45 protein-coding genes and 1 pseudogene are annotated in these 50,208 nt (G+C 68.3%); 17 read left to right on the top strand and 29 right to left on the bottom strand.

Translation table 11 applies throughout. The features are described from left to right. The 3 genes from NLI01S_RS09575 to mnmA form a co-directional block, all read right to left on the bottom strand. Positions 1-198 (bottom strand): HAD family hydrolase (locus NLI01S_RS09575; RefSeq protein WP_371850606.1); only part of this gene is annotated, 198 nt, incomplete at its 3' end. A 76-nt stretch (positions 199-274) separates the two neighbouring features. Beyond that, positions 275-805, bottom strand: a complete 531-nt coding sequence (locus tag NLI01S_RS09570; RefSeq protein WP_067602497.1) for a DedA family protein — start codon at positions 803-805, stop codon at positions 275-277. Positions 806-927: 122 nt separating this feature from the next. Then, on the bottom strand, positions 928-2,019 hold the full coding sequence (gene mnmA / locus NLI01S_RS09565; RefSeq protein WP_223809179.1) for a tRNA 2-thiouridine(34) synthase MnmA: 1,092 nt from the start codon (positions 2,017-2,019) through the stop codon (positions 928-930). 89 nt (positions 2,020-2,108) lie between these two features. Between mnmA and NLI01S_RS09560 the strand changes: the two genes are divergently transcribed. From NLI01S_RS09560 to NLI01S_RS26565, 3 genes are all read left to right on the top strand, one after another. Further along, a complete protein-coding gene (locus tag NLI01S_RS09560) occupies positions 2,109-3,302 on the top strand; it encodes a DUF695 domain-containing protein (protein WP_067602520.1) in 1,194 nt (397 codons plus the stop codon). Positions 3,303-3,409: 107 nt separating this feature from the next. Further along, positions 3,410-4,381, top strand: coding sequence for a hypothetical protein (locus tag NLI01S_RS09555; protein WP_084392439.1), 972 nt, complete (start codon positions 3,410-3,412; stop codon positions 4,379-4,381). Between the two features lie 370 nt (positions 4,382-4,751). Continuing rightward, the gene (locus tag NLI01S_RS26565) at positions 4,752-6,764 is read left to right on the top strand and encodes a tetratricopeptide repeat protein (protein ID WP_067602491.1); all 2,013 of its coding nucleotides are present in this window, start codon (positions 4,752-4,754) and stop codon (positions 6,762-6,764) included. Between the two features lie 122 nt (positions 6,765-6,886). On the opposite strand, the gene NLI01S_RS09545 is transcribed toward NLI01S_RS26565, so the two are convergent. From NLI01S_RS09545 to NLI01S_RS25170, 7 genes are all read right to left on the bottom strand, one after another. After that, the gene (locus NLI01S_RS09545) at positions 6,887-8,182 is read right to left on the bottom strand and encodes an MFS transporter (protein WP_067602488.1); all 1,296 of its coding nucleotides are present in this window, start codon (positions 8,180-8,182) and stop codon (positions 6,887-6,889) included. A gap of 119 nt (positions 8,183-8,301) precedes the next feature. Beyond that, positions 8,302-8,694, bottom strand: a complete 393-nt coding sequence (locus NLI01S_RS09540; RefSeq protein ID WP_067602485.1) for a VOC family protein — start codon at positions 8,692-8,694, stop codon at positions 8,302-8,304. A 105-nt stretch (positions 8,695-8,799) separates the two neighbouring features. Continuing rightward, positions 8,800-9,051, bottom strand: coding sequence for a hypothetical protein (locus tag NLI01S_RS09535; protein ID WP_067602481.1), 252 nt, complete (start codon positions 9,049-9,051; stop codon positions 8,800-8,802). Further along, positions 9,048-9,353 carry a hypothetical protein gene (locus tag NLI01S_RS09530; RefSeq protein ID WP_157090997.1) on the bottom strand — a complete coding sequence of 102 codons (306 nt, stop codon included), beginning with the start codon at positions 9,351-9,353 and terminating at the stop codon, positions 9,048-9,050. Before NLI01S_RS09530 ends, NLI01S_RS09535 begins: the two co-directional genes overlap by 4 nt. Positions 9,354-9,367: 14 nt before the next feature. Then, positions 9,368-9,832 (bottom strand): variant leucine-rich repeat-containing protein, encoded by a 465-nt coding sequence (locus NLI01S_RS26790; protein WP_449289442.1) that lies wholly within the window; start codon positions 9,830-9,832, stop codon positions 9,368-9,370. Positions 9,833-10,356: 524 nt separating this feature from the next. Beyond that, positions 10,357-10,872 carry a hypothetical protein gene (locus NLI01S_RS09525; protein WP_223809181.1) on the bottom strand — a complete coding sequence of 172 codons (516 nt, stop codon included), beginning with the start codon at positions 10,870-10,872 and terminating at the stop codon, positions 10,357-10,359. Next, positions 10,869-11,051 carry a hypothetical protein gene (locus NLI01S_RS25170; RefSeq protein ID WP_084392436.1) on the bottom strand — a complete coding sequence of 61 codons (183 nt, stop codon included), beginning with the start codon at positions 11,049-11,051 and terminating at the stop codon, positions 10,869-10,871. Before NLI01S_RS25170 ends, NLI01S_RS09525 begins: the two co-directional genes overlap by 4 nt. Positions 11,052-11,211: 160 nt before the next feature. On the opposite strand from NLI01S_RS25170, the gene NLI01S_RS09520 reads away from it, so the two are divergent. Next, positions 11,212-11,487, top strand: a complete 276-nt coding sequence (locus NLI01S_RS09520) for a GntR family transcriptional regulator (protein ID WP_067602475.1) — start codon at positions 11,212-11,214, stop codon at positions 11,485-11,487. Positions 11,488-11,792: 305 nt separating this feature from the next. Here NLI01S_RS09520 and NLI01S_RS09515 read toward each other — a convergent pair whose 3' ends face one another. After that, the gene (locus NLI01S_RS09515; RefSeq protein WP_223809180.1) at positions 11,793-12,680 is read right to left on the bottom strand and encodes an ion transporter; all 888 of its coding nucleotides are present in this window, start codon (positions 12,678-12,680) and stop codon (positions 11,793-11,795) included. A 520-nt stretch (positions 12,681-13,200) separates the two neighbouring features. Here NLI01S_RS09515 and NLI01S_RS09510 point away from each other — a divergent pair. Further along, complete coding sequence (locus NLI01S_RS09510; RefSeq protein ID WP_067602472.1) at positions 13,201-13,752, top strand: thymidine kinase; 552 nt, start codon at positions 13,201-13,203, stop codon at positions 13,750-13,752. Positions 13,753-13,771: 19 nt separating this feature from the next. On the opposite strand, the gene NLI01S_RS25675 is transcribed toward NLI01S_RS09510, so the two are convergent. From NLI01S_RS25675 to NLI01S_RS25670, 4 genes are all read right to left on the bottom strand, one after another. Further along, complete coding sequence (locus NLI01S_RS25675; protein WP_157090996.1) at positions 13,772-14,554, bottom strand: hypothetical protein; 783 nt, start codon at positions 14,552-14,554, stop codon at positions 13,772-13,774. A gap of 2 nt (positions 14,555-14,556) precedes the next feature. Continuing rightward, on the bottom strand, positions 14,557-15,615 hold the full coding sequence (locus tag NLI01S_RS09505) for a C40 family peptidase (protein WP_371850607.1): 1,059 nt from the start codon (positions 15,613-15,615) through the stop codon (positions 14,557-14,559). A gap of 112 nt (positions 15,616-15,727) precedes the next feature. Next, positions 15,728-16,399 carry a hypothetical protein gene (locus NLI01S_RS09500; RefSeq protein ID WP_190318413.1) on the bottom strand — a complete coding sequence of 224 codons (672 nt, stop codon included), beginning with the start codon at positions 16,397-16,399 and terminating at the stop codon, positions 15,728-15,730. 33 nt (positions 16,400-16,432) lie between these two features. Next, positions 16,433-18,760 carry a type IV secretion system protein gene (locus tag NLI01S_RS25670; RefSeq protein ID WP_157090995.1) on the bottom strand — a complete coding sequence of 776 codons (2,328 nt, stop codon included), beginning with the start codon at positions 18,758-18,760 and terminating at the stop codon, positions 16,433-16,435. A 706-nt stretch (positions 18,761-19,466) separates the two neighbouring features. On the opposite strand from NLI01S_RS25670, the gene NLI01S_RS09485 reads away from it, so the two are divergent. From NLI01S_RS09485 to NLI01S_RS26295, 3 genes are all read left to right on the top strand, one after another. Beyond that, positions 19,467-19,886: a hypothetical protein gene (locus tag NLI01S_RS09485; RefSeq protein WP_067602464.1), complete on the top strand. Its 420-nt coding sequence runs from the start codon at positions 19,467-19,469 to the stop codon at positions 19,884-19,886. Between the two features lie 67 nt (positions 19,887-19,953). Next, positions 19,954-21,135, top strand: coding sequence for a hypothetical protein (locus NLI01S_RS09480; RefSeq protein WP_067602461.1), 1,182 nt, complete (start codon positions 19,954-19,956; stop codon positions 21,133-21,135). Between the two features lie 648 nt (positions 21,136-21,783). After that, on the top strand, positions 21,784-23,589 hold the full coding sequence (locus NLI01S_RS26295) for a serine/threonine-protein kinase (RefSeq protein ID WP_067602455.1): 1,806 nt from the start codon (positions 21,784-21,786) through the stop codon (positions 23,587-23,589). Positions 23,590-23,666: 77 nt separating this feature from the next. Here the strand turns inward: NLI01S_RS26295 and NLI01S_RS09465 are convergent, their stop codons facing one another. The 4 genes from NLI01S_RS09465 to NLI01S_RS09450 form a co-directional block, all read right to left on the bottom strand. Further along, the gene (locus tag NLI01S_RS09465) at positions 23,667-24,962 is read right to left on the bottom strand and encodes a DUF6891 domain-containing protein (protein WP_067602452.1); all 1,296 of its coding nucleotides are present in this window, start codon (positions 24,960-24,962) and stop codon (positions 23,667-23,669) included. A 117-nt stretch (positions 24,963-25,079) separates the two neighbouring features. Continuing rightward, the gene (locus NLI01S_RS09460) at positions 25,080-26,123 is read right to left on the bottom strand and encodes a hypothetical protein (protein ID WP_067602448.1); all 1,044 of its coding nucleotides are present in this window, start codon (positions 26,121-26,123) and stop codon (positions 25,080-25,082) included. Positions 26,124-26,192: 69 nt separating this feature from the next. Beyond that, positions 26,193-28,643: an ATP-binding protein gene (locus NLI01S_RS09455; RefSeq protein WP_067602445.1), complete on the bottom strand. Its 2,451-nt coding sequence runs from the start codon at positions 28,641-28,643 to the stop codon at positions 26,193-26,195. Positions 28,644-28,874: 231 nt separating this feature from the next. Continuing rightward, a complete protein-coding gene (locus NLI01S_RS09450) occupies positions 28,875-29,534 on the bottom strand; it encodes a GmrSD restriction endonuclease domain-containing protein (RefSeq protein ID WP_067602442.1) in 660 nt (219 codons plus the stop codon). A gap of 470 nt (positions 29,535-30,004) precedes the next feature. On the opposite strand from NLI01S_RS09450, the gene thpD reads away from it, so the two are divergent. Further along, positions 30,005-30,910 (top strand): ectoine hydroxylase, encoded by a 906-nt coding sequence (gene thpD / locus NLI01S_RS09445; RefSeq protein WP_190318412.1) that lies wholly within the window; start codon positions 30,005-30,007, stop codon positions 30,908-30,910. A gap of 142 nt (positions 30,911-31,052) precedes the next feature. Here thpD and NLI01S_RS09440 read toward each other — a convergent pair whose 3' ends face one another. From NLI01S_RS09440 to NLI01S_RS09430, 3 genes are all read right to left on the bottom strand, one after another. Further along, positions 31,053-34,571, bottom strand: coding sequence for a TcpE family conjugal transfer membrane protein (locus NLI01S_RS09440; protein ID WP_067602440.1), 3,519 nt, complete (start codon positions 34,569-34,571; stop codon positions 31,053-31,055). A 19-nt stretch (positions 34,572-34,590) separates the two neighbouring features. Then, positions 34,591-34,911, bottom strand: a complete 321-nt coding sequence (locus NLI01S_RS09435; RefSeq protein WP_067602437.1) for a hypothetical protein — start codon at positions 34,909-34,911, stop codon at positions 34,591-34,593. 72 nt (positions 34,912-34,983) lie between these two features. Continuing rightward, the gene (locus NLI01S_RS09430) at positions 34,984-35,928 is read right to left on the bottom strand and encodes a conjugal transfer protein (RefSeq protein WP_067602434.1); all 945 of its coding nucleotides are present in this window, start codon (positions 35,926-35,928) and stop codon (positions 34,984-34,986) included. A 411-nt stretch (positions 35,929-36,339) separates the two neighbouring features. Between NLI01S_RS09430 and NLI01S_RS09425 the strand changes: the two genes are divergently transcribed. Together NLI01S_RS09425 and NLI01S_RS09420 are read left to right on the top strand one after the other, a co-directional pair. Further along, positions 36,340-37,029: a lysoplasmalogenase gene (locus NLI01S_RS09425; protein ID WP_067602432.1), complete on the top strand. Its 690-nt coding sequence runs from the start codon at positions 36,340-36,342 to the stop codon at positions 37,027-37,029. Between the two features lie 10 nt (positions 37,030-37,039). Further along, a complete protein-coding gene (locus NLI01S_RS09420; RefSeq protein WP_067602502.1) occupies positions 37,040-37,474 on the top strand; it encodes a VOC family protein in 435 nt (144 codons plus the stop codon). Between the two features lie 219 nt (positions 37,475-37,693). Here the strand turns inward: NLI01S_RS09420 and NLI01S_RS09415 are convergent, their stop codons facing one another. Then, a complete protein-coding gene (locus NLI01S_RS09415; protein WP_067602430.1) occupies positions 37,694-38,674 on the bottom strand; it encodes an LLM class flavin-dependent oxidoreductase in 981 nt (326 codons plus the stop codon). A 244-nt stretch (positions 38,675-38,918) separates the two neighbouring features. Between NLI01S_RS09415 and NLI01S_RS09410 the strand changes: the two genes are divergently transcribed. Then, on the top strand, positions 38,919-39,332 hold the full coding sequence (locus NLI01S_RS09410; RefSeq protein WP_067602427.1) for a DUF3224 domain-containing protein: 414 nt from the start codon (positions 38,919-38,921) through the stop codon (positions 39,330-39,332). Between the two features lie 229 nt (positions 39,333-39,561). Here NLI01S_RS09410 and ychF read toward each other — a convergent pair whose 3' ends face one another. Beyond that, positions 39,562-40,650 carry a redox-regulated ATPase YchF gene (ychF, locus tag NLI01S_RS09405; protein WP_067602424.1) on the bottom strand — a complete coding sequence of 363 codons (1,089 nt, stop codon included), beginning with the start codon at positions 40,648-40,650 and terminating at the stop codon, positions 39,562-39,564. A 212-nt stretch (positions 40,651-40,862) separates the two neighbouring features. Between ychF and NLI01S_RS09400 the strand changes: the two genes are divergently transcribed. The 3 genes from NLI01S_RS09400 (at position 40,863) to NLI01S_RS09390 (ending at position 44,273) form a co-directional block, all read left to right on the top strand. Further along, positions 40,863-41,828, top strand: coding sequence for an FkbM family methyltransferase (locus NLI01S_RS09400; RefSeq protein ID WP_067602421.1), 966 nt, complete (start codon positions 40,863-40,865; stop codon positions 41,826-41,828). Between the two features lie 241 nt (positions 41,829-42,069). Further along, the gene (locus NLI01S_RS09395) at positions 42,070-43,329 is read left to right on the top strand and encodes a DNA recombination protein RmuC (protein WP_067602418.1); all 1,260 of its coding nucleotides are present in this window, start codon (positions 42,070-42,072) and stop codon (positions 43,327-43,329) included. A gap of 335 nt (positions 43,330-43,664) precedes the next feature. Further along, positions 43,665-44,273 (top strand): DUF6542 domain-containing protein, encoded by a 609-nt coding sequence (locus NLI01S_RS09390; RefSeq protein ID WP_067602415.1) that lies wholly within the window; start codon positions 43,665-43,667, stop codon positions 44,271-44,273. A 24-nt stretch (positions 44,274-44,297) separates the two neighbouring features. Here the strand turns inward: NLI01S_RS09390 and NLI01S_RS09385 are convergent, their stop codons facing one another. The 5 genes from NLI01S_RS09385 to NLI01S_RS09365 all read right to left on the bottom strand — a co-directional run bounded on the left by NLI01S_RS09385 (position 44,298) and on the right by NLI01S_RS09365 (position 48,418). Beyond that, a complete protein-coding gene (locus NLI01S_RS09385; protein WP_067602412.1) occupies positions 44,298-44,540 on the bottom strand; it encodes an exodeoxyribonuclease VII small subunit in 243 nt (80 codons plus the stop codon). Between the two features lie 2 nt (positions 44,541-44,542). Next, entirely contained in the window at positions 44,543-45,982 is a 1,440-nt protein-coding gene (xseA, locus tag NLI01S_RS09380; RefSeq protein ID WP_067602409.1) for an exodeoxyribonuclease VII large subunit, read from the bottom strand. A 100-nt stretch (positions 45,983-46,082) separates the two neighbouring features. Beyond that, positions 46,083-46,937 carry an SDR family oxidoreductase gene (locus NLI01S_RS09375; RefSeq protein ID WP_067602407.1) on the bottom strand — a complete coding sequence of 285 codons (855 nt, stop codon included), beginning with the start codon at positions 46,935-46,937 and terminating at the stop codon, positions 46,083-46,085. 97 nt (positions 46,938-47,034) lie between these two features. Next, positions 47,035-47,583: a TetR/AcrR family transcriptional regulator gene (locus tag NLI01S_RS09370; protein ID WP_084392433.1), complete on the bottom strand. Its 549-nt coding sequence runs from the start codon at positions 47,581-47,583 to the stop codon at positions 47,035-47,037. Positions 47,584-47,692: 109 nt separating this feature from the next. Then, on the bottom strand, positions 47,693-48,418 hold the full coding sequence (locus NLI01S_RS09365) for a hypothetical protein (protein ID WP_067602401.1): 726 nt from the start codon (positions 48,416-48,418) through the stop codon (positions 47,693-47,695). A gap of 298 nt (positions 48,419-48,716) precedes the next feature. Here NLI01S_RS09365 and NLI01S_RS09360 point away from each other — a divergent pair, with 298 nt between their 5' ends. Next, complete coding sequence (locus NLI01S_RS09360) at positions 48,717-49,688, top strand: 4-hydroxy-3-methylbut-2-enyl diphosphate reductase (protein WP_190318411.1); 972 nt, start codon at positions 48,717-48,719, stop codon at positions 49,686-49,688. Positions 49,689-49,932: 244 nt separating this feature from the next. Then, positions 49,933-50,160: pseudogene (locus NLI01S_RS09355) on the top strand (VOC family protein); the annotation flags it as partial. Between the last annotated feature and the right edge of the window lie 48 nt (positions 50,161-50,208).

Genomic DNA, 50,208 nt, shown 5'->3' with positions numbered 1-50,208 from the left:
GGCCGCCTCGATCCGCTCGGCGGGCAGGAACATGGCGATGGTGTCCTCGGAGCGTCGCCCGTGGGAGACCCTCAGGACCGCTTCGGGGTCGACTCCGTGGGACTCGGCCCACACACGCCAGGTGTGCTCCACCACCGGGGTGGAGTCCACGAGCGTGCCGTCGATGTCGAACAGGATCGCGTCCATCGAGATGCGCATGGCACCACCGTACGGCTTCGGGCGCGCGAGGTGGAGAGGAAGCAGCGAAGGGAACCGGTGAACCGAGGTGTCGGGCTCAGGCCGCCTCGGCGGGCGCCTTCTCCTCGTCGTCGGTCTTCCCACCGGTCCGTTCGCCCTTGTTCCGCTTGCGGCGGCTGCGCAGCACCAGCGCCGTGACGGCCACGGTCGCCACGGCGACCACGCCCACGGCGGTCCAGGGCGAGTCGAGGAACAGCACCAGCCAGCCGCCGACCAGGCCGGAGATCACCGTGCCCCACAGTCCGGCCCAGATCAGTCCACCGATGAACGTCGCGACGATGTAGACGGGAAAGCGCATGCGCACGGCGCCCGAGGCGAAGTGGATGGCGGTCTGCATGCCCACGGTGAAGAAGCTGAGCGTGACCACGGGCGCGCCGTAGTGGTCGATGCGCGCTTTGGCGGCGTCCAGCTTGGGGCCCAGGCGTTCGCCGATCCGGCCGCGGTTGACCCCGGCGCCCACGCCCCGGCCCAGCAGGTGGGTGGCGGGGGCGCGCAGCATGATCACCACGAGCAGGGTGACGTACACCACCCAGAAGGGCTGCCCCTCAAGGAACGCGAACTGCGGCATGGAACGACCCCTTCTGACCTTGGCACCACCAACTTTGCATTGCCTTACCTAAGTTCGGCAAGTGGCCAAGGGCGAAAAAATGCGTTGTTCGTCCCACACCGCCCGATAAGTGAGCGCTCCGTTCAGGCGATGGAGTCCTCCAGGCGCGAGGTGGTGGCGATGGTCGCCGACCCCAGCACCGCGTCACCCTCGTAGACCACCACGGCCTGCCCCGAGGCCACTCCCTTGGCGGGTTCGGCCAGCCGAACCACCAGTTCGGGACCCTCGTCGGCGTCGCGCTGCCACACCGTCGCCGGGTACACCTCACCGTGCGCACGCAACTGCACGTGGCACTCGGTCGGCTCGGTCAGCGGTCCGCCGCCGCTCCAGACCGGCTTGCGGCCCACGATCCCGTCCACCCGCAGCGACTCACGCGGACCCACCGTCACCGTGTTGTTCACCGGCTCGATGGACAACACGTAGCGCGGGTCGGGCGCCCCGCCCAGCCCCAGGCCCTTGCGTTGACCGATGGTGAAGCCGTGCGAACCCTTGTGGGTGCCGACCACGTTGCCGTCCTCGTCCTGGATCGGCCCCGGCTTCTCCCCCAGGCGCTTGTTGAGGAACCCTGCGGTGTCACCGTCGGCGATGAAGCAGATGTCGTGGCTGTCGGGCTTGTCGGCCACCGACAGTCCGCGCCGCTCCGCCTCCGCGCGCACCTCGTCCTTGGTGCAATCGCCCAGCGGGAACATCGCGTGCTCCAGCTGCTCGGCGTTGAGCACGCCCAGCACGTACGACTGGTCCTTGGCCTCGTCCACGCTGCGCACCAGCCGACCGTCGAGCTTGCGCACGTGGTGGCCGGTCACCACCGCGTCGAAGCCGAGCGCGATCGCGCGGTCCAACACCGCCTCGAACTTGATCTTCTCGTTGCAGCGCAGGCACGGGTTGGGGGTGTTGCCCGACTCGTACTCGGCGACGAAGTCCTGCACCACCTCGCGGTCGAACTCCTCCGACATGTCCCATACGTAGAAGGGGATGCCGATGACGTCCGCGGCGCGGCGGGCGTCGTGGGAGTCCTCCACCGTGCAACAGCCTCGTGCGCCGGTGCGATAGGACTGTGGGTTCTTGGAAAGGGCCAGGTGGACGCCGGTGACGTCGTAGCCCGCCTCGGCCACTCGGGCCGCGGCGACGGCGGAGTCGACCCCGCCGGACATGGCCGCCAGTACACGCAAAGTCATAGTGCCCTCCAGGGTATGCGCCAGGAACGAGCGGAGGTACCCACCGTGTGCGGTCGGAGGTACTCACCGGGTTCTGCGAAAATCAACACATGGCTCTGTTCCGTCGTCGCCGATCCAACGACTCCACCGATTCCTCCGCCTCGGCCACCACCGCCGCGGTGGCCGCCTTCTGGGACGCCTGGCCGTCCCTGCGACCGGCGTTGGCCGAGTCCGTCGACTCCGGCACACCCGTCGCCCCAGAGACGTCCGAGAAGGTCTCCGAGCTGGTCCGGGCGATCCATCCGGACATGGACTGGGAGATCGGCGAGGCGCCGGAGCCACAGTCCGGCGGTCTCGACGACATGGACCTGTCGACCGACGTCGACCCCGCCAAGCTGCTGGAGCAGCTCGCCGCGCTCGACGACCCCTCCAGGCTCACCGACGCGCCCGCCTACGCGATGACGCTGCGTCCAGGAGCCACCGAGGACGCGCGGGTGGCCTCCGAGCGCTGGTCCCGTTCGGCGCCCGACGACGCCGAGTGGACGTTCCGCCCGGTCCGGCCCGCCGACCACGATCAGCTCACCGCCACGGTGGACTGGGACGACCACGAACTCGACCTGTCGCACGTGTCCGTGTCCATGCGCGTGGACCAGGCCAACGGCCGGATCGACGTGGGCGTGTACCACCCCGACAACATGTTCCTGTCGACCGAGACCCGTAGAAGGCTCGCCGACCACGTCACCCTGCTCGCCCTGGGCGAGGACCACGTGGTGCGCTGGGTGGGGCGGGTCGAGCCCTTGGACGAGCGGCCCCTGGACCCGCTTCCGCCCACCTCCATGCCGTCCGTCGCCAAGCAGATGGGAGACCTGCTCGGCGGTACCGACGGGTGGGTGACCCTGCACGGGCGGCTGCCCTTGCAGGGCGCGGTGGAGATCCTGCTCCGCCACCCCGTGACCCGTCGCGAATACCCGGCGCTGTCGCTGTTCGTACAGGTGCTGGTGCCCTACACCGACGCCGACTCCGACCGTCTGCCCAAGGACTCCTCCAGCACGGCCCTCGCCGACCTGGAGGCACGACTCAAGCGGATCCTCGGCGACGACGGCGCCCTGTTCATGCGGCAGTCCGGGGCCGGGCAACGCATGTACATCTACTACCTGGACCCGGAGTCCGGTGTGCTGCCCGAGTTCGAGACGACGTTGATGGACTGGCCCGAGGGGAAGATCCAACTGCGCACGCAGCTCGACCCGAAGTGGGCCCAGTTCGAACTGGCCCGGCGGCCCTACGTGCGCAAACTGGGTCGTTGAGGTTCTGAGCGGCGGGCTCGAAGGATCAAGGAAGGACCCCCGTTCCGCATCTGGCGATCAAGCACCGACAGGCGTAACGTTGCCCTCCCGTCGGGAGGACGGATTCGATGGATGGTGTGCTGCCGCGTGCGCTCACTGGTCGACCTCGGATGGCCGCGGTCGGTGCGATCCTCGCCTTGTGCCTGGTGGCCGCTCCGACGATGTCGCTGTTCCCGATCGGGCTCTGGAACATCTCCCACTCCCTGTTCCTGAGCGGTGTGGGGACCTGGACCTTCCTGCTCGCACCGGTCGCCGTCGGCGGCATCCTCCTCATGTGGCTGCCGGCCACGCGCTGGCTGATGGGTGCGGGGGTCGACCACACCACGTCGACGGCCGCCCTGGTCGTGGGCACCGCCATGGCCGTGCCCGTGATCCTGGGGCTGCTCGCGCCCTCGTTCTCGCCGCTGCCCGGTGACGTCGCGCTGAACTCCGCCGCGGTGACCGCGTTGGTGACCACGATGGCCATGGGCGTGTGCATGCTCGCCTCCCGGGCCCGGGGGCCCTGGCAACCGGGCGTGCTTCCGGGCGTGGCCGTGGTGCTGGTGTCGTTGCTGGTGCTGCCCCTGGCCTCCGACCTCATGCGCGACCGGCGCTCCGACCGGCGTTCCCTGTCCCAGGTCGAAGGCTTCACGGATCGGATCGCGGTGCTCGACCACCCGGAGTGGTCCCCGGTCCACGCGAACGAGGTGCGCGAGGGGCTGCGGGTCGCCTACGCGCGGACCGGCGAGGAGACCGGCGACGTGTACGTGGTCAGTTGGTCCGAGGAGCTCGTCGATCAGGGTGTGCTCGCCGGCTGCGACTTCAGCGGTGTGGAGTGCATGCCGGAAGAGGGCTTGGTCCTCGTGTACCGGGGAGGGCCGACGGTCCCGCGCGGGGGCGTTCCCAGCGAGGTCCGGATCCGACTGTCGCAGGACTTGATCGCCGCGGTCCGGCCGGCCGGTTCGACGAGGGAGTCGACCCTGCGCACCGTTGCGGGAGCGCTGCGCCCGGAGCACCCGAACGAACGAACCGACCTCGCCCAGAGCATCGTCGGCGATTGAAGACCGGCCGGTTCGGCCGCGCCGAGGTTCCCCGCGTTCCCCGCGGGCGGTCATCCGCCTTTCTCACCCGGGACCCGATCTCGCGCTTGCGGTACAACGGCGATACCGAGTGAGCCGAAACGGACGATTCGAGCCCCCGTTCCCCGAACGCCGAGATTCGGCCCGCAGGCGGTCGCTCACCGCCGCCGGAACCGGAGGCTCCCGAGCCGCCCATCCGCGGGACCCTCCCGTATCGGGGATCCCGGTTTCGGTCACGTTTGGAGCACACCGACTCGTCGACCTGGGATGACAAAAACGATGGGATTGACTCCCCTCTGTGATGGGAACTGGATCGACCGAAACCCCCTTAACCCTGGGAAGGGTGTGGCCGTTGGCTCCCGGACACAGCGACAAGGGCGGGCCCGTTCCCGTCCCCGAACCGGTCGCGCACTTCCACCGGCGGGAACTCCCCCCACCGCTCATCGAAGATCAGGTGCTCACGGGGCCCGCCGGTGTGGGCAAGACCCAGCTGGCCGCGCACCACGCCCGTGCGCTGCTGGCCGACCACCCCGACACCCTCGTGGTGTGGGCCGACGCCACCGACCGGGAGGGCGTGGTCTTCGCCTACTCCCACGCGGCCCGCCGGGTCCTCGACCACTGCCCCGACGACCCCGAGCTCGCCGCCGGCCGGTTCCTGTCGTGGCTGTACGACCCACCGCACGGCGTGGACCCCCGCTGGCTGGTGGTGTGGGACCACCTGACCGATCCCCGCGACTTCGACGACCTGTGGCCACCACTCGGTCACCGGTCCCGTACCGACGGCCAGGCCCGAGGACGGGAGAAGGGCCGGATGATCGTCACCACCCGACTGCCCACCGAACGCTTCGACCCTCCCGGCCGACGTCCGGTCCAGGTCACCTCCTTCACCCGGGCCGAGGCCCGCGCCTACCTGCGCTCCGCCCTCACCGAGGCCGGTGTCGCCCACTCCCCCGCCGAACTCGACACCCTCGCCACCGCCCTCGACCACCACCCGCTCTCTCTGGGACAGGCCGTCGCCTACATGGCGGACCGCCGCACCGCCTGTTCGGACTACCTGGAGCTGCTGGGCGATTCCCGCGACGCCCGCGAACCGGCGCTGGACCGCGCCGACCGCCATCGTCCGATCGGGGTGGCCCGCCCCCTCATGGGGCTGATCTCGCTGCTCGGCCCCCTGGCCACCCCCGAACAGGTGCTCGTGTCCCGACCGTTCCGCAACCACCTGGGGCGCCGCACCTACCCGCCGCGACGCCTCGCCGAGCACGAGGTCCGGTTGGCGTTGGCCTCCCTGGAACGCCTGCACCTGATCACCCGGGACACCCCACTGGTGATCGCCGCGCACGACCACCCGCGTTCCCGGCCGACCCTGGAGAGCGTGCGCACGGCCGCCGACGGGCTCATGAAGGTGTGGCCGGACACCTGCCGGGGCGCGTCCCTGGAGTGGCGGCTGCTGTCGAGCACCGACGCGCTGCGCTTCCACGCGCCCCCGGGTTCGTTGTGGGACGTGGACCCGCATCCCCTGCTGTTCCGCACCCGTGACCCCGCTTGGGCCGGTGCCGCGGAGGGCCCGCTCCCCTACCGGGAGATGTTCATGGCGGGTTCCTACCGGGAGCTGGAGGAGTCCTACGAGCGGCACCTGGTGCTGGAGGGGCCCGATGGGCCGAGCACCCTGCGCGTTCGGCACTCACTGGCCTATCTGCGGGCTTGGGCGGGCGACACCACCGGGGCCATGGTGCGCTTCCGGCACCTGCTGCACGACCTACGCCGGTGGCGGGGCGCGGACCGGGTGGAGGTGTTCGGCACCCGAGGGAACCTGGCCCTGTGCCGAGCCGACACCGGCGACCTGGCCGGTGCGGTCACCGAGTCCCGCCGGCTCCTGGAGGACCAGCGAGAGCACCTGGGACCCGACCACCCGAACACACTCACCACCCTGCACAACCTCGCCCATTGGCGGGGCCGGGTCGGAGACGCGCGCGGCGCGGCGGAGGAGCTACGCCGGCTGGCTCGGACCCGCGCGGAGGTCTTGGGCGCCGACCACCCCGCCACGCTGCGCTGTCGGCACGATCTGGCGTTCTGGCGGGCACGCGCGGGTGAGACAGAAGGAGCGGTGCGCGACCTGGAGGAGTTGCTGCGGGACCGAGGTCGGGTGCTGGGACCTCGACACCCGGACACCCTGACCACGAGGAGGCGGGTGGAGCGCCTACGCCGCGAGGCCCGGATCAAGGCGGAGGTGACGCCGAACGGGGGCGCGGGTTCGCAGGACAGCGGGGCTCGTGCCTCCCTGGCCGGGAGCAATGGCGGAAGTCACGAACTCGACCCCAACGACGAACCCACGGGCCCACAGGCCGCCAGGCACCTACGCGGCTGACCCCGAACCGACCGAACCCGGTCGGTCTTGCTCCCAGCGCCGGTTTCGACGCCTTGGGGTCGAGTGGTTGTTACAAGGAGCAAGAAGTCGTTGAGTGCTTCGGCCGGGAGGGGCGGGAGCGATCATGGTCGCGGGTGTTCGACCTGATCGGTGACCTGGGCCGCCTCGACCTGGTCCGCCTCGGTCACCACCCGGCGCAGGGCCGGTACCGCCAGGGCCAGCGAGACCAGCACCAGCACGCCCGAGGCGATCGGGACGTAGTACAGCTCCACCCGCCCGAGGAGACCCGCCGCGAGCGCCGCGACCGGACCGAAGGCGGTGCCGGACACCTGCACGAACGACATCACCCTCCCCAACTGGTGTCCGGGGACGATCAGCTGGATGGCGCCGAGCATCACGATGTTGGACGCGGTGATCACGAACCCGAGCACGACCCACGCCACCACGGCCGCGTAGGCGTTCGGGGCCAGTCCGAAGCCCAGAAAGCACAGTCCGGTGACGGTGAAGAAGACCAGCTCCAGGCGGAACCGGCCCAGCCGGGCCACCATCACTCCGACCGTGGCCGCGCCCAGGAGCGCGCCCAGCGCGGACGATCCGAGGAACGCCCCGTACAGGGCCGCCGGCACCCCGAAGTGGTTCTGCGCGATCAGCACCATGACGGCGCTCAGCGCGGTGAAGGCGGCGTTGAGCGCCAGGTTGAACAGCAGGATCGGGCCGAGGGAGCTTCCCCGAAAGACGAAGACGAATCCCTCGCGCAGGTCTGCCAGAGCCGAGGGCCGCCCCCTGCCTCCGGCACCGGCAGCACCGTCGACGTCGTTCCCGGGAGAGCGACGCACCGCCAAGGGCAACCCGAGCAGGACCAGCGCTCCGAGAACGTAGGCGCCGGCGTTGGCCGCGATGGGCACGAAGGCCATGATCGCGAACAGGAATCCGGCGATCGGCCCACCCGCGAAGTCCTGGGTGACGGTTCGCCCGCCCTCGATACGCCCGTTGGCCCTATCGATGGTCCCCGCCGGGGCGAGGTTCGGCATGAGCGCCTTGCCGGCCAGGTCGTAGAACACCTCGCAGGTCATGACGGTGAACATGACCGCGTACAGAACCCAGATGGTGGCGCTGCCGGTCGCGACGAGAACGGCCAAGGCCACGAGCGCGACCGAGCGGGCCACGTTGGCGCCGATCATCAGCCGCACCCGGTCGACCCGGTCGACGATCACCCCGGCGGCCAACCCGAACAACAGGAAGGGCAGGAAGCGGGCGGCGATCAGCCCGGACACCAGGAGCGGGTCGTTGGTGAACAACGCCGCGACCAGTGGCAGGGCGATGGCCATCATGCCGTCGCCGAGGTCACTGGCCAGGCTCCCGAGCCAGAAGCGGTTGAAGTCCCGACCGAGGCCGGGTTTGCGCGTGGCCTTGTGCAAGGGGCGGCCTTTCCGAGGGGGATGGGGGCCGTGTGGCCTGCTTCATCCTGCCCGGCCGACCCTTCGCCCTCAAGGCCCGTCCATGACTCGCCCCGTTGTCGCTTGAAAACCCCTCGGGGTCAGGGGAGGCGGGTGGACAGGACGCAGAACTCGTTGCCCTCCGGGTCGGTCATGATGACCCAACTGAACTCGCTCCGCCCACCGTCGGTTCGGCGGGCGCCCAGATCGACCAGACGGCGGACCTCGTCGGCCTGTTCCCGGTCGGTGGGGTTGACGTCGATGTGCAGTCGGTTCTTGGCGGACTTGCCCTCGGGCACGCGGGCGAAGGTCAGCGCCGGAGGCACCGGCCCCACACGGTTCTCGTCCTCGGCGGCCGTGGCCGGGCCGATGGCGACGAACGCGCCTTCGTCCTCCACAGCCAGCACCTCGTAGTCCAGGACCGCGCACCAGAAACGGGCGAGGGCCTCCGGCTCCGCACAGTCGATCGCGAGCTCGGTGAACTTACCGGCCATGTCGGAACCTCCGGGTCGAGTGGCGAGGGCTCTCGCTCACCCGACATCCGACCACACGACCCACCCTCGATCCCACTGATTTTCCGGCGCGTGGGCCGGCGGGTGTCAGGGCTGTTGGGGGAACTGCGGGGGCTGGTTCGGGGGCTGTGGGGGCTGGTGCGGCGGGTACTGCTGCTGTGGCGGGAAGGGCGGGCCGGGCGGCGGAGGCGGCGGGGTCGGGCGCTGCTGCGGCACGAAGGTGATGATCGCCGAAGCCAGCATTCCGATGCCGGTGATGCCCAGCAGGATCGCGCCCGCTCCGGCGGAACCGTACATGTGGCTGCTCGCAGCGGACGCGCTGCCGAAGCCGTTGATCATCCCGATGAGGCCGGCCAGGACACCGAGGACCCCGCCGTGATGGCCGCCCACTTCTTACCGGTCACCAACGACGTCACGGCGAAGCCGATGAGCGCCAGGAAGAGGACGAGCAGGATCGCCCCCTCACCGCCGGCCTCCTCCGAGAAGTAGTTGACGCTCACCGAGTAGCCCATGTGCGAAGCCGAGACCAGGGGCATGAACAGCGAGATGATCGCGATGAGCGCGATCACGGGAAGCGCGAACCGGAACCAGATCGTCCAGTGCACGGGAGCGCCCGGAGCCTGGCCGGACCGTTGGCTCACGGTCTGCGCGGCGTTCAGGGCGGCGGGGGCGACGGTGTTGGTGAAGTAGTCCTTGGCACCGTCGGCGAACTGTTTGGCACCCGAGGCCGGCTGCTGCGCGCCCTGGGGTGCCTGTGATGCCTCCTGGGGCCGGCCGGGGTACTGACCGCCGGGGTGCGGCTGCCCGGGGTAGGGCTGACCGGGGTGGGGCGGCCCGCCCTGCGGCGGCGGGCCCGGCTGTCCCGGAGGTCGCTGACCGCCGGTCGGCGCGCCGAACGGCGGCTGCGCACCGGTGGAAGTGGGGGCTGCGGGGCGGACGGAGGCGTGTTCCGCCGAATGTGTCCGGCCAGCTCCTGGTCACAATTGGGGTGGCTCTGGATCTGCGGCCAAAGATCCGGACGAGCGGCGGCGATCTGCCGCAACGTCGTCGGGTCGATGCTCGGATCAGCCAGTTCCTGAGCTGAATAACTGGCGGGATCACGCTGCCCTGGCGGGTTCATCTTGGCTCCTAGGGGATGTCTCAGGGAGGCTCGGCGCACCTGCTCGAGAAAGTACCACCGTGGAGTAAACCGATTTCACCGTGAGTCACCGATTCCGCTACGTTCCTCATGAATTCGCGTCCTTTCGGAGCACCGTTGGGAGAATGGTGGTAAAAGGGGCCGCCGCCACTTCGACGATATTCGGCATCGATGCTGTTCACAGCCTCGGGGGCGAATTCGTGGCGGCCCATGTTCCTCGGTGTCACTCGCCGCACGTCGAACGAGGTGCGGCGGCCGCCCCGGACCGACCAGGACGGAGTTCCGGCACGTCCTGGACCGGGGAGCGCGCGGCCCGCCCCGAGCCGTGTGCGGGCGCCGCTCCGGTGGCCGGTACCGGCCACCGGTCCATGGCCCGGATCACGGTCGCGGTCGAAACCGAGTGGAACGGAGAAGGGGCGCCCGGCCTTCCCGGAGGCGCGGACGGTGAACGGGCGGGGCGGTGGCCCCGGCACGGGGTACGGACGCCGGGGCCACCGGACCGGGACCTACTCCTGGAGCGGCTCGCGCAACCAGGGCTCGGGCAGCGGGGAGCGTTCGACGAGCGCGTCGTTCAACCGTCGCCAGTACCGGCCGGCCTCGGCCAACGCCCGCCAGGCGACCACCACTCCCCCGACCTCGCGCAGCGCCTCGCTCACCGAGTCGTAGCAATGGGTGGCGTAGTCGTAGGCGATCCCCCGCTCATCCGGCGGAGCGGACGGCCGCACCATGGAAGCGAGCCAGGTGGAGGGCAGGGGCTCACCGGAACGGATCCGTCGGTCGAGTTCGGAGAAGAGGCGGTCGGCCCGAGCCAGCGTCCAGGCGGCGTGCGCAGGTCGGCCGGGGTGGTCGAGGAGCCGGCAGATCCCCGCGACCAACTCATCGGACCGAGTGGTCTTGGAGGTCGAGGCGACCGGGCGAGCGAGTGCGGGCGGAGAGGATTCGAAGGGCTCGGTGGACCGGGTGGACTCGGGGGCCTCGGTGGACTCTGCGGTCTCGGAGAGTCCGGGAACGTCGGTGTTCATGCGCAGCACGCCCTCACGGTCGCCTCGGGCAGATTCCTCGCGTAGCGCCGAACCCGACGGGAGCGGCGGCGGATCTCCGAGGTGAGCTGTCGTGCGTAGCCGTAGGGGGTGGTGTGCAGGCCTCGCGAGGGGCGAGAGAGCCGCACGAGCATGGCGAGTAGGGCCAGTAGGATCTTCATCGTCGTCCTGTCTTAGTCAGGTCGGCCACGGCCCCGGGGCGTGTGTCCGCACGTCGCCGGGGTCCCTGTTGGTTCAGGTAACCATACCTTTACCTTGCCATGGCTAGCCATAGCCTGCCTCAGATTTATCTGATAGGGCACTACCTGTCAGCGTCAGATCATGGCAGACACAAGCATTCCCGCTGGCTACGGTCCTGACTCTGAACTGGACTACGAAGGCCCCGATCCGGTGTGGCTCCAGCTGACCGCGGTGATGATCGCCCGCATCGAACGCGGCGACTACCCGGTGAACCGACCCATCCCGAGCATCGCCGGACTGGTTCAGGAATTCGGTCTCGCAAGAGGCACCGTCCGCAAGACCGCTGCCCACCTCGCAGCCCTCGGCTACGTGCGGATCGTGAACGGCAAGGGAGCGTTCGTCCTACCTCGGGACTGAGGGCCTGTCGGGTCACCGAACGAGGGATTCGGTCACCGCGACCTCAACGGACAGAGCCGCCGGAGATTCAGTGCGGAGCGTATCCAAGCCGTGACCATGGAATTGTCGGCTTCGCCCCTGTAAGGGCGCCCCGGGCGCAGAAAACCTCGAAGAGGATCCTCGAAACCGTCGCGCGAGCGCGCCCGTGTCCTACATAATTCTTATCGAGGGTGGGGACGGCCCGCCGGGGGTTTCACTACTCGTTTTCCCCGGTGGGTCCCCTTCCACCACTCACCTTTCCCGGGATATGTGATTTGCGGTGGGGACTAATCAACTTCCCGGGATTCGGTCTCAGGACCGGGGCTCTCCGTTGAGGAGAATGGGGGAACTCCGTGGGTGCTGTTGGCAGAGGGAGCAGCCGGGGGTACGGAGTGATCAACGAGGGAGTCCCGGTCCTGTGACTGAATCCTGCTCTGTAGGTACTGGACCTGAGTGGTCAGCGCGTCCAACTTCGCGATCACCTCGTTGTGCTGGACCAGTTCGAGCTCCTGGTCCTCTTCCCAGCGACCTTCGCTGTACTCCTGCTCCATCGCGGTGACGATCACGCCGATCACCAGGTTCAGCATGATGAACGCCGTGAGCACGATGTACAGGACGAAGAAGATCCACGCGTTGGGATGTTGTTCCAACACCGCGTCCGAGACGTCCGGCCAATTCTCCGTGGTCATGAGCAGGAACATCGTGTACAGCGTGGTGCCGAGGTCACCGAAGAACTCGGGCACGTCCTCGCCGAACATCTGCTGGCCGAGGATCGCCGACACGTAGATGACGATCAGCAACAGCCCGATCACCGTGCCCATGCCGGGGACCGCTTTGAAGAGCGCTCCTATGATCTGACGCATCTGCGGGACCGCGGTGATGAGTCGAAGGATCCGCAACACCCGCAGGATCCGCAACACCGCGAACGGTCCGGTCGACGGGATCAGCGAGATGACGACCACACCGAAGTCGAACCAGTTCCAGGGATCCTTCCAGAACCTGCCCCGCCAGGCGTAGAGCTTCAGGGCCATCTCAATGGTGAAGATACCTATGATGACCCTCTCTACGATGAGGAGATACGGAAGGGCAGAACCCCCATAAGTGGCCCATCCCAATATGACGGCGTTGACCATAATCACGAAGAACATGGTGTTCGAGAACCATCGGCTCTCCACAAACTTAGTGACCTGGCCGCGCCGCAATGCCACTTCCCCCTCAACGTTGAGACCTTGCAATAGGACAAGGTTCGCCAAATATATCGAAGCCCTTGTTCACGCTTCGAAGTGCCCTTGCTCACCGAAGTACATCCATACGACCACAGAGTCGATGGTCCCCCTCTACGGCGGCGGACACCACCCCATGACGTTACGACGATCCGGCACCGAACGAGTCGACAACCCACAGCCCAAGGCCCTGATCAAGGGCACTTTTCGGGCTCATCGAGGGGTGCTCTCCACCACAGCCTGGATGACGAAGCGGCCGCATTCGGCCACCCAGCGAACGCGAGAGCACCCGGCCACGCGATGCGCCCGGCGCTCGGTGACCGATAAGACGCACGATGCGCCGCTCGCATAGAGGGCTGACAGCGTCGGAGCGGGTGAGATAAGAGGACCCCGCCGCTGGTATGTTCACCTCTGGCCTCGGTGACGCTCCGAGCCGCTGCCCCTGCCCAGCGCCCCCGACCGAGGAAGAAGCATGGCGGAGCTGAAGTACTTCACCGGTTCGATGAATTCGGGCAAGAGCACCATGGCTCTCCAAGAGCACCACTCTCGCGGGGGTGAGGGTGTGCTCTACACGAAGCAGGACCGGGCCGGCTCCGGGATCATCTCGTCCCGGCTGGGCTTGAAGTCCCCCGCCGTCGAGGTGGGGGACGTCCTGGACCTGTACGACGACGTCGCCGACCGCAAGGCCCCCTACGTCATCTGTGACGAGGCCCAGTTCTTGTCATACAAACAGGTCGGACAGTTGGCGGGTGTGGTCGACGGCATGGGCATCGACGTGTACTGCTACGGGATCCTGACGGACTTCCAGGGGCAGTTGTTCCCCGGCTCGAAGCGCCTGGTGGAGCTGGCCGACAGGATAGAGGTTCTGCCGGTCTACGCGCGCTGCTGGTGCGGCAACCGCGCCACGCATAACGCGCGGGTGGTCGATGGCGTGATGGTGTACCAGGGCGCTCAGGTCCACATCGGTGGCAACGAGTCGTACACGACCCTGTGCCGCCACCACTTCATGGCCGGCGTTGCCTAGTTCAGAACTTTAACCCATGTCAGGATGGAATAACCCTAGACAGGCGACCTTCAAGTCTACTTACCAGGTCTTCTGCCTGACGCTCGAAGTCAAACTCTGGAACCTGACCAGCCTCCGCACCTGATGGGTCACCCTTGAAACGAATTTCGTAAGTCGCACTCCGAGTCTGTGCGATCACGAGGTACTGAGACGTGCCATATTCATCTGCCCCATAGAAAGACTGCGCCTTTTCAGACCAGTCATGGGACTCTTCGTTCTCCAAAGATTGGAATTCATCACTCGCACCGGCAACCTTAGTTTCGAACTCATCAGAGGCAACCTGATCTCGGTCCATTCCAGGATCATAGATCACAGCATCAAACCTGAACTCAAAATCCCAAAGGCTCGTAGTCCCGTAATGCGGGTCCACCCTAAAGTGGCATTCTCCTGAGACCACCCTGCCAGCATCAGCGTCATAAGAAGGTTCCATAGCCTCATCGGAGTGAGCACTCCCGAGAGCATCTTCGATGGTGATTTCAGATACATGCGCCAGGTAGTCATCGCAAAGATTCATACCTCCCGGATCCAGCTCTTCTCGCGGCTGGGCGGGTTGCGCACCAATAATCGCTTCCTCTTCTGGAGCTGCAAATCCGGAGGAGGCCGTGCTAATCAACATGCTCAGCGCCCCAACGATGACTCCGAAAACACCGAAGGCTGCAAGGCTCCCACAGCCGAAGACCGCCACAGCAGCCTTCCAGCCATGCAGACCCTTCTTCGCCGGCTCCTTGTGCCTTGTTTCTTCTTCGGTCTTCGTATCCGACAAGGTTAAGCCTGCGCTTCCAGCTGGGCCTTCACTTCGGGGTGCTCAAGCGGACGGGTGAACCCCACGATGTCCGCACGATTGGGGTCATCGTACTCGCGCACCGCGATCGGTCCACAGTTGGTGCACCAGGCCTCGACCATCAGTCCGTCGCCGACGACCATTCCCATGTGACCGGGCCCCGGGGGTTCTCCTGCACGCGTGACGTTAAAGAAGACCAGGTCACCAGGCTGTTCCTCCCCTATCGGAACTTCTGGACCAAAGTTCCACTGGTCCTGAGAAACCCGGGGAACAGTCACCCCGATGCTCTCGTAAGCCTTCATGGTCAAACCGGAGCAGTCGAACCCGTTCGGCCCCGTCCCACCCCAGACATACGGCTTTCCTCGCTGGTCAAGAGCCCAATCGACGACGGCTTGAGTCAAGTCGTCCGGGGCGCTGCCGATCGGCGCACCATCTTGGTCCACCTGACAGAGCACCGCCGTACGAACGGAGTCGGTGGAGTCGAATGCGCCTTCCGCGTAGCGGTCGGCCCACTCCAACACATCGTCCACGTACCACCAGGCGTGGTTGTAGCCATAGATGGCCTGACGGACGTCATCCTCGATCCCATGGGCGATGAGATAGTCGGCAGAGGCCGGGATCGCGTCGGCGGGGTCGTACACGTTGACGACCCCGTCATCGTTCCCGTCCAAGCCATAACCCTGTTCCGGGCGTTCCTCCACAGCCTGGATCGGTTCACCGCCCCAACTGTTCCCGGCGGCAGAACCGTCCAAGGCCCCGAACTGCATCGGGCCGGCGGCGCCCCAGTCGTTGTGGCCTTCGGTGATCCCGGGCCCCTCCCAACGACCGTGGTGCGACTCGACCTGGCCGACCCCGGCGAGGATGTTCCACGGGATCCCTCGGTCTTCGCCCACGTCCTGGTAGATCTCCAGGTAGTTCTCCGGGATGGAGTCCATGGCGTACTCGCTGCTGTCCGGCTGATCCGCGTCGGCGTTGGGACCGCAGACCACCCCGGACGCGAGAAGGGTACCGACGTTGTTGGTGGTGATCGCGGGAACCAACATCAAGGTCAGAAAGACGAGACCGGCGACACCGATCACCGCGATCAGCCCGACTCGGGTCAGGCATGAGCCGCCCGAATCAGGGGTCGAGGGTTGCCGCTGCCAGAGCATGTGGCTATTCCTCCCCGAACTGACCGGCCTCGGCGGGCTGGAAGTCGAAGACCTCCCAGGAACCGCCTTCCTTGATCACGGTGATCGCGAACTCTCCCAGCTCTTCGTCGAACTCTGCTGCACCCGTCTCGGTGATGGACTGGGCCGTGACCACGAAGGTGATGGAGTCGGATCCGTAGGTGCGGATGGAATCGACCTCGGCCCGCCCCTGAGCGACGGCTTCCGCCTCACTCCTCTCCTCCCAGAAGGCTCCCGCCCGGTTGGCGTCGGAGAGCACTTCCGCGTACTCGTCGGTGGACAGAACCTCCATCGACGCGTAGTACGACTCGGGAGGTTCGGAGTAGTCGATGGTCCCGTAGGCCTCGGCAAAAGCCTTGGCCGTCGCGCCGGCGGCCTGGAACTCCGCCTCGGTGAAGGGGAACCAGCCGAGGACGTCCTGGTCCTCGGTGTCGGTGGTCGGGATCGGGCTCGGCGGCACCGTGGCCAGCCCACCGGGAGCACTTCCGGCCGAATCCGGCCCTTCCTCGGTGGGAGCGACCTGCCGAGGCGGCCCGGAGGCCCCCTCTTCTTCGTCGCTGAACCCACCGAGGCTGAAGTAGATCCCGAACCCGGCCAGGGCCGCGATCAGAACGATCACGACCAGCCGCTGTGTGCGCTCGGGGAGAGGGTTGGGCATGGTCTTCAGTTGCCTTGTCGTCTACTCGTCGGCCTAGTCATCGTTCAGCCAGAAGGGCACGTCCCGTTTCCGGTCCCGGGTCGAGTTTCCACCCTCGCCCCAGAAGGGGGTGATGGGGGCGTTGTCACGACGCTTGTCGGAACCGGTCAGCCAACCGCCCTCACGGTCGCCTCGACCACCACTCGCGGGCGGCGGAGCCGGACGCGACGGACGCTGCGGAGCGGGACGGTCGCGCTTCTCCCGAGGAGCTCCCCACCGAGATCCACGGTTCCCGACGTTGCCCTGAGCAGGGGTCTCTCCACGGCCACTGAAGATGCCACGTCCGGAGCTGGGTTCGGGCCGATCGGAGCTTGCGGCCCGAGAGTTCCCGCCACCACCACCGAAGGCTCCGCCACGGTTGGAAGCACTACCGTCGTTACGGGTCGGGCTGTCATTGCGTCCGCCGGTGCCGAACACCGAAGCCCAGCCACTGTCGCCGGTTCCGGTGTAGCCACCCGCAGGCCGAGGCGGGATGTTCCCGTTGTTGGAGTTACCGCTGTCGGCGAGGTTGGGGGCCTGGTCAGTGGTGCGGTTACCGCCGTTCGGACGTCCGGCGCTCGCGGCGGAGGCGGTGTTGCGCCGGTTGACGTTGAGGGGTGGCGGGGCCTCGTTGCCGCGCACCCGGCCATATCCGCCTGCGCCTCGGACCCGGGCAGGCTCTCCGGCCTCGCCGACAGCCTCTTCGGGGGTTCGTCCATCGGTGGTCACACCAGGCGCTCCGGCGCCGTTGGCCGGAACGCCGGCCGCGGCGCCCGCGATCATTCCCGCTCGTTGACGGCCCCAGTTCTGAGCCTTGAGGTAGGCGACGGGGGGCAGGACGGCCGCGCTGTTTCCAAGCGCCTGGCTGCGAGCCGCATCACTGACGATCCGCGAGGTGAAGGAGTTCGCGTTCACCGAAGCGAACAGGTAGGCGAAGGTCTTGCGGTAGATGAAGAGCGCCAGGGTGAACAGGGCCAGCAGGATCATCTGTAGGCCCCAGCCAAGGCTCGTCGACATGACGATGCCGTAGCTCATGACCAAGAGCGCTATCAGCAAGACCACGAAGATCTGTTTCAGCAGGAAGCCCACCATGAGTTCGACCCACCGAAGTAGTACCGTGCGCCCGTAACCCGGATGGATCCCGATGAGCAAGAAAATCGGCGAGAGCATGAAGAGCAACATGAAGCCGATTTTCAGGACGATCAGGGCAACCGATCCAGCAAGAATCAACCCGCCAGCGAAAATAGAAGAGAAGAGTGCCAAACTCGCCACCCCAAGCCGACTTCCCTGATCAGCCCCCGAGAACATCGGATAGACACTCGGGTAAGTAGACTCAATATCATCAGCGATGGCTTGGTATGCATCTTGCTTATCTTCATACAGCGCGGAAGGATCAACTTCTTCGTCAAGAATCTGCTGCTGTTCGATCCGACTTACACCCTGAGCTGCAATCAGGTCCATGGAATGGTCAATGGTCACGTCCTCAGCAAGGCTGTCACTACCAAACTGGCCAGCCACCCACGGCTGACAAACCAGGCTCGACCACATCATGTCCGCGTTACGACGCACTTGAAAATCAGCCTCCGATTCCCAATCCGCGCGTTCAGGTGGCTCAGCACCAGCAGGGCAAGCACCTGAACCACCACCATAGGGAACCTGACCAATAGTACTGGTCACCAGCTGAGTACCGGAGTTCACCAGGCTGCTACCCAACCCCATCACCTGTGAAGGGTTGATCAGAATCCACATCCCGAGCGCGGTCGCCGCCACCATCCAGATCGTCGACTCGATGGTCAGGGTCATCCGTTTACGGATCAGACCGAACCACCCGAGCCAGATAGCGCCCAGGATGACAATGGTCGGGATCAGCGGTCGCCACACGCCTTCGCGCAAGGCGATGACGACGTTTTCCACCGTTTCGGTGAAACTGGCGAGCAACCCGTCGGAAGTGGCCGCCTGGTAAACGGTGATCGTCGACTGGTTGATGGTCTTCGAAAGGTCCCAGGCCGAGTTCGCGAGGGTGGCCTGAGCCCCGTTGGCCATCCCGTCGACGCAGGACTCGGTGATCATGTGCCATTGCTGCCCGGCCGTTCCGTACTGGCCGTACATGCTGGCGTCAGGGGGAAGTCCGTCCGGGGATCCCTCGATCGCCGATTGCGATTGCGGGGGAACGAGAAGGCCGTCGGATCCGCTTCCGGCGGACTCGGGCAGTGGAGCGGGCTGGCCTGGGCACAGGGGGTTGGCCGTCGCGCTGGTGAGCGGGATCAGGATGAACCCACAGAGCATCAGGAACGTCATCAGGAGGCGTCGCCATCCCCGCCGGTGGACGTGCTGATGCGTCATCTGCTGAGCTCCTGCGTCGTGTGTTCGTCCGGGATGATGGCAGACCAGAAGGCCTCACGCCGCACACACTCCCACGCGCCACCCGGCACGCGGTCCGTCCGCGACAACAAGGCCCCCGCATGTCTTTACCCCATCCTCTATGGTGCGCCATCACCGGGCCGGGGGTTGGCTGCAACGCGACTCGTTTTCTTCTCGACACCTCCGGACCACTCCACCACCGGGGGACGAATCGCCGATTCAGTGACGTTTCCGCAGGTAAAGGCGTCGACCGGACACCCGTAACTCCCGATAACCGCGAGGCCACAATTTGCTGGCCACGAGGAGACTATGATCGGCGTCACAGCACCTTTCGTATCGAAAATCGGACATAGGGCAACCTTTCAGACTGGGACCGGGTTCCTATAGCTGCTTCGGTGGGAGCCGCAGTGTGTATTGACGTTGGGCCGAAACGGTCCCGGTACCTTCCCTGTCCGAGTCCGGGCCTTTCCCTTCGTCCCCGCCCCAGGCCCCCGCGCCCGCTTCCCCCACCACATCTGCTCACCACGCCGGGAACCCCGACGCCGCGAAGCCCGTCCTACCGGACCCGCCTCTATCCCCGGCGCCCGTGTCCCGTCCGACGCTCACCATCCGAGTGACGCGTCCCGGGTGGAGAACCACATGGGCGAGGGCGGGGCACCCACATTCCGACAGGTGACAGGAGCCGCAAATGGCGGAGATCGCACGGAACTCCCTCGTCGTTCCGGTCGACGACGGCATGATCCGCATCGCCGACTTCAAGGAGGTCGTGGACCCGAGCGTTCCCCGGCGGGAGATCTCGCCGGTCATCAGCGAGAGGGGCGACCACCTCTACATCCACTGTTCGGAAGGGGCGGGCCGTGTGCGGGTGACCGCTCGTTTCTTCGACGCTCCAGGAGAGGGCGGCGACGCGTCGATGACGGACGCGGGGACCGCACGGTTGACCTTCCGATCACAGTTCCTGGCGATCCAGGGCGCCCCTGGGAGCAACGTCCTTTGGGGTGCGCCCTTCCAGGGGCCGGTGCAGGTCAGGGTCTTCCATACGGGACGCTCCAAGGTCGACGGTTCCGAGGAGGAGGGGTACCTGCTCGACTTCGCTCCGGTCCGCTAAAGGACGGTCGCGAGCGCTTGGATCCGAGTACCGTACGAGCCGCCCCTGCCCCTCCCCCCGGAGCGTCATGAGTCCCGTTCCTCCCGATCCCCTCCAGCCCTGCGCGGAACCACCCAAGCCCTCGCCGGATCGGACGTTCTGGCGGACGCGGCTACCGGCCCTGGTCACCACCGTGTTGCTCCTGCCCACACTGGTCGCGGTGACGGTGATGCCGATCGGCATGATCGTCGGGACCATCATGGCGTTCGTCTTCTTGCCCGCCAGCGTCATCGGGGTCGTGCTCACCTGCTGCGCCGTACTGATCCCGTTGGTGGTCATCGCCACCGTGGCCTGGTACGCGCTCAAGCGCTCCGGGTGGCGGCGCCCCATGGGCATCGTGCTGGTGCTGTACGTGGCGTTGGCGCTGCCGCTGCTGCCGGTGAAGGCGGTGGTGCTGCTGTCCGAGGCGGGCCTGCTCCGCACCCCCGATCCGGTCGGCATGGGTTCCGAGGATCCGCCCTGGTTCCTGTGGGCCTATTCGCTCGTGGGCGCCGTCCTGATCGTCCTGGTGGTCATGGAGTTCCTGGCCGTGGTGCGGGCGCGACGCGTCGGGGAAGGGGCCGGAGGCGGAGGTGGGCCGACCGGTTCCGGGTGGGACGGGATCGGCGCGGCCGCCGTGGCCCTGTCCGTGGTGGCCGTGCCCATGTCGTCGCTCGCCTACGAGGGCGCTGCCCGGGAGACCGCCGACCATGTGGCCGCGGACGTGTCGGTCATCAGCGAACTCGAAGACCCGCCGGTGGTACTCGACCACACGACCTGGGCCCCCTGGTGGGTGGGCGTCCGTGATGGCGACGATCGGGTCGAGGTCCACTACCGCCGAGAGCCCGAGGCGATCCTGGAGGTGCACACGGTCCCACTCGTTCCCGAGGCGGTCGAGTGTTGGGAGGAACCCGAGGAGGCCGGCTGTGCGCCGGCGAGGACCCGGTTGCCGGAGTTGGGCGAAGGCGAGGTTCGAGTGGCACTGAACCTGGAGACTCCCTCGGCACCCGTGGACGCGTCGACCGTCGTCTACCTGGAGATCCCCGACAGTGACCGGATGGTGGTGCTGGTACCGGGGATCGACCAGAGCCGAAGCTTTCTTCAGGGGCGGGTGCGGTACGACATCTCCGAGAGGGAACTCCTGGAGTACGCCGAGGGGCTGTACCTGATGGACCAGGGCGACACCGAGGCCGTGCACCGACTGGCCCTGGCCGCCCACCTGGCGTGGTGATCGGCCGGGCCGAGTGGACTGGGCGGTTCGGGTTCCCTCGGCTCCGCCTGGCCGCCGTGCCGCTGTGGACCCGCGGGATCCAAAGGTCCCGGAACCGTTGGGGCACGGTGATCCTCGTCCTGCTGCTCCCGGTGACCTCCGTGGGGTGGGGTCGGGCGCTATGGCTGACCGAACTCACCGCACGCATTCGCCCGGTAACGGAGAAGGAATATTCGGTGTTGGTGAGTGGACTCGGCTGAACTTCGGTCGACTCGAGTGAACTCAGGGCACCCCGGGAACCCGGGGTCATCGGGGGAATTCCTCCTCTCTCTTCGTGGCCGAATGAGGACGCGGAGGAAGGAAAATTCGGGCTGGAAGTCAGGTATTCCAACCTTTGTCCGAGAGGAGTACGGGAGAAGCATTCGAGGATGCCGAAGGAACGAATCGCTTGACCTATCGGGCAGGTAGAGGCACGTCCCGAGCCCTGGGAAGGCTTGAAACACCGGCGCGCACGGCTGACCGATCACGGTCAACCGTCCTTGGTCCCCAATGTGTTCATCGACCCATCGGTCTACGGTGGAGTTTCGGTTCCGACTGGATCATTGAAACGGCGTCCCCTCCCCTACATCGTTACTCCGAACCGCACCGTAAGAAAGGAAACCTTCCCCCATGTGGACCCCCGAACACGCCACCGTCGGCCGTTACGAACTTCGCGGGCGCCTGGGTTCGGGTGGGATGGGAACGGTCTGGCACGCGTTCGACCCGATACTGCAACGGGACGTGGCGGTCAAGGAGGTCCTGCTGCCGGACGGCATGAGCGAGGAGGACCGGAACGAAGCGCACGCCCGGACGCTGCGCGAGGCGCAGGCGACCGCGCGGATCCACCACAGCGCCATCGTCACCGTCCACGACGTCCTCGAACACGACGGGAGCCCGTGGATCGTCATGGAGCTGCTCAGCGGCTCCTCCCTACACCACCGCATCGAGACGCACGGGCCCATGCCGGTGGAACGGGTGGAGGAGGCCGCCCGGGCGCTGCTGGGCGGGCTGAAGGCGGCGCACGCGGTCGGGGTGACCCACCGGGACGTCAAGCCCGCCAACATCATGCTCACCGAGGACGACCGGACCGTCCTGATGGACTTCGGGATCGCCAACGTCGACGGCAGCGCCGCGCTCACCCAGACGGGTGTGTACATCGGCTCGCCCGAGTACATGGCTCCGGAACGGTTCGAGGGCGAACGCGCGCTGCCGGCATCGGACCTGTGGAGCCTGGGCGTGACCCTGTACTCGTTGTTGGAGGGGCGTTCGCCGTTCAAGCGGGGCAGCGTCACGGGGATGATCAGCGCGGTGCTGACCGCCCCGGTACCGCCGCACCTGAGCCGGAACGAGGCTGCGGGCTCGCCGCGCGGGGCGGCGTTGCAGGCGCTCATCTCGGCGCTGCTCACCCGGGAGACGGGTGCCCGGCCCAGCCCGTCGGAGGCACTGGAGCTGCTGGAGCGGGAGCGGCGGAACGCGCAGCGGGACGTGCGGACCCGGAAGACGGCGCTGCCGGAGGAGACGACCGTCGAGTCGGCGGCGATGGTGGGACAGGTGGGGCCGGTGGCGGTTTCGCGGACGTTGAGGGTCGAGGCCGGGACGGAGCCGCACGTGGGGGCGGCGGAGGAGCTGTCGCGAGGGCCGGCACGGGGGACGGCGGGGCGGGGCGTCGCCGCGCGGGGCGCGTCAGGGCCGGAAGTCCGGAAGGTGGGTGAGCCGAGACCGGGGACCCCGGCGCAGGGTTCTCCGGCACGGAATCAGCCCGTGCCCGTCTGGGGAGGACCGACCCCGGTGCCGCGCGGCCCCGTCCCCGTCCCCGTCCCTCGGCAAGGTGGGCCACAGCCCTTGGTCCACGCCCGGGCTCGGACTCGGCAGCAGATCGACGCCCGGAGCGGGCACCCGTCGCCGGTCCCGCGACAGGCCGGTGCGACCACCGAGGCGGCTCGGAACTTCCTCGAAGGCACCGGCTACACACCCAGCGGAACCCTCACCTCCGTGGAACCGGAGAAGCCCGCCGGTGTGCTCACCGCCATGGGCATGCTCGGCCTCAACGCGGTGGTGTTGTTCGTCTTCACCATCGTGACCGTCGTCGGCTCGACGAACTCGGCCGCTCCGTCGTGGGGCACGGCCCTGTTCCTCGGCACGTGGGGGTTACTGTCGGCACTCGGAGCGCTGGCGATGCCGACCCGGTTCCGGTCGGTGTTCGCGCTGGTGGTGGTCGGGCAGGCCTGTGGGGTGGTGTCCCTGGGCATCCGGATGTTCGAGGTGATCGTCCACGATCCCGACCTCGTCGTGCTCTACGTGTTGGCGCTGCTGTACACGAGCACGGTCGGCGGGCTACTGCTCCTACCGGCGCCCTCCCGTGCCTTCTTCCGCCTCGGTCGAGGGAAACCCACACGGGTGGAGGACGGGCACGTGGGGAGACGTTTCCTCCGGTGAAGTCGAAGCCGTACTCCACGGCGCGCTTCGAAGGGTCCTCGGGTCCGGCCGGACCGCCGCTCCCCCACGGGCGCCGCCTACTCCCACGCGATGGTGCGGACGCCCTCCTTCTCCGGCAGGCCCGAGTCACCGTCCAGGGCGAGCCGGCACACCAGGTCCTCGGCGTCCGCCAGGTCGCCGAAACACCCGTACGACATCCGTCGGTCCGGTTCCGGGTTCTCCAGCCACAGGGTGTGTTCGTCCTGCCACAGCAACTGCAACGTGGCACCCGTGAACGACCGGAAGACCAGGAACGCCCCAAGGCTGGGGGTGGTCCGGTAGAGCAACGACCGGGCCTCGGCCAGCTCCAGGGGCACGGCGGACACACGCGAGGCGGTGCCCAGGGGGTGGGGGTCGTCGTGGGCGACCTCCACGAATCCGGTGGGGTCGGGGCGCGCGTCGCGGGCGGGCAAGGACCCGTCCACCGCCCAGCGTCCCAGGATCTCGTCGAGGTGGCGGCGGTCCAGGCGGCGCTCGGACCCCACGACGCGCATGCGGTCGAAGTCGCGGTCCAGGGTGATGCTTCCACCGGTGATCGGACTGGTGACCGTGACGGACATGTCGGAGGGCAGCCAGGGCAGGAACAGGCGGGTGAACTCGCGGACCGGGACGCGGCGGTTCCGGTCCTCGCCCCACCAGGTGAGCCTGTTGTCGACGGGGCTGGTGAGCACCACGTCGATGGTGGGTTCGCGGTCCACGTCCGGGCCGGGGTGGGCGGCCGACTGACCGAGCCGCCGACAGCGCCACTCCATGTCGATCCGGATGCGGTTGACCGACTCGTCCGTCCACATCGCGTCCAGGCCGTGGGCCTGGAGTACTTCCAGGATCTCCTTGGCGACGGCGTGGGTGAGACGCCCCTGGCCGGGATCGAAGGTCAGCCACAGGCCCTCGCCGGCGAACGCCAGTTCGATGTCGGTGTCGAAGAAGTAGACGACCGCGCGCGCCCTCGGGTCCTGGGCGACGACGAGCCGCCACAGGTGGACCTCGCCGCCGCTGTCGGCGAGGCAGCCGTCGCAACAGTCCAACGCCTCGAAGTAGGGGATGCCGATCGCGGCGAGTGCCTGGCCCGCGCGTTCGAGCCGGTCCACCTCGGTGCGTACCGGCCACTTGCGCTGCCGGCGCAGATGTCGGGCGAAGGCCCGGTCCAGGATCTCCCGCAGTACCGGCGTACCCGGATGCTCCACACGAGGGTCGGGGCCGCCGTTCTCCGCCAGCGTGTCGGACACCTCGGTGAGGATCTCTCCGAACCCCTGCCGGCCCGTCGCCACGCGGACGGCCATCTCCTCCCGGAGGGCGGCATGAGGGTCGTCGCCGCTCACCCGTTCAACATTCATTCGCACAATGTGCCAGACCCGGGCGGCCCGTGTGCGGGGAACAGGTGAAGCTCCACCGACCGATTTCGGCCTCGACCCCACGGAGGGTCTCGAAGGTCCTCGGACGCGCCGTCGTGGTCAGGCGGAGACGTCGCTCAACCCGATGGCGGCGGCGTGCACGCGGGCGGCGCTCTCGTCCCGAACCCTCCTGGCGGCCTCGGTGGTCCGGGTGAGTTCGGCGACCTCGGGGGACTCCTCCGCCAACAGGGACGCCTCGATCCTCAGCTCCGCGTAGGCGTCGAGCGCCGTGACGGCCTCCTCGCACTGTTCCCATTCCCGGTGGGCCACCACCGCGGCCTCCACCAGGTGCCCGTACTCGACGATCTGTTCGACTCGGGTGCGGATGTGCTCCTCGGTGGCGACCAGGTGTTCCTGTTGTGCGTGGAGTACCCGGCGGACCCTGTCGGTGGTGGCGTGTCGCCGGCGCAGGAGGTACTCGCGCCGCAGTTCCCGTCGTCTGGAGAGCAGGGAGGCGATGCGCCACTCCTGTTCACGCAGCACGGCGAGTCCGCGGTCGGTGTCGAGGGCGTCGGAGCCGGCCAGTTCCACCCGCGCGTCGACGACCCGGTCGATGGCGTGCTGCACGTCCACCAGCAGCCCGTGGTCGGCGGTGCCGATGTCCCCGGGGAGCAGGACGCGGTCCCGGTGGTCGGCCCGTGGTCGCCGTCTTCGGCCGGAGGTCAGTACGTCGGCGGTGACGGTGCCGGTGAGCAGCGCGAACAGTGTTCCCGAGGTGAGCAGGGGCGACACGATGGGCATGACGCCGAACAGCCACAGGGGCGTGACGGCCAGTGCTCCCGCGCCGAGCAGTCCGCCGGTGACCTGTACCCAGCGGGCCGCGTCGGAGCGCAGTCCCAGCGCGGTGACGTAGGCGACCAGGCCGATGGTGGCGATGACCATGCCCGGGAAGCCACCGGCCGATCCCAGGACGATGGCGAGGGTGAGGCCCACCCAGAAGAGCCGGCCCCAGGCCTGGCGCAGGCGTTCGCCCCGCAGGAGTCCGTCGCTCCGTTCCGTGGAGAGGTGCGGGGCGGTGGTGGCCCAACGGCGGGCGTCCTCGCGGGTGTCCTCTGGCAGGGCGGTGTCGACTACGGGGCGGGGCCGGCTGACGTCCTCACTCATGGGCGATCCCTTGTGAGTGGTGGGGGTCCGGGGAGGGCTTCCCCTGTAGATCCCCACCACCGGGGCGTCCTACTCCTCGCGGCCGTTTGCGGACACCAACGGCCGTTCGCGGGTGGGGTTGGTGTCCAGCCACCGCAGCAACGACTCCGAGACCAGGTCGACGGCGATGCGTCCGGTACGTCCGTCGAGATCGCGGAAGAGGCACTCACCGTTGCCGAGGTTGCGCAGTACCGCCATGTGGTCCTCGTTGGTGTCCACGCCGAGCAGGTCCATGACGCTGGCGACCTCGTGCGCCTCGCTGGAGCGGAACGCGAACACCGACGACAGACAGTTGGTGACCTGTTCGTTGAGCATGTCGCCGGCGTTCTGGGAGACGAGGATGAGCGCGGTGTTGCGGGAGCGCCCCATGCGGGACACCTCCGGGACGAGCTTGGCGCCCTCGGGGGTGGAGGTGACCGCCCAGGCCTCGTCCAGGAAGATCGCCTTGGGCAGGCGGCGGTCCAGGCCGTTCATGAGGCGGCGGGCGAACTGCGACACCAGGTAGAGCAGGGCCACCGACAGGCGCTGTTCGTAGGAGTAGTCGTCGCGGTGGACTCCGGAGTCGGGCAGGGTGAGGCCGCCCAGGGTGAACACGGTGGTCCATCCCTCGGTGTCGATGCGCGCCTCGCCCTGGGGGTCGAAGCACAGGGAGGCCAGGCGCATCTCCGCCATGGACCCGAGCACCGCTCCGAGGTTGCGGGAGGCGGCGTCCTCGGAGGCGGTGAGGTGGTCGACGACCTTGGCCAGGGACGGCTGTGGTTGGTTGGCGACGGTGGCCACGGCCTGGATCATCGCGGACTCGCGTTCCTCGCTCATGCGGGGAAGGAGCAGGCGCAGCGTCTCGGTGGCCATGGTCTTCTTCGCGGCGAGGTCGTCACCGAACGCGAAGGGGTCGAGCAGTCCGGGCTGTGCCGAACCCAGCGACATGATCCTGGCCTTGCGACCGCGGTGCTTGAGCAGTTCCACGAGGGATTCCGCGTCGCCCTTGGGGTCGATGGCGGCGACGGTGACCCCGCGCAGCGCGAGCTGGTAGATCATCAGCAGCGCCAGGGTGGTCTTGCCACCGCCGGGTTCGCCGGTGATGGCGATGGCGGTGGGGCGGTTGCGTGCGGCGGCGACCATGGGGTCGAAGTGGACGATGGAACGCGCCCGGCCGGTGGTCTCGCCGACGTAGGGGCCGACCCACCCGCCGCCGGAGGCGTCCGCGCGGTCGCCGACGTCGACCGTGGCGGTGGGCATGCCGCCGGCGATGGTGCGCAGCGGCTGGCGCTGGGCGTAGGCGTTCAGGCGGATGCGGTCGCCCGGCAGGGACTCGTTGAACAAGGAGAACTGGTCGCCGGTGGAGTTGATGACGTCGATGCCGATGTCGCGGTAGTGCTCCACGACGGCCTCCACCTGCTGCACGAGGAGGCGTTCGGTGGGTGCGGACACCATGAGCCGGTGCCAGCCGTACACGAACGGCAGGCGCTCCTTGGTGATGCCGTGTTCGAGCATGCGGGCGGCGTCGATCTGCTCCGCCAGGGCGATGGGCGCCTCCACGCCGGCCTCGCGGATGTGCGCGTCCATGTCCCGCGCGTGCGCGAGTTTGCGGCCCACGTCCTTGGACGCCTTCGCCGGCGGGATGAGTTTCATCCGCAGGGAGAGCTCGACGGGGAAGGGCAGTGCGTCGGCGTGGTGCAGCCAGGGTTCGCCGTCGGGGAAGGGCATGAGGTCGGGGAAGCGGGAGAAGGACAGGAACGCCACGTAGGTGGAGCCGGCGGGCTGTTCCAGGCGCAACATGGAACGGCCGTTGTGGACGACCCCGTCCACGAGCGCCTCGATCTCGCCGCGCCCCCAGGTGCGGCGGCCGGCCGCGGAGGGCTGGATCTCCTCGGCGGTGCCGGAGACGGCGTGCCGAATGAGCCAGGCGATCTCGTCGGCGGAGGCGTGGCGGGCGTGCAGGGAGCTGGCGGTCAGGGCACGACCCAGCCGCTCGGACTGGTCGGTCCAGCGGGCGAGCTCCTTGTCCTCGATGGCGTCGTCGTTGATGCCGAGGACCTGCTCGGTGCGCTGGTAGGCGCCGAACACCTGGGAGAACAGTCCCATTCCCACGCCGGCGTTGCGCTGTCCGAGGCGCACCCCGAGGTAGACCTCCTTGGTCCAGAAGTCCTTGGCCCACACGTGCCGGTACATCTCGTCGAGGTAGTCGTACCAGCCGGGGCCGCTGTCGGCGGTGCCGTCGAGTTCGGTGGCCCATTGAGCGGCCGGGTAGGTGCGGTGGGCGACCCTCAGGTGCACCTCGGCGTCGTTCATGCGGATGGCGGCGAGGGCGATGGTGATGTTCGTGGCGAGGGCCTGGCGGTCCTCGGGCGTGGTGAACTCGTAGGAGACCGTCGGGAGTCGGAAGTAGGCCCATGCCTCGTTGTCGCTGAGGAGGACCCGGTCGTCGAAGTAGCGGACCGCGAGACGGGTCGCCCCACGAGTCCCCCTGGTACCGGTCATCGCGCGATCGCCCTGCCCTTCTGGTCGCTTACGGCGGAGGGTGCCGCTCCCATAGTGAAGCATCGAGGACGGGCCGTAGAAGCGAAAGGGGCCGCGCGTCATCCGAAACGCGCGGCCCCGATCCTCCGGAACAGCCTTTTGGAGCCTCCGGCAGCGCTTCGGTCCGTGCTCGGGTCCGAAGATCCCTATGGTGCGCCAACAGGACTTGAGGCCTCTTCCGTGGACGCGGCCCTAGCAGGCGCTGTCGAGGGTGCTCGACAGGGTCGACTCCTCGTCGGAGGTGATCGTGAGGTCGTACGCGTACTTCACGTTGATCCAGGACTTGACGTAGTCACAGTGGATGGCGGTGTTGTCGGGCATCCACTCCGAGGGGTCCTTGTCGCCCTTGGAGCCGTTGCTGGAGGGGGTGGCCAGCCACAGTTGGGACGATTCGACGTCGTTGGCGAAGTCGGCGCGCTGGGAGGTGGACCAGTCCGCGGCACCGGTCTTCCAGGCCTCGCTCAGCGGGACCAGGTGGTCGACGCTGATGTCGCCGGGCACGTCGTAGACCCACTCGTCGTCGAAGGCGCTCCACCAGCCGCCGGCGGTGGGCTGGCAGCTGTCGTCGGTGACGACGTCGTGGCCGTCGCGCTGGAGCACGACCTGGCGGGCGGTGCAGGGACTTTCCACCACGTTCCAGTGCGGGAAGAGGCTTCGGTCGTAGCCGTCCTGGGGGCCCTTGGCGGCGACGGTGAGCGAGTCCAGCTCGGTCCGGGCCTGGGATTCGCCGGGGATGTTCGGGGGCAGCGTGTGGTCCGCGGCGGCGGGGGCGGCCCAACCGAGCACCACCGCGAGGGTGAGCGCGGAGACCGCGGAGAAGGCGCGCGAGAGCGCGCGGGGGTAGGGGGACACGTGTTTCTCCTCAAGAGCGGGTCGAGGGTGAACAGGACGACCCTACTGTGGAGTAATCGAAGCCTTTACGCCAGTCCCTTGAGGGTGAATTCTTTGAACCATGCCGCACACCGAATGCTTGTGAAATACGTCACATGAAAACCCGGCCCCCGACCCGGTGGGGGACCCGATCAAAGCGCCATAACCGGACGACCTGGGAAGATGATCATCGGGCGACCACTTCGACACCCGGGCGACACAACGCAGGTAGGCACGGACACGCATCGTCCGAACACAGAAAAAACCCGAAGGAATCCCCTTCGGGTTTTTATATTTCGCCCATATAGTATCGCTGTAATACCCAGATGACCGCATGATAAACAAGCACGCACGAATGGGCCACTCGTCCCCACCATGTGGATTTGTTAAGTTCGCGAGTCGTACGAAGAACCCGAAACGGAGGGGAGCGCCCCTCTACCGAGGGGAACGGCATGACTCTGCAGATGGACCTTCCGACCGCGGACGACTACCCGACCCGTAAGACGACCGAGCCTTCCCTGCTCTACCGTCGCGACCCCGTCACGTGGTCCCGCGAGAACGATGGACCCTTCGAACCCGACGAGCTCAGCGGCTACGAACAGCGCGGATACACCCAGGTCCGGTCCCTGGTCACCCCCGAAGAGGTGGAGACCTACATGACCGAGCTGCGCCGGCTCGGCGACGACCCGAAACTGCGCGAGGACGAGCGCGTCGTCGTCGAACCCGCCTCCGACGAGGTGCGATCCGTGTTCGAGGTGCACAAGATCAGCGAGGTCTTCTCCGACCTGGTCAACGACCCACGACTGGTCGACCGTGCCCGACAGATCCTCGGAACCGACGTGTACGTGCACCAGAGCCGCGTCAACTACAAACCAGGTTTCGGGGGCGGCTCGTTCTACTGGCACTCCGACTTCGAGACCTGGCACGCCGAGGACGGCATGCCGCGGATGCGCGCCGTCAGCTTCTCGGTGGCGCTCACCGACAACTACACGCACAACGGCGCACTGATGATCATGCCGGGCTCGCACAAGACGTTCGTCTCGTGCGTGGGCGAGACCCCGGACGACCACTACAAGGCATCGCTCAAGAGCCAGCACGTGGGCACCCCGGACCAAAGGTCGCTGTCCATGCTCGCCGAGCGGCACGGCATCGACGTCCTCACCGGTTCCGCGGGCGACGTCACGGTGTTCGACTCCAACTGCATGCACGGGTCCGGCGGCAACATCACGCCCTTCCCGCGGTCCAACGTGTTCATCGTGTTCAACAGCGTGGAGAACACCTGCACCAAACCGTTCAGCGCGGGCGCGGCCCGGCCCGAGTTCCTCGGGGCCACGGACACCACCCCGGTCGGACGCTGAGGGGCGTTCTCCCGGCCGCGTGGCCGAGGGGTCCCGCTTCGCAACCCTGACGGTGCCCGAGCCGAGCACGGGGCCGAACCACGAAACGCGCGAGGCCCGTCCCGGGGCGGATCCGGGACGGGCCTCGCGCGGTGTGCGAACCTCAGGAGTGCCCGGCCGGTTCGAGCGCGTTGACCAGGACCCCGGCCAGCGCCCCGTGGGCGCGTTTGGTGGCCGGCTTCAACGACCCCACGTCGATCTTGGTGTAGGACGCGCCCAGGTGGTCGTCCCACGGGATGCGCACGATCGCGCGGCAGCGGCCTCGGGCCACCCGCTCGGCGGCGTCGACGTCCGGCAGGCTGCGCTTGCTCACCCCGTTGACCACCAGGACCGAGTTGGCGCGCAGGGTCGAGTACCCGTTGCCGTCCAACCACTCGAACGTCATGGAGACCGCCCGTTCGGCGTCGGAGCTGGCCGGAGCGACCAGAACCAGTCCGTCGGCGACCGGCAGCGCCCGGGCCACGCCGGTCGCGGCCGGGTCCAGCAGGGTGATGCCGTAGAACGAACCCAGCAGGTCGGTGAGCTGAGCGTAGTCGCGGTCGTCCAGGGTCTGCACGTACGGGTCGTCGAGCGTCTGCACGACCTCCAGACCCGTACGAGCGCGACCGGCGTAGGCGCGCATGCTCTCGTACTCGTCGATCGCGTCGGCGTTGGCCAGCAGCGCGGTGAGCGTCTCCGGGGCCTGGGCGCCCACGCGCCGGGACAGCCCGTTGGCGCCCGGGTTGACGTCGACCGCCACCACCCGATCGTCGCGGTGCACCGCGAGGGTGTGGCCGACCATCAGCGCGGTCATCGTCTGTCCGGCGCCACCGGTGCAACCCAGGACGACCAGGGAACGTGGCTCGGCCAGCGGGGCGCGCAACCGTTCGACGTCGGCGGCGGGCAGGTCCGATCGGATCGGTGCGCCGCCGCCCGTGACGACCTTGGCGAGCCGGCGCCAGCCCCGGGTTCCGCCGGAGTCGGCCTCGGGCTCCTCGGTGGTCGGGGCGGGTTCGGTCAGGCCGTCCTGTTCGCCGGTGCCGTGGTCGAGTTCCAGGCCGGGCTTGACCGGCTCGGGCTCGGTGGCCGCGGGCCGGGGCGCGGGCGGTTCGGGTTCCTCACCGGGGTTCGGCTGGCCGAAGAGCCGGCCGATGCGGCGCGCGTTGTGCGCCACCCGATGGAACATCCCGTCGTGTGGATCGTGGGGGTCGTGGGCATCACGAGGCTCGTGACCGGTCTCGGGCCTCTCCTCGTCCGGTTCCTCCGTCTGCTCTTCGGCCCGTGTCTCGGCCTGCGTTTCGGTCTGCGTTTCGGCGGGCTCCCCGGCCGGCTCTTCCGCCTTGTCGCGACGCCGGGCCCGCAGCGCGGCCTCCTCGGCCTCCGTTAGTTCCGCCTCGGTGGGGCGAATCGGCTCGGGCGCGGGCTGTGGCTTCGGTTCGGGTGAGAACTCGGGTGCGGGGCGCTCGACCCTGGGCGCGGCCCTGGACTCGGCCCTGGACTCAGCCCTGGACTCGGCCCTGGGTACGGGCTCCTCGCGGACCTCGACGAAGCTGACGAGTTCGCCGGTGCCGTGGTCCAGCTGGGTGGCGGGCTTGGTGGGCTCGGCCTCGGTGACCTCCTCCTCGGCGCGCCGTGCCCGGAGCTCGTCCTCCTCCTCGCGTTCCCGCTTGCGGCGCTCCTCGCGAAGCTCGCTGACGGGGATCACCGGGTTGTCCTTGTCACCGACCTTGGGCTGGTCCGGGTGGCGACGCTGGCCGTCGTCGAACCATTCGGAGGGGTCGGTGGGCTCGGCCGGGCGTTCATCGGCCGGAACCGCGTCCGCGAACTTGGGTCGCGGCGGCGCCGGGGTGTCGGCCTTGATCAGGTGCCGGTCGAGCACGGACATGTGGTTGTCCTGCTCGCCGGTGCCGTGGTCCAGTTCGGGGGCCTGAGGACGAGGGCGTGCCGCGTGGGAGACCTGGGGGCCGGCCTCGGTGCGCCCGATCCGGCCCGAGACCCCGACGTCCTCCGAGGAGGTCTCGGACTCCGGCTCGCTCTCCGGCTTCTCCTGTGACCGGTCCTCGACCTTCGCCTCGGTCTTGTCCTCGGTCTTGTCCTCGGTCTTCTTCGGGGCCCCCGAAGCGGGCGGCAGCCACGGCGGCGGCGCCACGTCGCGGGCCGCCGAAGGACGACCGGTCGCCTCGGCGTACCGGGCGGCGTAGTCCGACAGGTCCGGGTACTCGCCCCGGCGTTCCTTCTTCTCCAGCTCCCACGGGGAGGCGTGCGGGCGCCCCTTGCGGCGCGACGCCTCCTTGCGCTCCGGTGCCCTTTCGGTGTCCGTGGCGGGCAGTGCCCGACCGCGTGCCTTCTCGAGTTCGGCCGGCGGACGTACCCTCTCGCGGGCGCGCTCGGGGGAGTCGCTCACCTCGGTGTGCTCGGTGACGTCGGTGGGCTCGCCGTCACGTTCGCGGCGGGCGTCCAGGTCACGGGCGACCTGGATCCCCTGCACGCGACCGCGCAGTCGACGCGAGGGCACGGGCCCGGTCCGGGAGACGGCGTCGTCGAGGTCTTCGCTGCTCATCGCACCGGTGTCGCTGGAGGCGTAAGCGCTCTTGGAGGTCAACCCCACGGGCGTCTCCCCGGAAGAGGCCTTCAGCCGGGCGAACCACTCGTCGCGGTCGCGCTGCTCGTCCTGCTCGGTGGCGTAGAGGGGTTCGTCGAAGTCGACCTCGTCCTCCTCGGCGCCGGCGTTCGAGAGCGCGCTGTGCCCCTCGTCGGGGGGCGGTGTACCGGTGCCATCGTCGTGGGCCGGTAGGCCGAACCCGAAGTAGTTGAGCATCCGGCGACCCACCCCGTGGCGCGGACGCTCCTCCTCGTCCCGACCGGGAGGTCGTGTGGTGGCCATCGCGGCGGGCGCGTCGTCCTGTCGCTCGGCGGTCCGCGCCCCGGCGCCGACGGTGATCGGGATCTTGCGGACCGCGACCTCGGAAGCGTCGGCCTCGTGGGGCTCGACCTCGTGGGCTTCGCTCTCGGAAGCCGGGACGTACTCGACCGCGTCGTCGACGGGTTCGGGTTCGGGGGCCGCTCGCGGGGCGGCCGGTTCGGGGGTGGGCACACCACGCAGTGGCGGGGCCGCCTCACGGGCCGCGCGCAGGGCCCGTTCCTCCTCGGAGATCTCGGGGACCGGGGTCTCCTCGATGGAGGCCTCGTGTTCGGCGAGCGCCGCGCTCCCCTCCTCCGCGCGAGCGCGACGCCCACTACGGGGCAGGGGCAACGGCCCGGCCGCCGGGTCGCGGTGCCACACTCGCACCGCGACCCGCACCTGCGCCGGTTCGTACTCCGGGGCCATCCGGGTGTACACGCGCGACTCGGCGAGGAAGCGCGCCTGCGAGATGAGCAGCTCGGTGAGGCGTTTGCCCTCGATCACCGGGCGGGTGGCCAGCACGGTGATCACACCGGGCGGGACGACCCACATCACCAGGTGCCAACCGTTACCGAACTCGAACGGAGCCCGCAACAGGGTCAGCAGCACCACCCAGAGCGCGAAGATGCCCAGGGCGACACCGAAGGTGCCGACCGGGAGCGGCATGGGCAGCCGGAAATCGTAGAGCTTGTACAGCCGCTTCTCGATACGCCAGATGTTGGTGTACGTGGGCAGATCCACGGTTTCCGGCCTCCCTCGCCTATTCCGTCGGTACGCCCATCGCTCGGGCGATGGCCACCGCGATGACCTCGATGATGCCGGGAACGTAGAAGACGATCCCGATGAAGATCGCCAGGATCATGAACTGCGCGAACCGGGTGATCTCCCTGGTGAACAGGAAGAAGATCGCGACGATGGACACGATGACGAGGAAGAGCGGGCCGAAGAACCCGCGCAGGAACTCCGCGAGACCACCGGTGTCCGGGGCGTTCTCGGCGGGGGTCTCGACCGCCAGGTGGAGGAGGTCCGTACCGCCGAGGGCCGTCATGGCGTCGGTGGTGGAGGCCAGTAGGGGGAGCATGTCAGGCGCCTCCCTCCGGTGTCGTTACTGGTGTGCGCATGGTCCTTCTCGTCTCCTTGCCTACAGGCCCCGTCATCCGCCGAACGAATGCGGGGCGCCCTGGATGTCACGCACGTACCACTCGTTGCCCGAGTTGACGACCGTGACCAGGTAGTTCTGCTCCATGGCCCCGGTCCCGACGGCGCCCTCGTCCGATTCGGTGGAGGGCAGGGACCAGGCCACGGTGGCCGCCACCTGTCGTACGTCATCATCTCCGGTCGATGACTGGGATGGCACGGTGATCTCGGACAGTTCGGCGAATTCCAGGGTGTTCGCCGGAAGTGGGGCGATCGTGGCGCCGGGTTCCACGTACCGGTCGAGGTGACCGGCCTCCCCCGCGTAGACCTCGAAGAAGCCGGAAAGGGTGTCGGTGAGCTGTTCCGCGGCCTGCTCGTCGGTGGCGTAGGACTGCGCCCGGGGCAGTTCGGCCTGGGCGGGAGCGGCCATGAGGGCGGGGCCCCCGGAGAGCACCAGGGCGTCGCCGTCGCTGTAGACGGGCACCTGTAGGCTCATGGGTTCGCCGTTGACGTCGGCGCGCACCACCACGCGGGCGTTGTGGTCGTCGAGGACGTCGACGGCGACCACGGTGAGGTTGTCGCCGCTGAGACTGTCGGCGGGGAGGTTCAGGCCGCCGGTCTCACCTTCGGGGACGAACGCGGCCAGGTCGGCCTGGCGGGCCTCGGGGTCGGAGGTGTCGAGGTAGGTACCGGCGAAACGCAGGGCGAACGCGGCGGCGGAGGTCTCGGGGAATGCCGCGGACTCGGAGGTCTCGGGTTCGTCCGCGGCCACGCCGGGGAGGGAGAATCCGTTGCGGATGGGAAACCAGATGCCGTTGAAGATGACGACGATGATGAACGCCCACAGCAGGACGCGCCCCACACCGACCCACCAGCGACCGCCCGCGCCCGCGCGTGGAGTGCGGGTGCGCGGGGCGTCGAGATCGTGGTCGTCGTCGACCCGGTCACGCACCTTGGCCATCCCCGCCTCCTGAACACGGTTACGCGCCGACGTTGTCGCCGACGCTTCGGTCATGCCCTTGTCTACCCCATCCCTATAGTGAGGCATTGTGCGGGTTGGGAGCGCCCATGAAGGGACCGTGTTTCCCCATCGGGGGCACATTGCACCCCAAGGAAGAACCACCCAAAGGGCTCAGAGTACGACAATTCTCCACAGAAACCTCTCTGAAGAGGTACAGGTGGGCGCATTTCTGGCCAGACCGTAAAGGGATTAGTCACCCGCTGGAGAGCAAGATGTGGCTTCCGGGCATCTCTCCGGGCACCGAACCCAGGGCCACCCGAGGGCGAACAGGCCGTGAGAACCGACGGCGGACCCCTTCCAGAAAAGGGACATTCCCACCTCGGTGACCTGCGTCACCCCTAAGATGTCCGGATGATCCCCTCTCGCGCGCTTCCCCGCGTCCTCCTGCTCCTCTTCGCCGTACTCGCGGTGGCACACCTGGTGATCCAACTGCTCGGGATCGACGCCTGGAACCGACCGACCCAGGTCTTCCTCATGCCCGCCCTGCTGTTGGTGCTCGCCGGCTCCACGGGGCGACCGCGCGGTCGACTGATCGTCCTGGCGATGGTCGCGCTGGTGTTCTCCTGGCTCGGCGACACCGCCCCGACCCTCGCTTCCGGCGACACCGCGTTCCTGCTGATGGTGGGGTTCTTCCTGATCGCGCAAGTGGTGTACGTGGCGGCGTTCCGGCCCTACCGGAAGAACAGCGTGCTGAGCCGACGCCGGTGGCTGCTCGCGCCCTACGTCGGGTTCGTGGCGGTACTGGTGTGGCTGTGCGCCCCGCATGCCGGCGGACTGTTGATCCCCGTGTCGCTGTACGGACTCGTGCTGGGCACGATGGCCGTGCTCTCCACGGGTTTGGGGCCGTGGGTGGCGACCGGCGGGGCGCTGTTCCTGGTTTCGGACGCCCTGATCGCCCTGCGCGCGTTCGTTCCCGGATGGGACTCACTCCCCCAAGGCGGGTTCTGGGTGATGAGCACCTACGTCGCCGCGCAGACCCTCATCATTTTGGGCCTGCTCTCCCGCCCCCGTGCTCGAACCGGCGCCGAGACCGCGGCGTAGCGTGCACGGCATGGACCAACGACTCAGCCTCGTCACCCTGGGCGTACGCGACGTCGCCGTCGCCGCGGCCTTCTACGAGTCCGTGGGCTTCGAACGCCGACACGACCTGGGATCCATCGTCTTCCTTCCCACCACCGGAACGGCCCTGGCCCTGTACGGATGGGAGGCCCTGGCCGCGGACACGGGACTGCCCACCCACGGGGAGGGCTTCCGCGGAGTCACCCTGGCGATGAACCTGGACTCCGTATCCGAGGTCGACCGGGTGTTCGCCGCGTGGGTGGCGGCGGGGGCCACCACCGTGCGGGCCCCGGTCGCCAAGGAGTGGGGCGGCCACTCGGGTTACGTGGCCGACCCGGACGGGCACCTGTGGGAGATCGCGTACAACCCCTCACAAGTACTCATGCGCATCGACGAGAACGGGCGCCTGCACCTGAGGACCCGGTGAGACGCGGCCTCCACGGGCCGGCCACTCTCGACGGGCGGCTCCCCGGCACCAGACGACGAACGAGAACTCCGTGAAGCTCACTTTGGTCGGCGGCCTCCAAGGACACCGGCGCGCGAGGCGGGACACGACGTCACGATCGTCTCGCCCGACGCAAGGTCATCGATGTGAGCGACCGGCCCCGAAACCGCGCCGTCGACCGGATCCCCTCGGCGGGTGAGGTCAGAACCAGTTCTCGGCCAGCAGCCGGAGCGAGCGTTCGCGTACGGCCGGGTCGTAGGCGTAGGTCACCGTGATGAGCTCGTCTGCGCCCGTGCGCTCGGCGAACTCCGCCAGCTGCCGCACCGCGGTCTCCGGGCCGCCGACGGCCTTGATACTGAGCATCGGGTTGTCCCCGCCCCGTGCCTCGGACGGATCGATCGGTGGCTGGAGCTTACGGCTCCGACCACGGGCGATGTCCCCGAACATCTGGACCAGGGTGGTGTACTCGCGCTCGGCCTCGGCGTCATCGTCGGCCACCATGACGTTGATGCCGGCCATGACGTAGGGCTCGTCGATCTGCGCGGTCGGGGCGTCGGCGGTGAAACTGCTCCGGTAGACCTCGATCGCCGCGTCGAGCTGGTCGGGTGCGAAGTGCGAGGCGACGGAGAACGGCAACCCGAGCTGACCGGCGATGGAAGCGCCGTTGACGGTGGAGCCGAGGACCCAGATGGGGACCTCGGTGCCCTTGGACACCGCCGAGGCGATGGGCGCGCTGCGGCTCCTTCCCTCGTCGCCGAACCACCCTTGGAGGTCGAAGATGTTCTCCGCGAACGCCTGCGGTTCGGCCGAGGAACGGCTCAGTGCCTGGGCCGTCATCATGTCGGTGCCGGGCGCCCGCCCCAGGCCGAGGTCGATGCGGTCACCGTGGATGTTGGCCAGCGTGCCGTACTGCTCGGCCACCATGAGCGGGGCGTGGTTGGGGAGCATGACCCCGCCCGAGCCCACACGGATCCGCTCGGTCACCGTGGCGGCCTGGTCGATGAGCAGCGCCGTGGCGCTGGCGGCCAGGTTCATGGTGTTGTGGTGCTCGGCGAACCAGAGTCGCGTGTAACCGAGGCGATCGGCCAAGCGAGCCGCGGCCATCGACGAGGCGATGCCCTCGCGGGCCGTCGACCCCTCGGAGATGGAGACGAGGTCGAGAATACTCAGCGGAACCGGCACGGCGCTTCTCCTCCTTTCCAGGAACACGGCCGGGTCTGCGAACCCACGGCCTCCTTCAACCTATCCGCTCCTCGTCACCGTGGTGGTGGGCTCATCGACCAGGTCATCGGCCGGGCGCCTTCGACCACCGCTCCGAAGTCGTTGGCTCGTGGTTGAATCCCGTGGAGAATCCCGCCATCGGGACTCCGAACGACGATGCTCCAGCCTCGATGGAGCACGGCCAACGGAAAGAAGAGCACCCAGGATGAGCCAAGTAGAGACCGCGACCGGCACGTTCACCGTCGCGGAGATGGTGCCCCAACCGTTCGAGGCGAGTGTGACCACGGGTCTGCCGAATGGGTACGCGCTGATGCGCAAGGAGTTCCGCGGGGCGATCAACGGCACCGCGCAGACCCGGTTCGTGTACGCGTTCGATGATGATCTTGGCGGGACCTACGTGGCGATGGAGTCCTTCGAGGGCACGATCGACGGCCGCGCCGGGGCCTGCAACATCGCCCACAGCGCCACGACCTCCGGCACGGACCGCTCGAACGAGATGTTGTTGATCGTGCCCGGTAGCGGTACCGGCGAGCTCGCCGGCATCACCGGAACCGGCGGCATCGTCATCGACGCGGACGGCACCCACCACCTGAACCTCGAATACCGAATCGCGCCGTAGCGAGACGGCGGGCGGGCGCGGGGGCCGCTTCGAGGACCCTGCGGCCCACGCCATCGACTTCCCATCACCCGCCCACGCCCCTGGGCGGTAAGGACGGGTCGGCGGAAGGTCCATCGGGGCGACCCCCGGTGAACCCTCCGTCGGCAGGGAAGCACCGCCACGAAGGTGCCACGTCCACGATGTGTCAGCGCCGATCCGCGGCAGAACGAACGGCCGCCGACCGGGGGACTCAGACGTTGAAGCGGAACTCCACCACGTCGCCGTCGGACATCACGTATTCCTTGCCCTCCATGCGGACCTTGCCGGCGGCGCGGGCCGCGGCCATGTCGCCGTTCGCGACGAGGTCGTCGAAGGACACGATCTCGGCCTTGATGAAGCCGCGCTCGAAGTCGGTGTGGATGACACCGGCCGCCTCGGGAGCGGTCGCGCCCTTCCTGATCGTCCAGGCCCGCGCCTCCTTGGGGCCCGCGGTCAGGTACGTCTGTAGCCCGAGCGTGGCGAAACCGACGCGGGCGAGCTGGGACAGACCCGACTCGGTCTGACCCAGGGACTCCAACAGCTCCTGGGCTTCCTCTTCGTCATCGAGTTCGGCCAGCTCCGCCTCGATCTTGGCGTCGAGGAAGATCGCCTCGGCCGGGGCGACCAGTTCCTGCAACTTGGTGCGCAGGGCCTCATCGGCGAGCTCGTCGCTGTCGAGGTTGAACACGTAGATGAACGGCTTGACGGTGAGCAGGCTCAGCTCACGCAGCCGGTCCAGGTCCACTCCCTTGGCCTGGGACAGCGAGGTGCCCTCGTTCAGGATCTCCTGGGCGGCGTTGGCGGCCGCCAGAAGCTCCTGGGCGCCCTTGTCCTTGGCGTTGCGCTTGGCGTCCTTCTCCAGGCGCGGGATCGCCTTCTCCAGGGTCTGGAGGTCGGCGAGGATCAGTTCGGTGTTGATGGTCTCGATGTCGCGGGAGGGCTCGACGTCGCCGTCGACGTGGGTGACGTCGGCGTCCTCGAAGGCCCGGATCACCTGACAGATCGCGTCGCTCTCGCGGATGTTGGCGAGGAACTTGTTACCCAGGCCCTCACCGGTCGAGGCGCCGCGGACGATGCCGGCGATGTCCACGAAGTCCACCGTCGCCGGAAGGATCTTCGCGGAGCCGAAGATCTCGGCCAGCTTCCCGAGCCGGACATCGGGCACACCGACGACCCCGACGTTGGGCTCGATGGTCGCGAACGGGTAGTTCGCGGCCAGAGCGTCGTTCTTGGTCAGCGCGTTGAAGAGGGTGGACTTGCCAACGTTGGGCAGGCCGACGATCCCGATAGACAGACTCACAAGGTCAGAGTGTATGCGTCCCGAGGGGTGGGCGAGGACCGAGAACAATCATGTAAACCCAGTGCACAGGACCGGCTACTCAGAGTAGGTTCGGAGTGCGAAGCCGGGCACCTCGGACGGGGAGACGGAGACGTCCGAACAAGTACACAGATCGGACGACGAGGGGATCGGCGACGCCACCACGGCACCATTCTTTGGGGGAAGGGGACACTGTGGTCCACGACCAGCTGCGCGCACTCGTGCGCCGATACCCGATCGTGCGTTTCGCCACCCGCCGCATCCGCGTCCACCTGCCCAGACGACTCGGTGGCCTCGACCCCGCCCGCGTCCCGCCGCGCCACCGCCGACTCACCCTCACGCTCCCTCGAACGGCGGGCGACACACGCGGTCTCGGCCCGGACCGGGTCGAACTCCAACTACCGGGCGACCTGACGGTCCCCCGCCGCCTGGCCGCGGGAGGACTGTCCCGACACGAACCCGACAGTCTCGCCTGCTTCATGGCGGTCCTGGACCACACCGGACCGGGCGCGGTCCTGGACGTGGGTGCGGGGGTGGGCGTGTACGCCATGCTCGCGGCCGCGCGTTCGCGTCGACCCGTGTTCGCCTTCGAGCCCACGCCCGAGCTCGCGGCGGCCGCGCGCTCGATGTCGTCGGCCGCCCACCTCGGTTTCGGCGTGGTCGAACTGGCCCTGAGCAACCACAACGGCACGGCCCGACTCCAGCGGGCGCTGCACAACGACATGTGCAACCAGGTCGTGCGCAACGGACGCCCCGGTCTGCGCCACTTGACCGTCGAGGCCTCGACCCTGGCCCGGTGGAACGAGTCGGCGGGCAGCGTCCCCACCATGGTGAAGGTCGACACCTCGGGGAGCGAACCCGAGGTGGTGGCCGGTGGGTTGGAGATCCTGCGCCGTTTCCGACCCTGGATGCTCGTCAAGGTCCGGCCCGATCGCGGCCTGGAGGAACGCCTGATGGCGCTCATGGAACCGTTGGAGTACCTGTGGTTCCCGGTGGCCGGGGACCCGCCCTATGAGCCCCGCACCCAGGTCTGCGGACGCGCCTCACCCGCTTGGGAGCGCATGTGGTTGCTCGCACCCGAGGAACCGCCGGAGGCGTTCTGGGGGTCGCTGCGCGAGTGGCGCACCGCCCTGGAGTCGTGCGAGGGCACGGCGAACTGACCGGTGCTCGCCATCCTCCGGATCGGGCGGAAGCCAGAACGCCGGGTCGATGTACACGGCCCGGTCGGTGCGCAGGTGGTCCAGCGCCTGGGATAGGACCGCACAGCCGATCGGGTAACCCCATGACCAGGCCGGTGCCGACCGGCAGGGGTTCCCGAAAAATCCAGGGGTGGTCCGACACCCCGTGGAAAACGTCCGCCATCGGCCACATCCCCGCGTTCTCTACGGGAACATGGGCCCCATGGACGGCCTTCTACTCGTACTCATGCTCCTCATCGGCATCGCCATCGGCGTCGGAGTGGGCTTGGCCCTGGCCCGTGGACGCGACGCCCGGTTCCGGGCCGAGGCCCGAGCGGCGGAGGAACGCGCCGCCTACGTGGAGGAACAGCTCGCTGACCGGTTCCGGGCGATGTCCTCGCAGGCCTTGGACCAGACCAACCAACGATTCATGGAGCTGGCCGAGGGACGGCTGCGTGCGGTCAGCGCCGAGGCGGGCGGTGACCTGGACGAGCGACGCCGGGCGATGGAACGGATGGTCGAACCGCTCACCCGGACCCTGAGCCGAGTGGAGACCCAACTGCGCGAGGCGGACGCCGGGCGGGCCGCGGCGCACGCCGAGCTCGCCAAGCAGGTCGAGCTCGTTCGTGAGGGTTCCGAGCGACTGCGCGACCAGACCCGGTCCCTGGTGACGGCGCTGCGGCGACCCGAGGCACGTGGCCGTTGGGGCGAGCTGCAACTGCGTCGGGTGGCGGAACTGGCCGGAATGGCCGCGCACTGCGACTTCCAGGAACAGGCGGTGGCGGGCGCGCACCGACCCGACATGGTGGTGCGGTTGGCCGGCGGCAAGAACATCGTCGTGGACTCCAAGGTGCCGCTGGCCGCCTACCTGGACGCGGTGGAGGCCGGGGAGGGGCCGGGCGCGGAGGAGCGGCTGCACGCGCACGCCAAGCACCTGCGCACCCACGTGGACCAGCTGGCCGCGAAGTCGTACTGGGCGTCGTTCTCCCCATCGCCGGAGTTCGTGGTGCTCTTCATCCCGGGGGAGGCGTTCCTGGCTCCGGCGTTGGAACGTGACCCGGGGTTGTTGGAGGAGGCCATGGCCCGGCGCGTGCACATCGCGACGCCGACCACGCTCATCTCATTGTTGCGAACCGCGCAGTACGCCTGGCAGCAGGAGGCGTTGAGCGAGAACGCCCGTGAGGTGTTCGACCTGGGCAAGCAGTTGCACGGCCGGTTGTCGACCTTGGGTGGACACGTGGAGGGGCTGGGTCGGGCGCTGACCCGGACGGTGTCCGCCTACAACCAGACGGTGGGCTCCCTGGAGAGTCGGGTGCTGGTGACCGCCCGTCGGTTCGGCGAACTGGGGCTGGTCGACGGCGAACTGGACCGGTTGTCGGGGATGGAGGAACGTCCGCGCGGGGTGTCCTCGCCCGAGTTGAGCGAGAACGGGCTCGACGGGGTCCTCGCGAACGGGAGCGGTCCAGGGACGGAGACGATGTGAAACACGGGCAGGACGGCAACGACTCGGGCGTCCGTGGCGTGTTCGACACGAACTCCTACCATTCCGACGGTATTCGGTGTGCGAGTAACGGATAGATGGGCATGACCCAAACCGGGATCAAGAGGTTCGGACACAGAGGGTGACGAACCACTCGTGTCGGGGAAACCGCCCAGAACCAGTTGGGGTCATCTCGGCGTCCAAGGGGTGGAAGGCGCGATAGTCCCGGAACGGGCAAGTGGCCGAAATGACAACACGATCCCGTGAAAGACACCCGGAGCCTTACTAGAAGTGACACACTGAACACCGTGAGTAACAAACCTGGGAGGCGCGCGACCATGCCCCCACGCAAGGCGGACGGTCCGGAGCCAGGACGGGCTCCGTATTTCGTGCGGACCAACGGTCGTGGCCGGGACGTTTCGAACGCGTCCAGAACCCGCGGCCGACCCACGACCACCAAGAACACCGCCACCCGGCGAGGTGGTCCCACCCGGGCCACCACCGGGCGGGGTGCTTCCGGCGGGGCCACCCCGCCCGGGGCCCTTGCGCCGCCCCGGCTGACCGGACGCGGTGCGGTCCTGATCATCGTCCTGAGCAGCTTCGCCGCGACGATGATCGCGAACCTGGCCTCCGTTCCGGCGGTTCCCGGCATCGTCTTCACGCTCGCCTGCCTGGCCACCGCCGCTCTGGTCCGCCCGGCCGACCTGCTCTCGCTGTCGGTGAGTCCGCCGATCGCCTACTTCATCGCGGTGGTCGCCGCCGAGAGCGTGCTCGCCGCCGGCAACGAGGGTTTCGCCCGCGTTCTCATCCTCGGCCTGGCCTCCCGGCTCGCCGAGGTCGCGCCCTGGTTGTTCCTGGGCACCGCGCTCGTGCTGGTCATCGCCGTCTTTCGAGGCCTGCCCGGCAATCTCCGTTCCCTGGGCGACGAACTCAACGGGCGCGGCTGAGCGATCCCCGGCCCCCGGTGAACGTCAGAACGGGGTATCGGGGTCGGCGGGCGCGTCCTCACGTCGCTCGTCCATGGCGGCGGCCAGCTTGGCGCGGGCACCCTCCAGCCAACGCTCACAGATCCGCGCCAACTCCTCCCCACGCTCCCACAGGGTGAGGGACTCCTGGAGGGTCAGGCCACCCGACTCCAACTTCCGAACGACGTCGTTCAGCTGCTCCCGGCTCTCCTCGTAGCTCAGCTCCGGGGCCTCGTTCGTCTCGGTCATGCCTACTCCCCCTCGGTGTTCTCGGTCGTGGTCTTCTCGGCGGCGCCCTTGGCATCGGCGCCCTTGGCACCAGTGGCCTTGGCACCGGTGCCGCCGGTCCTCTTCGCCGCGGTGGGCTTCTTGGCGGGACCCTTGCGGGCCGTGGTCCCCTTGGCGGTCGTGGACTTCGCGGGGGCCTTCTCCTCGACCTCCCCCGCCTCCTTCTCGGTCGGGTCCGGTCCGGCCGTGGGATCGGTGTCCACCTCGTCCACCGTGGCGGTCAGGCCGTCCTCGGCGAAGCGCAACCGCAGCTTCTCGCCCAGCTCGGGCTCGGTCGCCGAACGCACCACCGAACCGTCCTCGCGCTGCACGATCGCGTACCCGCGGGCCAACGTGGTGGCCGGGGACAACGCGTGCAGGCGCGCCTCGGTGTGCCCCAGTCCCTCCTTGGCCCGGTCCAGCGAGATCGTCAGGCTGCGCCGGGCCCGATCGCGCAGTTCCAGGACCTGCTCCGTGAGGCGCTCGGTCTCGCGAACAGGGTCGGCCAGCACCGGGCGGGCCCGGATCCCCGCCAGCCAGGTGAGTTCCCGTTCCAACCCGCCACCGATCACCCGGCGACCGCGGTCGCGCAGCTGTCGGATGATCTCCAACTGCTCCCCCACGTCCGGGATGGTCCTCTTGGCGGCGTCGGTGGGGGTGGAGGCACGCACGTCGGCGACGTGGTCCAGCAACGGGGTGTCCTGTTCGTGCCCGATGGCGCTGACCACGGGTGTGGCCGCCGCGGCGACGGCGCGCACGAGCGCCTCGTCGGAGAAGGGCAACAGGTCCTCCATGGAGCCGCCACCACGGGCGATGACGATGACGTCGACCTCGGGGCGCGCGTCCAGGTCGCGCAGGGCCTCGATGACCTCACGGGTGGCGCGGTCGCCCTGCACGGCCACCGGGCGCACCTCGAAGCGCACCGCGGGCCAGCGGCGGCGCCCGTTCTCCAGGACGTCGCGCTCGGCCGCCGAGTCCCGACCACAGATCAGCCCCACGGTGTTGGGCAGGAACGGCAGGGGGCGCTTGCGTTCGGGGGCGAACACGCCCTCGGAGGTGAGGGTGCGGCGCAGCTGTTCGAGCCGGGCCAGTAGCTCACCGATACCGACGTGTCGGATCTCCCGGGCACGCAGCGAGAACGTACCCCTGAGCTGGTAGAAGTCGGGCTTGGCGTGGACGACCACGCGGTCGCCGGGCCCTGGTGGTGGATCCTGACGGCGCAGCACGGTGGTCTCACAGATGACCCGGACCGAGGCGTTGGCGACGGGGTCGCGCAGCGTCAGGTAGCTCATCCGTCCACGTGAGTTGAGTTCGGCGACCTGACCCTCGACCCAGATCGCGCCCAAGCGGTCGATCCAACCCCCGACCGCCTGGAGCACGGTCCGGACCGGTTGCGGTGACTCCGCGGAACTCTCCATACCCATGGTTGCAGAGCCTAGGCCAGGGTGGTGACAGTTCCCGATTCGTCGGGCTCGGCGATTCGGCGCGACCCGGTCGGCCGATGTGGGACACCGGGCACGGCGCTCAGGCCCGGCCGAACGCGTCGGCGTGGTCGCGGGCGAAGTCGATGACGTCGCGCGCGGGGCGTCCGGTCAGGTCGGCGACGCCGGTGTGCACCTCGGCGGCCTCTCCCCTGGCGTAGTGGGCGTAGTCCTCCACCAGGCCCGCCACCTGCCACGGCGGAAGCACACCGCAGAGCGCTTCGGAGAACCGCTCGTCGGTCGCCTCGTGGAAGGTGATCTCCCGCCCGGTGGCCGTGGACAAGGCGCGGGCGATCTCCTCGTGGGTCACGGCCCTGGGGCCGGTCAGGGTGTGGATCCGACCCGTGTGCTCCTCCCCGACCAGTGCCTCGGCCGCGGCGGCCGCGACGTCGCGGGTGTCGATCGCGCTCACGGCCGCGCCACCGATGGGAGCGGCGAACCACCCCTGCTCGATGGTCGCGCCGAAGCCGAGCAGGGCCTGTAGGTAGAGGTTGGGGCGCAGCACCGTGTGGTCGACGCCCAGCCGCCGCACGTGTTCCTCGACCTCGGCGTGCCAGCGCAGGAACCGCACCGGCGAGTCGAGGCGCGCGGCGTACTGGGAGAGCAGCACGAGACGGCGCACCCCGCGCCTTTGGGCGAGGTCGGCGAACCGGATCTGGAGTTGGGCGGCGCCCTCCTCGGAGGGGCTGTTGAGGAAGGCCGTGTCGACGCCTTCGAGGGCGGCTGCGACCGATTCGGGGTCCTTGAGGTCGGCGACGACGGTCTCGGCACCGGGCACGGAGCGTCGGGGGTCTCGGGTCATGGCGCGGACGGTGGCGCCGCGCGTCCGGAGTTCGGTGATCAGGGCCGAACCGATGGTCCCGGTGGCTCCGGTCACGAGCACGGTGGGCGAGTTCATCTCGAGGGTCTCCTTCTGTGTGGGTGGTATCACTACTCAATAGTGAGTAGTCACTATCAATAGACGAAAAAGGCGGACCGGACCGCCACGGGAAGGTTCAGCTCCCGGAGGACAGGAAGCGGTCGGCCCACTCGTCGGACTCGACGCGACCGGGCAGCCCGATCGAGGCGGCCACCATGTAGAGCATTCCGTCGGCGAAGAATTCGTGCGCCTGGTCGGTGTCGACCTTCGGCAGCGCCTCGAAACGCTCGAAGACGTCCCGCGTCCATCCGTGCATCACGTCGCGGATGTCGGGGTCGTTGGCGGCCGCGTACCCCTGGAGCAGGATGAGCATCACCTCGCGGCGCTCCATCAGCACTCCCCAGCCGTCCGCCATGACCCGCAACGGGTCCTCTTCGGCCCTCTCCCCCGGCACGAGCATCTCCCGCTCGATGTCGGCGAAGGTCTTCTCCAGTACCGCGACGAAGAGTTCCTTCTTCGTGGAGTAGATCCGGAAGAGGTTGGGGTGCGAGATCTCGACGTCCTTGGCGATGGCCACGGTCGAACCACCGTGGAACCCCTTGTGGCTGAACTCCTTCAACCCCGCCGCGAGGATCTGCTCGCGGCGCCGTTCGATCCCGACCCGTGGTCGCCGCCCTGTCGTCATGGTTGATAGTAAACACTCACTACCAAAAGGGCGTCAACCTCTCCGAGCAACGAAAAAGGGGTGAGGGATCGGACCCCTCACCCCATCTTCCGCTTCCGCGAAACCGCACTCAGGCCCCGGCTTCCGCCTCGAGCTTGGCGATGCGGTTGTCGTACATCTTGATGAACTCGGGACGCCCCTGGTGGGCCACCTCGTAGGCGCGCAGGTCGCGCACCTGCTCGATGGTGAGCTTGCGCAGGCGGGCCCGGATCGACGGCAGGGTGAGCTCGTCGTAGGTCGGGACGGCCAGGTCCTCGACCGCGGGGGCGTTGCCCTTGCGGACCTTCTCCAGTACCCCGTCGCTGGCGACGGTGGTGTGCGCCTCGGCGGCGCTGAGCTCCTCGGCCAGCGCGGAGCCGTCCTCGGCGAGGTCGGCGGTGGCGGGGGTGGAGGGCTCCTCCCGGGGCTCCTCCACCAGCTTGGCGGCCTCGGCGGCCTCGGTGTCGGGGGTCTCCGTGGCAGCGGTGGCCTCGACGACGGGCTCGGTCTTCTCCTGGGCCGCCTCGGAGGACTCGGAAGGCTCGACAGGCTCGGCGGACTCGACGGACTCCTCCGCCTTCCCCTCGACCTCCGCTTCGGCCTTTTCTTCGTCCTTCTCTTCGGTGGGCTTCTCCTGCTCCGGAGAAACCTCGGAGGTGATCTCCACCTCGGCGCTCTCCTGCGCCGTGGTCTCGGACGCGGGGGCTTCGTCCTTCTTCTCCGGCTGCTCCGGAACGGTCGTGACGACCGGGTCCTTACGCCCGAAGATGCCCTTGATGAAGGAGGTCAGCTTCGTGGCGATGGTCGGGTTCGACATAGGACGGGGGCTCCTGATGCTCTCGGCGTTGGGCCGGCGGCGCGCGTCCAGCAAACCAGGCAAGGCCGAGTTGAGGGCGAACCGCCTCGTAACTGATGCGATTGGTGAACCAGGATAGATGAGGGAGGATCACCATGAGCTGGCCGGAAGTGAACGATTTCGCCACGTCGCGACCCGACCGGGTACGTTCTGTTGCGACGACGTCACCTGGTCGTGGTCTCCACCATAGGCCTGACCTCGACGGTGCCGTATCCCACACCCGCTCCCACATCCCACGATCGCACCTAGGATGTATGCCATGACTGCGATGACGACTGCCACGAACCAACGTCGTGTGCTCCTGGCCAACCCCCGGGGCTACTGCGCCGGTGTCGACCGAGCGGTCATCACCGTCGAGAAAGCCCTTGAGCAGTACGGCGCTCCGATCTACGTGCGCAAACAGATCGTGCACAACACGCACGTCGTGCGCACCCTGGAGGAGCGCGGCGCGATCTTCGTCGAGGAGACCGAGGAGGTGCCCGAGGGCGCCATCGTCGTCTTCTCCGCGCACGGTGTATCGCCCGCCGTCCACGATCAGGCCGAGAAGCGCCAACTCAAGACCATCGACGCCACGTGCCCCCTGGTCACCAAGGTCCACAAGGAGGCGAAGCGATTCGCCGCCGAGGACCGCGACATCGTCCTCATCGGCCACATCGGCCACGAGGAGGTCGAGGGCACCAGCGGCCAGGCCCCCGAGCACATCCAGATCGTGGAGAGCCCGGATGAGGTCGACAAGGTCCAGGTCCGCGACCCGAACAACGTGTCCTGGTTGTCTCAGACCACCCTGTCGGTGGACGAGACCAACGAGACCGTGGACGCGTTGCGCAAGAAGTTCCCGAACCTGCTGGCCCCGCCCAGCGACGACATCTGCTACGCCACCTCCAACCGCCAGGACGCCGTCAAGGCCATGGCGCCCGAGTGCGAGCTGGTCATCGTGGTGGGTTCGGACAACTCGTCCAACTCCGTCCGCCTGGTCGAGGTCGCCCTCGACGCCGGTGCGAACGCCTCTTACCTCATCGACAACGCCACCCTCATGGAGGAGGCCTGGCTGGAGGGCGTCACCACCGTGGGTGTGACCAGTGGTGCGTCCGTCCCCGACATCCTGGTGCGCGAACTCCTCGACAAGCTCTCCGCACACGGGTACGGCTCCGTCACCCCGGTGACCACCGCCGAAGAGACCCTCACCTTCTCGCTGCCCAAGGAGCTGCGCCGCGACCTGCGCGCCGAGTAGCACCCGCGACGAGAAACGATCCGTACGACGAACGGGCCCCGAGGAACCATGGAGGTTCCTCGGGGCCCGTTTCGCGTGCGGGTCGTGGGCAGCGCGAGCCCGGAGAGGGTTCGGGCTCCCCCGATGACGAGGAGACACCACTTCGCCCGTTGCGCGCCACCCCGCCACCCGCGCCTGTGGACGACCCACCGCCGGCCATCCGGGGAGCGCGTGAGCGCGTAAACCATTGGCGCTCCGGACCCGGGTGTCCGAGCCCAAGGAGATCAAAAACCGGATCCACCCGTGCCTACGCCCGGAGAGCACTCGGGAGCTGGAGGTGGAACGGCTGTTGGGGCTCGGCGCCACCTTCGTCGGCGACCACCGAAAGCCGGACGGCTCGGGGTGGGCGATCCTGGCCGACCCCGAGGGCAACGAGTTCTGCGTACTGCGCAGCGCCTCCGACCGGCGGGCCATGGAGGAAAGCCCAGGCTAGATGAGTGATTCCAGGGGGTGGTGGGTCGGCCGGTGGGGGTGTGTGGTT

This window comes from Nocardiopsis listeri NBRC 13360 (assembly GCF_001570765.1).
In the GTDB taxonomy this organism is placed as follows: Bacteria; Actinomycetota; Actinomycetes; order Streptosporangiales; family Streptosporangiaceae; genus Nocardiopsis; species Nocardiopsis listeri.
Note: the sequence above shows the minus strand (reverse complement) of the source record. Positions and strands in the feature narration are given on the sequence as shown.

What these genes read in the sequence shown, in the direction of transcription:
- NLI01S_RS25170 (WP_084392436.1), bottom strand. Translation starts at nt 11,051, where the DNA reads ATGAAGATCCTACTGGCCCTACTCGCCATGCTCGTGCGGCTCTCTCGC.
- NLI01S_RS09375 (WP_067602407.1), bottom strand. Translation starts at nt 46,937, where the DNA reads ATGAACTCGCCCACCGTGCTCGTGACCGGAGCCACCGGGACCATCGGT.
- NLI01S_RS09480 (WP_067602461.1), top strand. Translation starts at nt 19,954, where the DNA reads ATGAGTCCCGTTCCTCCCGATCCCCTCCAGCCCTGCGCGGAACCACCC.
- xseA (WP_067602409.1), bottom strand. Translation starts at nt 45,982, where the DNA reads ATGGGTATGGAGAGTTCCGCGGAGTCACCGCAACCGGTCCGGACCGTG.
- NLI01S_RS09465 (WP_067602452.1), bottom strand. Translation starts at nt 24,962, where the DNA reads ATGAATGTTGAACGGGTGAGCGGCGACGACCCTCATGCCGCCCTCCGG.
- NLI01S_RS09395 (WP_067602418.1), top strand. Translation starts at nt 42,070, where the DNA reads ATGGACGGCCTTCTACTCGTACTCATGCTCCTCATCGGCATCGCCATC.
- NLI01S_RS09505 (WP_371850607.1), bottom strand. Translation starts at nt 15,615, where the DNA reads ATGTTGGTTCCCGCGATCACCACCAACAACGTCGGTACCCTTCTCGCG.
- NLI01S_RS09535 (WP_067602481.1), bottom strand. Translation starts at nt 9,051, where the DNA reads ATGATCAACGGCTTCGGCAGCGCGTCCGCTGCGAGCAGCCACATGTAC.
- NLI01S_RS09360 (WP_190318411.1), top strand. Translation starts at nt 48,717, where the DNA reads ATGACTGCGATGACGACTGCCACGAACCAACGTCGTGTGCTCCTGGCC.
- NLI01S_RS09560 (WP_067602520.1), top strand. Translation starts at nt 2,109, where the DNA reads ATGGCTCTGTTCCGTCGTCGCCGATCCAACGACTCCACCGATTCCTCC.
- NLI01S_RS09485 (WP_067602464.1), top strand. Translation starts at nt 19,467, where the DNA reads ATGGCGGAGATCGCACGGAACTCCCTCGTCGTTCCGGTCGACGACGGC.
- NLI01S_RS09370 (WP_084392433.1), bottom strand. Translation starts at nt 47,583, where the DNA reads ATGACGACAGGGCGGCGACCACGGGTCGGGATCGAACGGCGCCGCGAG.
- NLI01S_RS26295 (WP_067602455.1), top strand. Translation starts at nt 21,784, where the DNA reads ATGTGGACCCCCGAACACGCCACCGTCGGCCGTTACGAACTTCGCGGG.
- NLI01S_RS09525 (WP_223809181.1), bottom strand. Translation starts at nt 10,872, where the DNA reads ATGAACACCGACGTTCCCGGACTCTCCGAGACCGCAGAGTCCACCGAG.
- mnmA (WP_223809179.1), bottom strand. Translation starts at nt 2,019, where the DNA reads ATGACTTTGCGTGTACTGGCGGCCATGTCCGGCGGGGTCGACTCCGCC.
- thpD (WP_190318412.1), top strand. Translation starts at nt 30,005, where the DNA reads ATGACTCTGCAGATGGACCTTCCGACCGCGGACGACTACCCGACCCGT.
- NLI01S_RS09420 (WP_067602502.1), top strand. Translation starts at nt 37,040, where the DNA reads ATGGACCAACGACTCAGCCTCGTCACCCTGGGCGTACGCGACGTCGCC.
- NLI01S_RS09430 (WP_067602434.1), bottom strand. Translation starts at nt 35,928, where the DNA reads ATGGCCAAGGTGCGTGACCGGGTCGACGACGACCACGATCTCGACGCC.
- NLI01S_RS09435 (WP_067602437.1), bottom strand. Translation starts at nt 34,911, where the DNA reads ATGCTCCCCCTACTGGCCTCCACCACCGACGCCATGACGGCCCTCGGC.
- NLI01S_RS09390 (WP_067602415.1), top strand. Translation starts at nt 43,665, where the DNA reads ATGCCCCCACGCAAGGCGGACGGTCCGGAGCCAGGACGGGCTCCGTAT.
- NLI01S_RS26790 (WP_449289442.1), bottom strand. Translation starts at nt 9,832, where the DNA reads ATGAACCCGCCAGGGCAGCGTGATCCCGCCAGTTATTCAGCTCAGGAA.
- NLI01S_RS09455 (WP_067602445.1), bottom strand. Translation starts at nt 28,643, where the DNA reads ATGACCGGTACCAGGGGGACTCGTGGGGCGACCCGTCTCGCGGTCCGC.
- NLI01S_RS09460 (WP_067602448.1), bottom strand. Translation starts at nt 26,123, where the DNA reads ATGAGTGAGGACGTCAGCCGGCCCCGCCCCGTAGTCGACACCGCCCTG.
- NLI01S_RS09410 (WP_067602427.1), top strand. Translation starts at nt 38,919, where the DNA reads ATGAGCCAAGTAGAGACCGCGACCGGCACGTTCACCGTCGCGGAGATG.
- NLI01S_RS09520 (WP_067602475.1), top strand. Translation starts at nt 11,212, where the DNA reads ATGGCAGACACAAGCATTCCCGCTGGCTACGGTCCTGACTCTGAACTG.
- NLI01S_RS09510 (WP_067602472.1), top strand. Translation starts at nt 13,201, where the DNA reads ATGGCGGAGCTGAAGTACTTCACCGGTTCGATGAATTCGGGCAAGAGC.
- NLI01S_RS09555 (WP_084392439.1), top strand. Translation starts at nt 3,410, where the DNA reads ATGGATGGTGTGCTGCCGCGTGCGCTCACTGGTCGACCTCGGATGGCC.
- NLI01S_RS25670 (WP_157090995.1), bottom strand. Translation starts at nt 18,760, where the DNA reads ATGACGCATCAGCACGTCCACCGGCGGGGATGGCGACGCCTCCTGATG.
- NLI01S_RS09365 (WP_067602401.1), bottom strand. Translation starts at nt 48,418, where the DNA reads ATGTCGAACCCGACCATCGCCACGAAGCTGACCTCCTTCATCAAGGGC.
- NLI01S_RS09570 (WP_067602497.1), bottom strand. Translation starts at nt 805, where the DNA reads ATGCCGCAGTTCGCGTTCCTTGAGGGGCAGCCCTTCTGGGTGGTGTAC.
- NLI01S_RS09385 (WP_067602412.1), bottom strand. Translation starts at nt 44,540, where the DNA reads ATGACCGAGACGAACGAGGCCCCGGAGCTGAGCTACGAGGAGAGCCGG.
- NLI01S_RS09540 (WP_067602485.1), bottom strand. Translation starts at nt 8,694, where the DNA reads ATGGCCGGTAAGTTCACCGAGCTCGCGATCGACTGTGCGGAGCCGGAG.
- NLI01S_RS09425 (WP_067602432.1), top strand. Translation starts at nt 36,340, where the DNA reads ATGATCCCCTCTCGCGCGCTTCCCCGCGTCCTCCTGCTCCTCTTCGCC.
- NLI01S_RS09500 (WP_190318413.1), bottom strand. Translation starts at nt 16,399, where the DNA reads ATGCCCAACCCTCTCCCCGAGCGCACACAGCGGCTGGTCGTGATCGTT.